The following is a 56526-nucleotide window of genomic DNA, read 5'->3' on the forward strand; positions in this document are numbered from 1 at the left end:
CCCCGGCGCCGCTGCTTGCTCCCGCGCCGGCGCTGGCCGATGCGGCTCCGGTGCCTCCGCCGGCGGCCGGGGCGCCGCCGGACGGCGCGGGTGGGCCTGCGGAGCCCGGACCGCCGCCCCCGCCGGGGGCGCCGCCGTCGAGCACCTTCTTGGCCGAGTCGGCCGAGGGTGCAGCGGGGATCGGGACGGGCCGGTTGAGGGCCTGCTTCGCCTCCTGCTCGGAGCTCATCGCGTGGTACATGTCGATCCCCGCGAACGAGAGGAACTTGTAGGTGATGTAGGGGGCGAACGCGCCGATCGCCATGAGGACGACGCCGGCGATGGGGTCGCTGATGGACGCCAGGTCGAGTTCGATGGGCGCGGAGACCTGCGCGATCGCCACGAGGAAGATGACGACGAGGACGAGCTTGGAGAAGATCAGGGCGATCACGAAGGTCGCCCACTTGCCGAACCATCCTTTGGTCGCGTCCCACGTCGCCCCCGCGAGCGCGATCGGGCCGAACACGATGGCGACCAGCAGCAGCGCCTTGCGGATGAGCAGGGAGAACCACACGATCGCCGCCGCGCTGATGGCGAGGCCGGCGAGGAAGATGGTGATGATCGCGCCGACGCCGGGCGCGACGATGTTGATGGCACCGAACCCGGCGGCGAGCAGGGCGATCCGATCGCCCATCCCTTCCATCGTGTTCCCCGTGGCCTGCACGATCCCGACGCAGAGCTGGTCGGTGACCTCCAGCAGCAGCGCCGTGAGCGTGATGACCAGGAACGACCCGAGCACCGACTTCGCGAGGCCTAGGGCGGCTCGGGTCAGGGCGGTGGGGTCGCGGTGGATGAGGCCGGTGATGAGCTGGAGGCAGAAGAAGATCAGGAACAGGAAGACGGCGACGCCGAACAGGATGTTGTAGACGGCGATGTACTGCGTGCCGGTGACGTCCACGAGGGTCGTCGTGTCGAACACAGTCCAGACGGCCCCGAACAGCCAGGCGGCGGCCTGGCCCATCGCCTGTGCGAGCCAGTCGAATGGGGCCGCGATCAGGGAGGCGGCTCCCTCGCCCACGGCGTCGCACACGCTGGAGATGACCGGGACATCGCAGACGCTCATCGGCCCGGCTCCTGGTCAGCCGTCTCGCGCTCCGGGCGGTTCATACCGCCTGGCCCACGTTCCAGAAGAAGTTGATGAGCGTCACCGACGCGCCGCAGATTATCGCGGCGCCGCAGGAGACCAGGACGCCGACCTTGCCGCGCGAGGCCAGGTGGGGGTTGCTGCTGTTCGCGCCGAACCCCCACACGATCGCCGAGACGATGAGGGCGAGCACGCTGAGGATGAGGCCGACGGTCATCACCGCGCCGACGATGATGCGCAGTTGCTCGATGCCGGGCAGGCCGGTCCCGTTGGGGTCGATGTCGATCACGGTTGCTCCCTTTGACTGATCGAGATGGGTTCTCGGCAGTCAGGTACGCCGGCGCTGGCCGGTGACGTCGGAGGCAGGTGATTTGCTGAAGCCTGCGGGTGTTTCGACGGGACCACAGAGAAGGAGCGACTGACGTGGCGGTGTACAGCGCGGACTATCTGCGGCGGCTGCTCGCCGCAGTCGAGGACTTCAAGCAGGCTTTCGAGGCATGGATGGTCACCCAGGTCGAGTCCGATCACATGAGCTCTCGTGGCCTGATGCCGACCGTCTGGACGAAAGAACGCCAGGACGCCGCGAAGGTGCGGAGCCTCGAACTCGACGTCGCGGAGGCTGCCGGTGCCGCCGCACGCGCCGTCGCGGTCACCGGCGCGCACATTGCGGTCGCCGGTATCGGCGCGATCGACCCGATCGCTAACTGGTCGCTGATGTCCGCGCCGAAGGCACTGATCGCACCGCAAGACATCCGCACGACGGCCGCGACAATCCGGGGACGGCTGCACACGCTCATCTCGGAAGCAGAAGCCGCGGAGGAATCCGGTATTCCAGGCTTCGCGCCATCCCAGCTCCACCCGATCGTCTGGTCGGCCGCAGCGGCGCACTGGACGACGCATCAGTACCGCGTTGCGGTGCGCGAGGCGTCCGAAGCACTCACGGTTCACTGGAAGACCAGGCTCGGCCGCACCGACGTCGACGACACCGTGTTCTGGCAGCAGACGCTCTCACCAGGCGAGCCAGAACAGGGACGACCGAAGCTGACGTGGCACGGAGACCCCAGCGACAAGACCACCAAGAGCATGCGCGGAGGGCTGGAGCCTCTGGCGAAAGCGCTCAACAGCCTCGCCACGGGCCTGAACCTCACCGTCCGCAACGTCACGACGCATGCCCGCGACGAACTCGGCGAGCAGGAAGCAATGGAGCGGCTTGCCGCCTACAGCTACCTCGCCCGCCTCCTCGACAAGTGCGAGATCGGCAGGGTGCAGGAGGACTGACCGCGGCGGGCCCCTACAGGCGTGTGCCGACGTCGACGAGGAAGTTGAGCCACGCGACCCCGGCGCCGGCCAGGGCAGCGGCGCCGACCGCGACCCACAGGCCGGTGCGCGCGCGGGTCGCGGCATGGTGGTTGCCGTGCGCGGAGGCGATGGCCCATACGATCGCGCAGACGATGAGCATGAGCACGGCGGTGACGAGGACGAACATGAGCAGCGCGCCGACGATGGAGCGCAGTTCGGCCGCGCCGCCGACGCCGCCGAAGTCGGGGAACACGTCCATCAGCTCTGCCCTCCTGCCGTGCAGGTCGCCGGGGCGGCGTCGCCTGCGGCGATGCCCTCGGCGCCGTGCTCGGTGAGCCAGGCGTCGGCGTCGACCGGATCGGCGCCGTACCCGCCGGGGTGGATCTCCAGATGCAGGTGCGGGCCGGTGGACTTGCCGTTCGACCCGACATCGCCGATGTGCTGGCCTGCGGCGACGGTCTCGCCTGCGGAGACGTAGATGCCCGAGTCCCACATGTGCCCGTAGTAGGAGGCGACGCGCTGGCCGGCGACGGTGTGCTCGATGACGATGAGGTTCCCGTAGCCGCCGGAGGGTCCGGCGAACACCACCGCTCCGTCCGCGATGGCGTAGATGGGGGTGCCGTCCGCGGCGGCGAAGTCGGAGCCTGCGTGGAAGGCCCGCTCGCCGGTGATCGGGTCGGTGCGCCAGCCGAACGGGCTCGTGCGCACCCAGCTTCCCTCGGGGAGCGGGAACACCAGCCGCGTCGTCTCCGGCACGACCGCCGTCGGGTCTCCGCCTCCGCCGCCGGAGGTGATGGGCCGGGTGAGGGCGGCCAGGATGGCCTCGGCGACGGGCTGGTAGTTCTGATACCTGTCGGGGTAGGCGCTGACCTCGACGGCCTGTGCGGCGGCGCCGGGATCGAGCTGCTGCCAGCCGGGGATGTCGAGCAGGCCTCTCGGGGACGGGTAGTTCGGGCCGGTCTGCCCGCCGTAGAACGCCCGCGCCTGGTAGGTCGGGTCCATGAGCTCGGCGACAGTGCCCCAGCCCGAGGCCGGGCGCATCTGGAATAGCCCGAGGCTGTCGTGGTCGCCGCCGTTGCCATCGTTCGGGTAGGTCGCCGACTCCGGGTAGGCGCTCGTGTTGGCGAGCATCCGCAGCGAGGATTCGGTGAGCGCGGCCATGAGTGCGATGACCGCGCCGGGGCGGCCGACGCCGGCGGTGCGGGCGCCGACCGTGATGATCGTGGCGGCGTGGGTGAGCTGGGTCTTGTTCAGCGTGACCGTCGCGCCGGCTCGGGTGGTGGCGGTCAGCGAGTCCGGTATCTGGCCGACGATGAGCGAGCCGGGCAGGCACGCCGCGGTCGCAGCCGGGTTCATCAGCACGCCGACGCCGATCAGCGCCGTCGAGGGGCCGAGGAAGATCAGGGCGACGGCCAGCGCCAGCAGCTTCTTCATCACGACGCGGCTCGCTCAGCGCAGCGGGTTGTCGAGTTCAGAGAGACGCAGCAGGCGGCACAGGCTCGTGCTGAACTCGGGGGCCGGCGGCGCGCAGGCGATGAACACCGTGAACGACACCGGCCGGGTCGCCTCGACGGGCTCGGTGCCCCATATGCCTGCGCGGTGCCGGGTGCCGGTGATCGTGTAGGCGGTCGCCCCGCGCGGGAGCTGGCCCGGCGCGGCCTGCGCCTCGGCCGTCTCCCACCCCTGGGGCACGGCCGCGGTGTCGATGGTGAGCCACTGGCGGGTCTGGTAGGTCGTGAGCTGCGCCCACGCCTCCGCGGTCGGGAGATAGGCGCGCATGTCCGAGGCGAGCGCGTCGGCCTCGGAGTCATCGGCCGCATCGGAGAGCACCTGCGCGTAGTCCGCAGGCGCCGCCCCGGAGAGCGTGTCCCAGGTGAACAGCGCGGTCGCCGCCGCGCGGGCGAACTCCTCCGCGTCGCCGGTCACGGGCAGCCGCGCGGGCGCGGCCGGAGTGCGCGCGGGAGACGAGGGCGCGACGGTGACGGTACCCGACGACGCCGGGTCGGAGGTGCGGTCGCCGGGGCCGCGGACGAGTCCGTAGATGCCGACGCCGACCGCGGCGAGCAGGGCGAGGCCGCCGGCAATGGTGGCGATGAGCAGACGGCGACGGCGCGGCTCGGCGGGCTGATCCATTGGTGCCTCCGGGATGTGGGCGAACGATGTCGTAGGACAGGTGCGCCCGTCCGCCCGGCGACCAGCTCAGGCGATGTCCTGGGCCCGGTGATCGCGGGCGGCACGGGAGGCCTCGGTGAACGCGAGCGTGCCGGTCACCGTCGCCTCAAACCGCTCCCATTGCGAGGTGGTGAGCGCCGGGCCGACCTCGGCCGGGTCGTAGTGGAGCCACCATCCGTCGAGCTCGTCCCAGGTCAGGACGAACACCCGCAGCGGGAACGGCACCGGCTCGTCCGGCACGACCGGCGTCAGAGTCGGTCGCTTCGCCTTGCGTCCGCCCTTGCCGCCTTTCACCCGGGCGAGGGCATCGGCGGCGAGCCGTTCCAGCTCCGCGGCCTTCTCCGCCTGCCCGGCCTCGCGGATCGCGACCGCCTCTGACCGAGCCTGCTCCCTCACGCCTGCCGGCTGAGTCGTATCGGAGGCGAGCTGGTCGAGCTCGGCCAGGGACAGCTCGGCGTTGATCCGCTGGTACGCGGCGAACACGCCGCCGCCGGCCTGGATCACCGCCAGCTCCTCCGCGGCGCGTTGACGTACTTGATCGGGCTGGGTCTGGTCGGCAGCGAGGTCTTCAAGCCGTCCGATGCGTTCCAGGGTCGTGTAGGAGTTGCGGCCGGTGACCATCCGGGCCGCCTGCGCGCGGGCCTTGCCCGGCTCGAACTGCGGTGGTGCCAAGTTGGCACCACCGTCCTCTCCGCCGTCATTCGCAGACGTGAAGCGGGTCGCCTCCTGACGGCGGGCGGCGTCCTCGCCCAACAACGTCTTCAGCTCCCGGTAGAGGGCGGCGGCTTCGAGCTGGGTCAGCGGCTTGTGCAGCAGGTTGTCGTCCTGCTCGGCGAGGAGCTGCCCGAGCCGGTCGGAGATGCCCGAGCGCACCCACACGTTCACGGTCTTCCAGCCCAGCCGCTTGATCGCCGCCAGGCGACGGGCGCCGCAGATCAGCCGCCCGTCCGGGGTGATCGTGACGGGCTGCAGCAGTCCGTCGCGGCGGATCGACTCGACCAGCGGGTCGAGGTCGCCCAGGTCCTCCCGGTGGCGGCGCCCCACGATGATCGAATCGACGGTGCGCTCCAGCTCGATGTACCCGGCAGGCGCGCTCATCCTTGCTCACCCCCGCGGTATCGGCGCGGGGCGGCGAGACTCACCGCCAGCACCAGCTCGTCATCGAGCAGGAGAGCGCGTAGCGGCTCGCCGATCAGCAGGCGCAGCAACACCCCTCGTCCGGCGATGGTGTGCGCGAGCGCCGGGTCCGGTGCGCCGAGCAGCGCGCGCAGAAGAGTCGTCCAGGATGTGCCGGGCAGGTCCAGCAGGGCGCGCGCGTGACGGTCGCGGCGCAGCATCTCGAACGCCGACGCGCGCGAGGAGGACTCGGCCAAGCGGGAGGCGACGTACTCGACCCCGGCCCGCGCGACGCCCGGCTCCCAGCCCAGCAGAGCCAGCAGCGCGATCGCGTCCTCGACCGCTGAGGCCACGCTGGTCGACGGCTCCGGCCCCGATGATGCGGACTCGTCCTCATCATCGGGCTCGACGGAATCGACGCGGAAGGCGGGGTGGTAGTCGATCAGCAGGTTCTCCCGGTCGCTGAACCGCTCGGCGTCGTGGAACACCGAGTAACGGGGGCGGCGGGCCTGGTGGACGGAGCACAGCAGGCCGTTGGCCCTTTCCTCGGCGATGCAGGTCACCTGCACGGCGCGGGTGACCATCGCCCACGGGTCCTCGGCCCGCCGCACCGAGGGGGTGCGCATCGCGTCGAACGCGGCAGCGGCGGCCTCCCACGGGTCGAGCCCGTGTTTGCGGGCCAGCGCCGCGTACTTCTCGGCCGCGTGCCGCATCAGCGCGGCGGCCTCCGGGTCGGCCCGCCACGATCCGCGGCCCGCGGCGTGCAGACGGTCGAGAAGGGCGCGCAACCCCTCCGGGTCCTCGAACTTCTCCCGCGGCTCGCGGGCAACCAGTCGTGTCGGCATCACGGCACCTCCTGAACGACAGGTGTGCGCACGTCCCCCAGCAACCGTCGTCGCCGTGATACCAGGGGCGCGCATAACTACCTCACCCGAGCCCGATCCCGGAACGCGACACCCACGAGTACCGCTCCCCGGAACCGCGGCCGAACGCCGTCGCCGGGGGCAGCCTCCGCGCCCGCTCGCTCATCGTCCGCATCCCGGTCCGCGTCGCCCGGTAGGTCTGCCCCGGCAGGCGCCGGGCTCGGCGGGAGAGCTCGGCCTGGAAGTCGATGCCCCGACCCGCAAGCCGGGCGCTGCGAGAGACCAGCAGGTCGGACGGACGCACCCACTCCACCCCGCGCGCCTTCTTCTTCGCAGCGGCAGCCGCCACATCCTTATCCGTGAGGGACGGGTCCCTGTGGCGGGCCAACTCGGATGCCTCGGCCGTCGCGGTCTCGTGCGAGGAGATGCGAGCTCGTTCCGGCTCCTCCTCGGCCCTGCGACGGGCTTCCATATGCTCGGTGGCGTTCATTCGCTTAGCTCCTCTGCGGTCTCCTGCAACGCAGATGCTCCCGAGACTGCGAGCGCGGGGCGGGGGAACCATCGCCCGACCGTTGACGGGGCGACCCCCAGGTGTCGGGCGATTCGCTTGTTCGACCAGCCCTCCTGTCGAAGGCGCGCTGCGATCCCACGCCGGCCCGCCGGCTCCAACGCCTCGGACTCTGCGGCTTCCTCTGCCGCTGCCGGCTCGACGGGCTCCGGCGCGAGCTCCGCGGCCGGGATGATGTGCTGGGAGCGGACGAGCACCACGGTCAGGTGCGTCGAGGCGAGAAGCACCAGCGGCGGCACAGCGGCCACGCACGCGGCGAGCACGCCGGGCACATCGGCATCGGCGGCGACGACCGCGTGCAGCGCGTTCGCGGTGACCGAGATGAACGCCCCGCCCGCCAGCAGCACCCACGGATACCAGGCCGCCCGGTGCCCGGCCAGCGCGACGACGGCGACCGTGGCGACGACGATCAGCCCATCCACGATCACCGGCCACGCCCATGCCTGCCCGGCGCCTATCCCGGAGCGGCGGGCCAGGTCCGCCAACGCGGTGAAGGACAGCCAGAACGCGCCGACGGCGATCAGCACCGTCCCGGCGACGGCGGTGACCACCGCAAGCCGCCCACTCCTCGGCGTGCCGGGAATCACGAGAGCACCTGGCTTCCGACCCGCGGCCCGCGTCGCGGCGCCTCGGCCTGCCCGCCTGCGCCGCCGGAGGCAGGAGTGGCGAGTGCGGCACGGTAGGCGGAGCGGATCGTCACCACGACCTCGCGCGGTGGCAGGCCCGCGTGTTCGGCGGCCGGCCCCAGCGCGTCCAGCGTCACCGTCGGATCGACGCCCGCCTCCGCGAGACGGCACGCCGCCCAGAACAGGCCGCGGTTGCGTTCGCCCTCGCCGCGCAGCGCGACCCATGCGGCTAGGCGCTCCGCATCGCTGTCGCGGGTCACGCCCCGAGCCCGCATCATCGAGGGCTCGGGACGCGGGTCGAGGAAGTCGCGCAGGGCCTTCGCGTCCACGGCGCTGCTGCTCCGGTCGACGCCGCCGGCCAGGACGTAGCTCGCTCGCAGGTCACCGGTGGCGACGACCGAGGGCGGCACGATGACGTAGCCGCCCTCGCCGCGGAAGTCGATGTGCGCCTTCGCGGCCTGCCAGGACGGCTGCGGCCGGCCGGGGTCGGTCGGGAAGTAGAAGTGCGCGCCGCCGGACGGCGTGCGCACCACCGCCAGCCAGCCGCCGACCAGACCCGCCTCTCGGGCACGAGCGAACGCGCCGAACCCGGCGCCCGATGCCTTCCGGTCGACATCGACGACCTCCACCCCGGAGACCTGCCCGGTCGGCACGCCGATGTTCGCTGCCGGCCAGCGCCGCCACCACGCCGCGACCTGACGGGCATCCGCCGTCGCCTCGCGGAAGCCATGCTCCACGCGCGGCCGCTTGCCGCCCGGCACGCACGGGAACACCGGCACCCCAGCCGCGGCGAACCGCGCCGCGGCCTGCGGCAACGGCGGGCCATCGACGGAGGCGAACACCTCAGCGGCGCCCATCACAGGCTCCTCACCGTGACATCGGCCGCAGAGGCGGGGCGGGTCTGCGCGTCGGGCGCCGGCGGCGTGCGCTCGACACGCCGAGGCGCGGCGTCGCGGTTCAGCCCCGGCGGGTCGCCTGCCCCGAGCTGCACGGTGTCGAGCGCGTCGAGGATCGCGGCCGCGGTCTTCCGCACCCGCTCCCCGGTGGCCTGCACGACCTCGGCGGGCTCCTTTCCCTTCACCGTGCCGGCCCAGCCGGAGACGTAGGGCACCGAGTACGAACTGGTGTCCATGCCGTGCGCGGCACCGATCATCAGCGCCACCGACTCGGCCTCTACCTCGCCGGTGCCGCGATGCCTATCCCAGTCGGGATTGTCAGGTCCGTGGAGGCGGACGTGGCCGAGCTCGTGCGCGAGGGTCTTCACCTGCGCGGCCGGGTCCATACTCATCCGCACCGAGACCGTGCGAGCCGCGAAGTCGGTCAGGCCGCTCGCGCCGCCGATCATGCCCTCGTGCTCGACCCGCAATACTTGGTAGCCGTCCGCGTCCACCAGCCTGGCCAGTCCCTCCCAGAGCCCGGTCGGCGCCTCGCCTTCCAGCAGACGCGGCACAGGGCGCTCCGGGATCGGATCGCCCGTCGTCTGCGATATATCCCAGACGTAGGCGGGTCTCGCGCCGATCATCCGCGAGCGCATCGCCTCGCCCGGTCTCGGCTTCTCGAACCTGTTGAGGCGCCGCCAGGACTCCGCATCCTGCGGTGTCGAGGACGCGAACCGTCCAGTCACCGGGGCGAAGATCATGTAGCCGGGTTGACCCTTGATGACCTGACGGCCAAGGGATTGCCATTGATTGTACCCGGCAACATACGACGGCTCCGGGTTAGGGACGCGCCCGTTCTCCCAGGCGTCGAGGTGCTGGGCATCAATCAGCAGTGTGTTCCCGAAGCTCCTTGACCGGAACCGGGCTGCGAACTGCAGCGCATGCCGCCAATCATCGCCCGTGACTAGACGTTCGACCGCAGCGGTCAAACGCTCCTGCAGTTCAGCGAGCGTTGCGTCCCGCGGTGCTCGCACTCCCTCGTTCGTCGCCACACTCGACCTCCTCCCGGTGAGAGCCGGAGGCAGGCGCCGGCCCTTGCGACCATGAGGTGCACGGGGAGGATCAGGAGACTAGACGGACGGATCGGGAGTCGCGACCGTCAGGCTCCGCGATGAACCCGACGTGTCGCTTCCGTTTTACCCGCCGCTCATCCCAGGATCCAGCAACGAGGAAGTGTCAGAGCTGCGCGGCGAGAATTGCGCGTCAGGTTCCGAGTCTGCAGCTGTAACGCGTCCGAGGGCTGGAAACGGTGGCTCGACTGAGGTCATACGGTCGACGCGGCGCGGGTGAGGGTTGAGCCGGTACTGCGAAGGCGTGACCCCGAATCGCCGATGGAACCACGAGGATGCCGTCCGCGGGTCAGTCCAGCCCACTGACTGCGCGGCGTGGGCCACGGATTGATCTGTCTCTTCGATTAATCGGGTGAACTCGGTCAGTCTGACCTCGGTGAGGAAACGCATCGGGGCTACCCCAGTGTGAAAAGTGAACAGGCGGGTCAGGTGCGCGCGTGACAGCGCCACTTCCTCGGCCAGTGTGCCCACCGTCCACGGTTCGTGCATTCGCTCCCTGAGTATCTGCGCGGCGCGCCCCGCCTGACCCAGCGTAGAGGTGTTGGTGAGCCGTCCGCGGATAGGTCGGAACGACGATACCTCGACACCGAGGCGAAGTTGCGAGACATCTGGCATAACGAAGGTCGGCGCCACGATACCGACCCACCGTGCGAATAGCTCAACGGCCCGGGCAGCGGCAACCTCCGGCGGGTAACTGCCGTCGTACAGCACACTCATCTGACGCCAAAGCGGCTCGACGAGCCGCAGCGTCGACACGCCAGGGTTTAGGAGAAGAGGGTCGCCGTCCCAGTCGTGGGGGTGGATACCTGGCTGCACTCTGGTCTTGTCGGGTAAAAGCCATCCCATTTGTGTGCGCAGGAACCGCTCGTCGACGTAAACCGTCCAAAGTCGCGTTTGCGTTCTAGGCTTCATCACGCACCAGCGGCCCGGACCGATCGCCAGCGAGTGTCCCGGTGTGAGCAGAAACGAACCCTCCGCGCTCTGTAACTCGACGGCACCTTCCATCACATGGACGATCGTGGTTTCGTCGAATACAACGCGATTCGTTGGGAGAGTCGGTGTCGACTCGACAGCAACCAGCATCGCTGGTTCTGTAAATGGCGGCGTCTCCACACGGTCCATTGGGGGAGGAACCCGAGTGGGCAGTGACCGGCTCCCACTCATAGGCCAGCTTTCTCCAAAGGTTGGCCCACCGGTCAGCGTTGTCGCTGTTGGTAGGGGATGACGACTCGGTTGATGATGGTGACTCCGGCTGCGGCGATGGGGACGGCGACGAGGGCGCCGAGGATGCCGCCGAGCGCGGCGCCACCGAGGGCGGCGACGATGACGAGAGCTCCGGGCATGGCCACCGCGTGGGCCATCACGCGGGGCGTGAGGATGTAGGCCTCCACCTGGAGGTAAGCGAAAAGGATCGCGGCGACCAGGATCGCGGGGACGAGTCCGATGTCGAGGGTGATCAGGGCGGCGATGGTGGCGCCGATGACGGGCCCGACGACCGGTATCAGGGCGCCCACGAAGGCGATAAGGGCGAGTAGGGCTGGGGCGGGGCTGCCGACTGCTGCGGTGACGATGAAGGTGACGACCGCGTTCAGGACGGCGAGGACGATCTGACCGCCAACGAATCTACCGACCGATCCCAGGATGTCTTCGGCGATGTCTTGGACGCGGGTGCGCTGTCGGTACGCGATGAGTTGGTAGGCCTTGGCTTTGATGGCGGGCATGGTGATCGCGAAGTACACCGTGAGCACGGTCACGATGATCCCGCCGGTGACGGCGTCGATGATGCCGGTGCCGATCTGCAGCAGACCACCGGTCACGTTCAGCAGTTGAGCGGGGTCGGAGACGAAGGCCAGGACGCTGCGGGTGAGGCTTTCCAGGTCGAGTGATCCGCCGATGACGTCGGCGAGCCAGGTGAACCATTCCTGGTGGGGGATGGCGGTGACGAAGGCGATCGCGTCTTCGGCCAGGGCGGCCACCTGGGTGGACACGGCGGGGACGATCACGGTGCCGACGAAGGCTGCGGACAGGAGCAGGATCAGGGCGAGGGCGACGATCGCGAGCCACCGCGGCACGCCGCGCTGCAGGGCGGCTTGCAAGAGCGGTTCGACCGCGATGGCGAGGAAGAACGCGATCCCGAGGTAGACGAGCACCGTGCCGAGCGCACCGATGCCACCCAGGATGGCCATCCCCACGCCCACGCCGAGGGTCGCGACGAGCGCGTACCGGAACGGGTGCGGAGGAAGCCCCCGCACGGGAGCCAGATTCTGGCGCCGGGTCAGCGTGGGATTTCGTGTTCGAAGCCGCGGGGTGTTCATCAGGGCTCCTTTGAATGCTCCGACGTTCCGGTTGTACCGCCGGGCCCCGCCGATGACTCGGCAGGGTGTGTCACTTGGCGCAGTTCGTCGACGAGTTCTCGATACTCCGGGTGCACGAACAGGATGTGGGTCTGGCCGTGCGTGCTCAGTAGGTGGCTGTCGGTGGTGATCGCTTCGACAAATCGGATGTCGGCGGCGGGGCTGTCGGTAAGGACGCGACGGATCGTCGCGAGCGTTCGTTCGGTGGTCATGGCCGCGACCTGGTGGTTTAGTGGGCGGCGCCGAGTTCGACGAGGAGTACGCCGCCGATGATGAGGGCGATTCCGAGCGCCATGACCCAGGTGAAAGGTTCGTTGAACAGGAACTTGCTGGCCACTGCGGTGAGGGCGACGCCGGAGGCGGCCCAGATGCCGTAGGCGACGCCGATGCCGAGCCCGAGGGCGAGGACTTGGGTGAGGAAGAAGAACGCGCCGAGGTAGCCCACGACGACGGCGATGTAGAACAGTTTCCGTCCGTCGGTTGCGAGGCGCAGTGAGAGTGCCGCGCCGACTTCGAGGACGATCGCGAGGATGAGGAAGAGCCAGACCATCAGATGTTCGCCTCCTTCTTGCGCTGCGCCGCTTGCGATCCGAGTTCGACGGTGAGAACACCGCCGATGATCAAGGCCAGGCCGAGGATCATCACGCCGGTCAAGGGCTGTCCGAACAGAAGTGCCGCCAGCACCGCCGTCAGGGCGACGCCCATCGCGCCCCAGATCCCGTACGCAACTCCGAGGGCCATCCCCTCGCGTAGAACGAGCGCGAGAAGCGTGAACGCGCCGACGTAGCCGATCGCGACGAGGATGTACCAGGCCGGGTGGTCCTGGCCGGCTTGGAGGGCGAGAGAGCCGGCGACTTCACTGATGATCGCGCCGGCGAGCAGGAGCCATTTCTTCATAGTCAGTCCTTCAGGAGGTTGTGGGCGAAGGCGCGGAGCTGCGCCAGGTCGCCGGGGGTAGGAGGGGAGACGTTGGCGGCTTCGGCAAGCCAGCCGCCGTCGGCCAAGAGGCGGGCGGCGAGCAACCGGGTGCGTTCGGCCGGGGCGACGTCATCGGGCACGACGAGCCAGGGTGCGAGACGTTCGGCCCAGCGCTGCGTGAGCGAGCGGCGCAGCTTCGGATCACTCATCGCCACCAGGTCGGTTTCATCGAACCCCCCGGACAGTGACCAGTCGACGTACGCGCCGATGCGCGCGGCCGGGGCCGCGCCCTCCGGCGACGACCCGAGGCGTGCGACCAGCCCCTCTTCCCAGCGGTCCAAAACGGAGTCCACCAGGGCGAGCATGAGGGCTTCCTTCGTGGGGAAGTGATACATCACCCCCGGCTTGGTCAGCCCAACACTTCGGGCCACGGAATCCAGAGACACCGCCCGCCCCTCGTCGAGCTGAGAGAAGGCGGCCGCCAGGATCGCGGGGCGAGGATCGGTGCGCATGAGTCTAGGTTACCATCCGAAAGGTAACTAAGCCAGGAGTCTCCTACATTGGAGTTGCGTCCGGCACCGTGCATGTCAGAGAGAGCAGTGGATGAGAACTATCGAATTGCCGATGCTCCCCATCGTGATTCCCTTTGGGGTCGCGGTGTTCGGGGTGCTGCTTTGGGTTCTCCGCTCCCGTGGGCGGGTCACAATTCCCCGGGCGAGCGTCGCTGCTGTACTCGCGATCTATGCCGGTGGGGTGCTCGCCAACACCGTTTTCCCCATCTTCGTCCGCGTCGGGCCGTCGCCGGATTACGGGCCGCAGCCCCTGCCGCTTTTCCTCGTGCCATTCGTCGATTACGGACTCGAAGATGCTCTAATCAACGTTGCGGTTTTTGTCCCGCTCGGGGGCCTCGTTCCACTGCTCATCGCGCGGCCGAGCTGGTGGAAGGTGACGGCGATCGTCGCATCCGCAAGCCTCGCCATCGAGCTCCTTCAGATGGCCACATCGGAGCTCGCCTCCAGCGGACACCTCGCGGACATCAACGACTGGGGGACAAACATCTTGGGCGGCGTCGCCGGCTATGGCCTGTTCGTCCTTTTGGTGCGCTCCGAGGCGCTGAACAGGATCATCCAACAGTTCCGGTGGTCCACCCCTCAGGAGGCGTTATGAACCCCGGACAACGGCGGAGCAGGAATCGTGGCGCTGACTACATGGTCACTGCCCTCGAAGCACTAACAGCCCTCGTTGCGCTGGTGTACGTGGTGTCCGGGGATGTTGTGATGCTGATCGTATGGGAGGCGATCGCCGCCGGGTATCTCCTCGGCGGCCTGGCCCTGACCTGGCATCGCAGCGTGCACGGCCGGCAGACCCCTCCACGCACGGGAGTGCTGGACGCGCTGTCCTGGATCTTCCCACTCGTGGCGAGCCTGGTTGGGGTGAACGCGGCTCTGCTGGCGATCACCGTCCCGGCACCGGTCGACGGGAGCCGCGCCGGCTACACCTTCACCGGGGTCGTGGCGGCCGTCGGCATCATCTTGTCGTGGCAACTGCTGCACACCGGCTTCGCGCAGATCTACGAGAGCATGCAACACCGCCACCCCCGGCAACCGGGCCTCGAATTCCCACGCACCGATACGCCCGGCCTCGCTGACTATCTCTACTTCGCGTTCACCGTCGGAACCTCGTTCGCGACCTCAGACACATCCGTGACCACCGTGCGCACCCGATGGGTCGTTCTCCTCCACAGCGTCGTGAGCTTCTTCTACAACGCCCTCGTCGTCGCCGTCGCCATCCAGATCATCCAGCAGATCGCCGGCGCATAGCCGATCAGCCCGCCGATCGGAACCACACTCTCACCTCTGTTGCCCGTGGTCGTCGGCGCTTTCGAGGAGCATCCCGACCGAGGTGGCGCAGGCGTCACCCTGCCACGCTTTGACCCCCTCGCGGACGGCGAAGACTGCGATGACCAACCCGGCGATTGCGTCAGCCCACCACCAGCCGAGGAGACTGTTCGCGACCAGGGAGACCAGCGCGGCCGCAGAAAGATACGTGCAGATGAGCGTCTGCTTCGAGTCCGCGACAGCGGTCGCCGAGCCCAGCTCGCGGCCGGCGCGGCGTTCGGCCAGCGACAGGAACGGCATGATGACCACGCTGAGCGCCGTGATGACGATGCCGAGCGGGGAGTGCTGGATCTGTTCCTGCCCAGCCAGCGCGAACACCGAGGAGACGGTGACGTAGACGGCGAGGGCGAAGAACGCGATCGCGATGACGCGGAGCGTGCCCTTCTCCCAGGGCTCCGGGTCGCGGCGAGTGAACTGCCATGCCACCGCGGCCGCGGACAGCACCTCGATGACCGAATCGAGACCGAAGCCGATCAGCGCTGTCGAGGAGGCGATCGAGCCCGCGGTGATAGCCACGACGGCCTCGACCACGTTGTAGCCGATCGTGGCGCCGACGATCAGACGGATGCGCCGCTGCAGGACCTGCCGACGCTCGTCGGTGAGGGTCGTGCTCACACGCAGCCGCATCCGGCTGCGTCGCAGCAGTCGGGCTCGACGTAGAGCACGACACGCAGCAACTCGTCCAACGCCGACACCAGATGCGCGTCGGTGAGCCGGTACCAGGCACGCCGACCATCGGGCATCGACTCGACCAGCCCACACCCGCGCAGGCACGCGAGTTGGTTCGACATGACCTGCCGGGAGACGCCGAGTGCGTCGGCAAGATCAGAAGGGTACGCCGGCGCCTCCCGCAACGCGAGCAGGATGCCCGCCCGTGTCGGGTCGGCGAGAGCGTGACCGAGCCGCGCGAGCGCGGCGGTATGCGTGAGCGTCGCGGTCAAAGTCATGAACACACAATACATCTGTCTGTGAATTAAGAAGACTCTGTATCAAAGCCGTACGGAGTGTCTCGGAAGGCTCTACGTTTTCGAGACGAGTTGGTGGCCGGTCCTCAATCGCGTCAACTCTTCGGAAGTCGCCGTGTGGTTTGCGACGTAGGGAGGTGCCCACCTCGCCGTGGCTACTGACCGCCTGGCGAGTCAGGCCTGGCTGGCCCAGCCGGGGGAGTCGAGGCGGATCGCCTCGGCGCCGTTGTAGTCACGCAGTGTCTGTTCTAGTGAGGCGAGTGCGTCTGGGCCGGCGGCCTCGCTCCATGAGTCGCGGAGGGCGTCGAAGATGGCGGCACCCTCTTCCATAACCCGGTGGCCGAGGTCGGTCACGGTGAGCCGTTTGCGCCGGCTGTCGGCAGGGTCGGGGATGCTCTCGATGAAGTGTCTCTCGAGGAGGGTGGTCACCGTCTTGGAAGCGGCCTGTTTGGACACAGCGAGGGCCTGGGCAAGTTCGGAGCCGGTTTTTGCGCCGAGCGAGATCGCGGTCATCGCGTAGTGCAGCGTCGGGGTGACATCGGGGTATCCGCGTCGGTCGAGTTCGCGGACTGCTTGGTCGACCAGCTTTCGGTAGGAGCCGAGCAGCAGGAGGGCGAGATCTGGTCCGGGATGCGTCATGGGATGAGCCTAGGTTGAGGGGCGGTAGCCCTGATGAATGACGTCGGCGCACTGCATCAGGGCTACCGCGCAGCGTGGTCAGTGACGGTCGATGCGGGCCGTGAACTCGAGGAGTGCGTCAGCGAACGCCTTCGGCGCCTGCTGTGCGACGAGGTGCCCGACGCCGTCGATGTGGACCGCGGTGACGTTCTCGCTGACCTGGCGCAGCGTCATCTCGGTGAAGGGGTGGTTCGGCCCATCGATCGCGAGGATCGGTACCGAAAGGGGGTGCTGGTGAAGCACCTCACGGAGATCGCCGTTGTCCGTGAATAGCGAGCGGTAGAGGCCCGCCGGGCCGCGTTCGGCGTGAGGGCGACCGTAGGTGCGCTCGAACTCGTCGAAGTCGCTGACAGTGACGGATGCGGCGTCGGCGCCCATGACCGCGTAGGCCCACTCGAGGACGGCGCGCTCGTGGCCGGGCAGCAGCATCTCCGGGATTCCGGGGGTGCCGTAGAAGCCGAGATGCCACGATCCTCCGTTGTTCACGTCGGCGAGCATCTCCATGCCGTACCCGGGGAAGGTGGTCTCCGTGCCGATGAAGCTGAGGACGTCTTCCGGGTGGGTGGCGGCGAATCGGATGGCGAGACCACCGCTGAGGTCCTGCGTAGCGAGGTGAACCGCGCCGTGACCGACATGCTCGATCAGCCGGTGCAGGTCCTCGGCCGATGCCTCGACGGTGTAGTCGCCCTCGGAGGCGGTGGAGTCGCCGAATCCGCGGAGATCCACGGCGACGACGCGGTGTGATGCGGCGAGCAACGGAATGACCGAGCGGAACGCCCACCAGGTTTCTGGCCAGCCGTGCACGAGGAGGATCGGGCTGCCCTCGGCTCCTGCTGTGACGTAGTGGAGGACGGCGTCGCCGCTCTGGAAGGTGTGGTGAGTGACGCCGGGAATCGTCGCGGCGTCGGATGTGATGTCGGTGATGGTCATGTCTCCTCCGAACCATTGGTCAACTGGGTTGACTACATTATGGTCAACCTGGATGACTAATGCAAGCCTGCAAGAGGTCGCGACTGCACGGCGCCTCTCCGAGGCGGGGCGGCAGCCTGCGGCGCTCCCGAAGGGGATCAAGCGAATTTTCATTACGTCTTGAAATTTTGCCACCGGTTACCCATACTGATTTTGATCAGCTGTTGAATTTTGAAAGCGAGGGCGCACATGGGCACGGTCGAGCCGTCGGCAACCGATGTTGCGGCTCTGCGCTCGGACGGGCGGCCTCGTCGTCGGGGACCGTATGGGAAGTCCGCGATTACCCGAAACGCGATCCTTGACGCCGCCGGCCGTGCTCTTCAATTGCACGGTTACCGGGGCGCGTCCTTGCGGATGATCGGCGAGCTCGCGGGGATCGATCAGTCCGGCATCATGCACTATTTCCCCTCGAAAGAGGCTCTGATGCTCGCTGTGCTCGAGCAGGCGGACCCGGAATCGGCCGGGTTCTCCGCCGCTCATCCGATCGAGAGCCTCGCGGATGTCCCCAACGCGATGCTGGACCTTGCCCGCGCGAACATGCGTGACCCAGCCGCGATGGGGACGTTCGCGGTGCTCGAAGCGGAGGCCACCGCTGTTGAGCACCCGCTGAACAGTTACTTCCGCGAGCGGGGGGAACGACGTCGAGGCAGCCTGGCTACCTGGTTTCGCCTGGTGTCCGAGGCAGGACTGATGAGGCCGGGTGTCGATCCCGATGTCGCGGCCAGCTCGCTGCTGGCGCTGTGGCAAGGGATCGAGATCCAGTGGTTGAACGCCCCAGCTGGCCTTGACGTCGCCCGACACCTCGAGGTTTTCCTCTCCCTCGTCCTCGCCGACGAATGGGAAGCCCGCTTGCGTCAGCTCGACGCCCGTTGAGGGCCGCCACGGACGCTGCTAGCTCCACCACCCGTTCCTAACCTGACCACCGCCGCCCACTCTGAAGGACAATGATGTCGAACCTGCCTCCGCTCACCCCACCCGATTCCTCGCCGGTCGATCCCGCGATGACGGACCCGACTTTGCGCGATCGCGTCACGGACGTCACCAGGAGCAACGTGACGGTGGGTCCGGTTTCGCTGTCCCGGTTCAACTGGCGAGTTGCGATCGGACTCTTCGTCGGTGGTGCGCTGTGGATCGGTCCATACATCGCCAGTATCGCCGTGCTGATGCCGGCCCTTGTCGCCGAGGTCGCGCCGGACGAGAAGATCGGCCTCGTCGCGACAATGGGTCTTCTCGGCGCCCTGCTCTCGCTCGTGTCCAACATTGTGTTCGGGGCGCTGTCGGACCTGACGCGATCACGGTTCGGCAAGCGCGTCCCGTGGATGGTCGGCGGCGGTATCGCGACCGGCCTTGCCCTATGGGGCTTCTCGACCTCGACCACGCTCGTCGCGCTCGTTGCGTGGTGGTGCGCGTTCATGCTCCTTCTGAACGCCATCATTGCCCCGATGGTGGCCGTCATCTCCGACCGGGTCACCACGAAGTATCGCGGCACTGTCTCGGCTGTCTACGGGGTGGCTCTCACCGTGGGCGCGACCGTCGCCTCCATCACTGCTGCAATGTTCATTTCGAGCCCCCGGCAGGGTCTGGTGATCTTTGCCGTGGCCGTTGGCCTGTCGGGACTGGTCTTCGCGGTGATCGCTCCCGAGACATCGAACAGAGACGAACCGCGCGCTCGCCTCAGCGCGCGCATGCTGCTCAGCAACATCAAGTTCCCTCGACGAGGCGCCCGCGACTACTACCTGGCGCTGTTTGGGAAGTTCTTCGTCATCGCCGGGGCGTACTCGCTCAGCAACTATCAGCTTTACATCCTCCTGGACTACATCGGCTTAGACGATCAGGGTGCCGGATCGGTCATCGCCATCGCGGGGAGCATTGGGCTTCTGGTCTCCCTGGTCGTCGGGTTCGCCGCTGGACCCCTGTCGGACAAGGTCGGTCGGCGGAAGCCGTTCGTGATCGGCGCCGCTATCGTCCTCGCCATCGGCGCGATCTTCCCGTTCTTCGCCCCGTTCGCTTGGGCGATGATTGTCGCGGCGACCATCAGCGCATTCGGCAACGCCATCTTCAGCTCCGTCGATCAAGCACTGAACGTCGAAGTGCTGCCGAACAAGGAGCACGCGGCCAAAGACCTCGGGATCTTGAACATGGCCAACTCCGGTGGACAGATGCTCGGCCCGGTGATCACCTCGATCATCGTCACGATCACCGGCGGGTACCAGGGAGCGTTCATCACGGCGTTCGTGCTGATCATCGCCGCCGCGATCACGCTCACCTTCATCCGGAAAGTCCGCTGACTCCGCCCACCGCCCCAACAAACGACGACATCACAGCCAGGAAGACGATGCCCCACGATTTCACCCAGGTCCTCTTCGGTGCGGCCTACTACCACGAGTACCAGCCCACCGAGCGGCTCCGCCAAGACTTCGACGAAATGAAAGCGGCCGGGTTCACCGTGATCCGGATCGGGGAGTCCGTCTGGTCGACCTGGGAGCCTGAGGACGGCGTCTTCGACCTGGAGTGGATCGTGCCGGTGCTGGAGATGGCGAAGGAGTACGGCATCGGGGTGATCCTCGGCACCCCGACCTACGCGATCCCGCCGTGGCTGCAACGCCGCTACCCAGAAATCAACGTGGACGTCGCGACCGGGAAACCGCTCGGCTGGGGGCTGCGGCAAGAGATCGACATCTCCCACGCCGCGTTCCGGTTCCACGCCGAACGGGTCGTCCGCGCCATCCTTGCCCGCCACGCCGCCCACCCGGCGATCATCGGCTTCCAGGTCGACAACGAACCCGGCGCGTGGGTGCTGCACAATCACGGGGTCTTCGAACGGTTCCGCGATTCCCTCCGCCACCGCTACGGCACAGTCGAGGTCCTGAACCGGGAGTGGGGACTGACCTACTGGTCTCACCGGTTGTCGGATTGGAGTGACCTGTGGCGGCCCGACGCGAACTCGTTGCCGCAGTATGCCCTGGCCTGGCAGAGCTTCCAAGCGGACCTGTTGACGGAGTTCATGGCGTGGCAGACCGGGATCGTCAACGAGTACGCCGGGGACCGGTTCGTGACCACCTGCATGTCCTATGGCCGGCCTACCCTCCGAGACGACGCTGTCGGTGAGCTGTTCACGATCACCGCCGGGAATCCGTATTTCAAGGCGCAGGACGCTCTGGCGTTGCCCAGCACCGAGATCCTTCCGCAGACCTGGTGGACGCAGGGCACCTGGGGGTTGTACCACTCGGCGGATTGGATGTTCGGCACCCGCCATGAGCCGTTCCTGGTTACTGAGGTCGGTGCCGGATCGATCGGGCTATCCGCGATGAATAACCCTGCGTACCCCGGGCAGCGCCGGCAGAGCGTGTGGGCACTGATCAGCCGCGGCGCCCAGATGATCGAGTACTGGCACTGGCACACCCTGCACTTCGGTCCCGAAACCTACTGGGGCGGTGTCCTGCCACACAGCCAGCAGCCCGGCCGCACCTACCGCGACATCGCCGCGATCGGTGAAGAGCTGAACCAACTCGGTGACCGGATCGTGGGTCTAATCCCGGACGCGGAGGTGGGGTTGCTGTACGACTACCCGAGCAAATGGGCTCTCGCCGGGTTCGGTCCGCTGCCCGACGGTGACGGAGGCCGGGCCGACTCCTATTCGCCGTTCGTGCAAGCGTTCGAGCGGGGCGTTTTCGACGCCGGCCTGCAAACCCGCCTCTTCCACGCCTCCCAGTTGCTCGAGCACGACCCGGCCCGCACCGCAGCGTCCGTCCCCATCTTTGTGGCCGCCGCGTACTACGCCGCCGATGACCGCATCCTGGACTGGTTGACCGCCTACGCCGAGGCCGGCGGCCACCTCATCATCGGACCGCGCACCGGATACGCCGACACCGAGGCGCGCGCCCGCCTCGAGGTCGCCCCAGCCCGTCTGCACGGTCCTGCCGGAGCCTGGTACGACGAGTACTCCAACATCGACCAGCCGGTGACCGTGACCGGTGTCGCGGAGGATCTCGTGCTGCCCGCCGACGCGGCCGGCCTGGAATGGATCGAGTCCTACCAGGCGGCCGGCGCGGACGTTATCGCCCGCTACGAACACCCCTTCCATGGTGACTACGCCGCCGTCACCACCACCGCGGCCGGCGCGGGCCGGGTCACAACGGTCGGCACCCTCCCGAACCCGCAATTCGCGGACGCACTGTTCCGGTGGGCCGCAGCACGCGCCGATCTGCACCCGTGGGTCCCGGCCGGCTCCAGCACCCGCGTGCACAGCGCCGTGAACCGGGCAGGGGAACGCTTGCACGTCATCCAGAACTGGTCCTGGACCCCGACCGAGATCGACGCACCGTTCCCCATGACCGACCTGCACACCGGCGCCTCTATCGACCGCGGCGACACCCTCTCCCTTGGACCCTGGGACGTCACCGTGACGGTCACGCAGGCCACAACCCGATGACCCCCACACTCACACCCACAGCTCACACGACCGGCGGGCCACCTCTCCGCCGACACGTGCCGAAGGAGACGCCATGACCGTCGACCCGTCCACCCTCACCCTCGCCGAGAAGGCGTCGCTGCTGTCCGGCCGTGACCTGTGGTCCACCCAGGACCTTCCGGAGCACGACGTCCCTGCCGTGGTCCTCGCCGACGGCCCCCACGGGGTGCGGCCCCCCGACCTTTCCGGCAACAACACCGGGGTGAGCGCAAGCCTGCCCGCTACCTGCTTCCCGCCCGCGGTCGGCGTGGGGGCCAGCTGGGACCGGGACCTCGCCGCCCGGATGGGAACCCGCCTGGGCCAGGAAGCGGCAGCTCTCGGCGTGAACGTGCTCCTCGGCCCGGGCGTGAATATCAAACGCTCACCCCTGTGCGGGAGGAACTTCGAGTACTTCTCCGAAGATCCGCACCTCTCCGGTGCCCTCGGCGCCAGCTACACCGCCGCCGTCGAAGCGACCGGCACCGGCACCGCGGTGAAGCACTTCGCGGCGAACAACCAAGAGACCGACCGGATGCAGATCAGCTCCGACATCGACGAACGCACCCTCCGCGAGATCTACCTCCCCGCCTTCGAAACCGTGGTCACCACCAGCCGCCCCGCGATGGTGATGACCGCATACAACAAAGTCAACGGGGTCCCCGCATCCGCGAACCCGCACCTGATCACCGAGATCCTGAAAACCGAGTGGGGTTTTGACGGGGTGGTCGTCTCTGACTGGGGCGCCGTCAGCGACCCCGTCGCAGCCCTCGCCGCCGGCCTGGACCTGGAGATGCCCGGAACCATCGACAGCGCCGACCGCATCATCGACGCGGTCACGTCGGGGCGGATCGCCGAATCCGTGGTTGATGACGCCGTCCGGCGCGTCCTGCAGCTCGGCGCGTTCGTGCGCCCCGCCAGTGGCAGCATCGACATCGACGCCGGCCACGCCCTGGCGAAGGACCTCGCGTTGGGCTGCGCGGTGCTGCTCCGAAACACCAACGACACCCTTCCCCTGGACCAGGCAGCGCGGATCGCCGTCATCGGGGAGTTCGCTGTCACCCCCCGCTATCAGGGTGGCGGCAGCTCCCACGTCACCCCCACCCGAGTCGACGCCGCCCTCGACTCCATCACCGCCCTCGCATCTCGCAGCAACCAGCAGGTCACCTACGCGCCCGGATTCCGTCTCCGCGGCAACGACCAGGACCCGGCGCTGATCGACGACGCCGTCCGGGCCGCCCACGGCAGCGACATCGCGATCGTCTTTGTAGGTCTCGCCGCCGAGGACGAATCCGAAGGCTTCGACCGCACCAGCATCGACCTGCCCCAAGAGCAGGTCGCCGTCATCCAAGCGGTCGCCGCGACGGGTACGAAAACTGTCGTCGTCCTCTCCCACGGGGGCGTCGTGTCGCTGGAAGGGTGGCACGACGATGTCGACGCGATCCTCGACGCGACACTGCTGGGCCAAGCGGGCGGTTCCGCGATCGCCGACCTGCTTTACGGGGTCGTGTCCCCGTCCGGGCACCTAGCCGAGACAATCCCGCTGACGCTGAAAGACACCCCCAGCTACCTCACGTTCCCCGGCGAACAAGGCCACTCCCGGTACGGCGAAGGCGTCATGGTCGGCTACCGCCACTTCAGCTCCCTGAACCGGCCGGTCCGGTACCCGTTCGGGCACGGCCTCAGCTACACCACCTTCCATACCGAGGACCTGACCGTGGAGGTCACCGGCTCCGCCGATGTCACCGCCCGGGTGACCGTCACGAACACCGGAAGCAGGCGGGCAGCGCACGTCGTGCAGTTGTATGTCGCCACCGAGGAGGGCCCCGTCCGCCGGCCCGTGCGGGAGCTGCGCGGGTTCGACAAGATCACCCTCGACCCCGGCGAGACCCGCACCGTCACCCTCACCTTGAACCGACGGGCGTTCGCCTACTGGGACATCGACGCCCACGACTGGGTCGTCGCCCCCGGCCGGTACAGCATTCTCATCGGAGACTCCGTCGACACCATCGTCGCCGTCCAGGCCGTCGAGCTGGCCGGGGAACCCCGCGCCGCCGTCCTGTCCCTGGACTCGGCGGTGGGGGAGTGGTTCGCGCACCCCGTCGTGGGCAGCATCCTCATCGATGGGCTGACCGCGGCGATGGGCGGCGAGGAGCAGAACGGGATGGGCGTGGACGGGCTGCGGATGGTCGAGTCGATGCCGATGCGGCAATTCCTGGGCTTCACCCAGGGCGCCTTCACCCTCGAAGCCGCCGAACAGCTCCTCGAACTCAGCCGCACCTGAGTCCGCACGACCGAACCTTCGCGCGGGGCAGCGGCAACCGCCGAAACCTTACAAACGAACCATACGAAAGGACCCGATGGGCACCCAGACTGCCTCGCGAACACGCGTGTTCTTAACCGGCGCGGCCGGCAACTGGGGCCGGAAAGTGCTCGACGAATTCCGTGCACACGCCGACGAGTTCGACGTCGTCGCGCTCGTATTGCCATCCCCGAAAGACCTCGCGGTGATTCATCAATACGAGGACATGGAAAACCTTCACGTGGTGTTCGGGGACCTCACTGACTACCCGACGGTCGAATCCTGCGTCCGCGGCGCTGACTTCGTTCTTCACATCGGTGCAGTCGTGTCCCCGTTCGCCGACGACCACCCAGCCTTGGCTCATGCCGTGAACGTCGGCAGCATGCACAACATCATCCGCGCGGTCGCCGCGCAGCCCGACCCCGGCGCGATCGGCGTGGTCGGGGTTGGCTCCATCGCCGAGACCGGAGACCGCAACCCCCCACACCACTGGAGCCGCATCGGCGACCCCCTTCAAGTTGCCCGCTACGACGAATACGGCCAAAGCAAGATCATCGCCGAGAAAGAACTCGTCGACTCCGGGCTACCCAAGTGGGCATGGGTGCGCCAGACCGGGATCTTCCACCCCGGCATGCTCGAGATCCGCGACCCGATCATGACCCATTCACCCTTCGAAGGCGTCATGGAATGGGTGTCGGTCGAAGACGCCGCCCGCCTCATGGTCAACATCTGCGGACCCGACGTGCCCGAGGAATTCTGGGGCGGCCTCTACAACATCGGCGGTGGGGACGGCTGGCGGCTCACGAACTGGGAACTGCAGACCCAGATGACCGCAGCATTAGGCGTCACCGACGTCAGGAAGTGGTACGACCGGAACTGGTTCGCGACCCGCAACTTCCACGGCTCCTGGTACACCGACTCCGACCGGCTCGAAGAACTCGTCCCCTTCCGCCGCGACACCTTCGACGACGCCCTCCGCCGAGCCATCACCGCCAACCCCGGCCTAAAGATCGCCGGGAAAATACCCGCCTGGGTGGTGAAGAACCTCGTCCTGAAACCCCTGACCCTGAAACCACGCGGCACCATGGGCTTCGTCCGCGACGGCGACGACGAAAAGCTCACCGCCTACTTCGGCTCCCGCGCAGACTGGGAACAGATCGGCGACTGGACCACGTTCTGGCCACCCCGCCCCGACCGAGAACCGTCCTACCTCGACCACGGCTACGACGAAACCAAACCCCCCACCCAATGGAGCGCCCTGGACTACATCGAGGCCGCATCCTTCCGCGGCGGAGAACTCCTCACCGCCGACGTCACCCGCGGCGACACCACTACACCCCTGACCTGGCGGTGCGGATTCGGACACGAATTCACTGGCAGCCCCCGGCTCATCCTTACCGCCGGACACTGGTGCCCCGACTGCGTCAAAGACACCGCCGGATACCCCGAACAGGCCCACCGCAACCGCTTCCTCGGCCAACTCCGCACCAGCCCGGTTTCGGCGCTGTCACTTGAAAGCCCTCTAACAGACGACCCCCGAGCACGGGTAAAGTAGCGCCCTGCCGTCGCCTTCCTCGCCGGCCCTATTCGCTTCTAGGTCCACTCCCGCTCCAGTACTGGAAGATCGCCGCTTGGGCCGACGCAAACGGGGTGCTCGCCGCGGCAGGGTTGGTGCTCGATCAGACGCCCGAGCTCGACGACATCGACCTGCGCCAGACCATGCAAGCCATCACCTAACACGCGACGTGCCCCGAGAACGATCGTCTATGGCCTGGAGTGCCTCTTTTCAATCAGCCGAGGTGGGTCGATGGGATCTGGTAGCCGTACGTCCTGGCGAGGGCGTGGACGTCGATGAGGTCCTTGGAGGTGGGAGCGTATGCCGTCTTGAAGCGGAACATCCACTCGGGCGCGATGCATCGTACGGTCAGGCCGCCCAACTCGGCCGATCCTGTCAGCGATGCCGCCGGGTACTCGATCCCGTAGACGTGGACCCCAGCGGGGTCGAACTCGAAGACGTGAACATCTATGGAGCGAATCTGCGCGTCGGTGAGGACGTAGTTCCACGGTTGCGCCTCGCGGTGCAGGTTCAACGAGAAGCCCCTAGACGCGAGCCAAGAGCGCAGGAGTCCCTCGGAATCACGGGACACGGCGATGTCGAGGTCGTCGTGGTCGCGCAAGAGGGTCGGAGCACCGACAAGCGCCTCTACGCACCAACCGCCGTCGAGCCACACCGCGATCCGTGCGTCATCCAATCCGCGTAGCAACGCCACGGTGTCAGAGAACTGCATAAGTCCATCGTGACAGGCCTAGGACGATCGTTTCTGCTCTATGGCCCACTGATAAGCCGGTTCAACGATGCAGACGCCTCCACGCGATAGTCGCCCACGGAGGAGCGCAGCCAGAAAGGTATGCCGCCTCGAAACCCGCATCCGGGACGGTTGTCTCGGTCCACACTTTCGGGCGAGTCGTCGCCCTAACGATCTAGAGGCCGGGTAGACTGTCGATGCTGAGTGAGTTCTTCTGGCGGCGGTACTCATCCATCCCCACCTGACCCTTCTTCTCGGCCTGAAGGCGTAGGAGGTCCCGCTCCTCGCGCACGTCCATCACCGGTACACCCCACCCGCAGGAATCACTGATCCTCGTGACCTCGACCGCAATGACGGCGCGTGTACTCGGATTGTCCGGGTGCAGATCGACAACTTCGTCGAAACCAGCATCGCCGGGAAGGAGTACAGAGCCAGATCCGTGTAGACGGACGATTCGGGGGCGGCTATCGAAGGACAGAAACATCAGACAGATGCGCCCGTTCTCGCGGAGGTGCGCAATGGTCTCGACCCCGCTGCCGGTGTAGTCGACCCAGGCAACACGGCGAGGCGCGAGTACGGATAGTGTGTCGTGGCCGCGCGGGGAGACGTTGACATGCCCGTTCTCCGAGAGGGGAGCGGTAGCAACAAACCATAGCGGCTGAGCCTCGATCCACGAGGCTAGCTTGACGTCGATTTCATCGAAAACCTTGCCCATGATTCGACCGTAGCCACGGTACGGCATCGAGGGGAGATGGCCGCACTGTCGTTGAAGTTACCGTGTGGCTATGACGGACCGGCGCGACCTGGCGTGAGGTCCTTGTGCACTCGCTGCCGACCCCCAGTGGGAGTGACGCGCGCGCTAAGTCTTCGTGTGGGAGCCAAGACGATCCCGGGGTCTGACCTCTAGGGTCGGCCATTCGCCGACGCGAATCGGGTAGGCCACGGTAACGCGGACGGATCCGTTCTCGAAGATCGTGTGGTTGCGCGGCACGCAGTCCTACTTCGCGCCGAGCTTCTCGGTGGCCGAGCGCGACTATCGGTTGAGCCCGTGCGTTCTGAACGGGACTGCCCCGCATCTGCTCACCGCGAGCGGCTCAGAGCGCGTGAAAACGCATGTGGCCGACGACGAGCCACACAGTCACCCGTCGGTTTAGCGACCGTTGCATGCCGCGAACTCCTGAGTGGAGTCGCTCGAGCGGCGGACACGAGGTGGTACTTCGGTAGCAGGAGCGTGAGACTTAGGGCTGACGCGTCGACGTGCGTCGGCGTGGTCCTCTTGGTTGTCGCACGCAGTCAACCGAAAGGACCCGAATTGGCAAAACTGGCTCGCATCCCCCGCATCTGGATCGCCGCTCTGGCCGTAGCCGCCGCCGCGTTGACCTTAGCCTTTGTGCTGCTTCCCGGACTCGTGCTTGGCAGCCCCAATGCTGTGCCGAGTTCGCTTGCGGCAGGTCTCTCCGCATTCTGGGACAGCGGGGACGGCGCAATGCCGCCCGCTCTAGTTGCCCTCATCGACTATTGGCGCGAGTGGCACGTGATCAAGGTCCTGCTCTCCGGGCTGCTCGTGGCTGTATCGATTGTCACCTCTGTGATCCTGTGGTCGCGTTTCCGTGCAGCAGAGCGAGCCGGGGGCGCAGCTAGCGCGGTTGGCGGAACCATCTCAACCCTGGTGGCTGTCATAGCTGGAGGGCTGCTCGCAATTAACATCCAGGCGACCGCTGTGCCGTTCGTCGCCCTATTCCCCCTAGTCCCGGTCAGCCCCGATGATGCATCAGAGAGGCAATCCCTCGGGGAACTCAGGGCCTCACTTGCAAATGACCAGGCCGGCAGCGGTCACGAGACCGTTCGGCAACTCGTTCTCAACCAAGTCTGGCAGTACACCGCGGTGAACGCCGCGGTCATGGCGGCACTCGCGGTTACCGCGGCGGCACTGGCGATCGCTCTGTTCATTCGATTCGTTCGAGCGGTTGGCGATGATCGCACTCGAGTCATGTGCCTAGCGATCAGCCCGCTTCTCGGTATCTCGGCCCTGGCGTACTTCGCGATAAGCGCGTTGTCCGTGCTGAGCGCAATGGACGCGAGTTCCTCCGCCTCGGGACTCCTCGGAGGATGAAGGGGAACGCCGAAACGACCATTGGCGCTTTGTAGGTTGGAGGCCGCCGCTTTCCCGGCTAACTTGGGGTTGAACGTCCTTAGACGAGGGTTAGACCGCCGTCCACGGCGTATTGGCTTCCCGTCACGTACGAGGCGTCGTCGGACAGCAGAAAGAGCGCCACTGCGGCGGCCTCGTCCGGCGTGCCCGGCCGGCGCAGCGGGGTCGCCGCCGACACGGCACCCTCGAACGCATCCCGTCTCGCGGGGTCAAGGAAGCGTCGAAAGTCGGTGTCGATCGCGCCGGGTACGAGCGTGTTCACCCGGATCATCCGCGGGGCAAGCTCGGTAGCCCAACTGCGCACAGCCGCGACCAGTGCTCCCTTGGAAGCCGCGTACGCTGAAGTCTCCGCGGCACCCTCATAGACGGACGTCGACGCGGTGACGACGATCGAAGCGCCCTCCCGAAGCGACGGCAGGACCGCGCCCAGCAGCCGGAACGGCCCGCGGACGTTCACGGCCATCAGCCGATCGAAAACGGCCTGGCCCGTCACCTCCACGGAGGCGATCTCGGCGATGCCGGCGTTCAGCCACAGCCCGTCGAGTCCCACGCTTGCTGCGGCCCGCAGCGTGTCGATCGAGGAGTCATCGGCAAGGTCGCCGTGCAGTACGACCGCGCTGGGCATTTCGTCTTGCAATGCTGCAGCACGATCACTCGAGGCACCGTAGAGAATGAGCGAGGCCCCTTCTCGAGCCAATCGGCGTGCCCCCGCTAATCCCATGCCGCTCGTCGCCCCGGTGATCAGCACCGTCTTGTCCTGAAATCGCATCGCTGTCATAACGCGACGATAGTAGGCGCATCGTCCGCCACTTCAGCCGTCGAGCGCTATCGACTCCGCCTCAGCCAGGGCCACCACGCGTCTTGCAGGTCGAGGCCGAACGGGTAGCGAAGGCGGGCGTGTAAACGGGGATATGGTGCGGCTATGACGAAGCGGCGACCCGGGCGGCAGTCTTCACCGCCCGAGAACAATGAGTGGCTTAGGCGTCTGGACCGTATCTCGGAAGCGGTCGATGCCTGGCGTAAGCGTGCAGAGAATCCGATGTCGCCCGAGCCTGGAAGTTCGCTCGCAGCTGACTCAGTCGACGGATTGAGTGTCGAGAACCCCGTCTGGTACTCGATGTGCATCTCGTCCGAGCACTTGGATTTCGCGATCGAAGCCATGCGGGCAACAAGCACGATGTACCCGACGGCCTATATGACCGTTGCGCGGACCGCGTTCGTTGCGGCAGTGAACGCGGTGTGGGTCCTCGCACCGCCAACGCGGCAAGAACGTCGCGAGCGGGCCCTCAGGCTCCGCGCCGACGACCTACGTGTTCAGGTCACATCCTTCCGCGATATGCAGATCCCGGAAGGCAAACCTGAGGAGGCTCGTGCGGGCCTCCTGGAGCAACTGCGCGAGCGGCAAGCCAGCTTGCAGAAGGTCGCGGCTGCGCTCGGCCTGCGAGAGGACGTCACGAAGATTCGGTTCCATCAGACCGGGGCGATCGACTGGGTCGCACAGCACATGCACGGCATCGATGACGACCTCCTCATCGGTGCGACGCAGGCAATCTGGCGATCGGGTAGCGCGGCTGCCCACGCGCAGTACCATTTCGGCGTCATGCGACTCGACCGAAATGAGGTCGTACGCGAGGAGTCGGGTGGTTCGATCGTGCGGCTACGAGGAGACCTCAACAACGATGTTGGCCCCGCTATCGCAGCGGCAACCATGACCCTAAGCGAAGCGTTCCGGCTGTATGACCTGCGGCGGGTAGCTCATGTTCGTGGCTGAGAGGCTCGGCCATCGAAAGCGCGAAGGGTGTTCGTTGCCGACCAGCGACTAAGCAGGATGCGGCCGCGGGCGCAATACGCTGCGATTGCTGCCGCAACTGGAGGCTCTTCTGGCGCAATCCTCAGCCTGTGTCCGCGACGCGAACAGGCCATTGAGGAGCTACGCGCGCAACCACCTCGATGTCAACGCCGTCTTCGCAGCCAAGATGGAGCCCGCCGTGCACCGGCCGCCGAAGATCGTATCCAGCGGTTGCGCTTCCCTAGTGCCTCGAAGGAATCATCACTGAGCGTGAGCTTCTTCGGGACAACGCCCTTGATCGCTTTGAGCTCGGTTCCGACGGCCTCGATGTCCTTGCCAATACGCACGAGTGGATCGACAGGCAACTCGATGCGCTTCTCGACGTCGAGGTCGAGTACAAACGTTTCGTGGAACGGTTCTAGAGATGCTGTTCCGGTGTACTCGGCTTCGACTTCCCAGCGGCGCGGGATTCCCGGCGCGTCGTCAAACAAGTCAGGCACTTGACCCAGGAACCAGATGTATGTGTTGCCAGGATTGAGCGTTCGAAAGCTCACGTCGCCGCTGAATGTCTCGTTGACCGCAGCGAAATGTGCGCCCATCATTCCAGGGTTGAAGAATTTCTCCAGGGAAGTGAACGCCGGATTCACGCGCAACCGCACCTCGTGGGCCGGACTCACCCCGATGTTTCGTACGGCGATATGAAGCGTGCCCTCTGCTGGTGCACCGCGGTTCTTTCGAACGAAACGAGTGGGTTCCAGGGCGACCTGGACCCTCGGTCGGACGGCTTCGACGTTGACCAGGCGCGCCAGCTCGTTCGATGCGATCAGCGCCTTGTTCGACTGATCCACCTGACGAATCTGGTACCAAGCGAACCCCAACGCGACCAGAGCTGAAGCTCCGAATATGGCAGACCACTCTTCGGCGGTCGGCATGTTGGGGAACCGCCACCACGAGCCCCATATCGCGACGCTGGCAGAGAACAGTCCGAACGCGACTACTACGACAGCAGCAACCGACAAGACGATGCGTGCGGCCGGGTTCTTCACCTTTGCAACTTTATCGGCGGCGATCTAAGCCCACGGTGATGGATGCGTGGGTTGTGTCGCGAACACCTACGTGTATGACCGTTTCGATGCGCGTGATGAGCGCCGGCGACGGCTACAAGTACCTGCTGCGCACGGTTGCCGCCGGGGACGGTGACAGGTCGCTCTCCACGCCGTTGACCCGCTACTACGCAGAGGAGGGCAGCCCGCCAGGGCGCTGGCTCGGCGCGGGCGTCGCCGCGCTCGGCGGGATGGTCGTGGAGGGCGATCAGGTGTCTGAGTCCCAGCTCCAGCTCCTGGTGGGGATGGGTCGGAACCCGGTCACAGGCGAACCCCTCGGCCTTGCCTATCCCGCCTACAAGACCGTGGCCGAGCGCATCTCAGAGCGCGTCGCCGCCCTCGACCCGATGCTCGGTCCAGTGTCCCGCGCGGAGGCGGTCGCGCAGAGCGAGGCGGAGGAAGCGGCGCGCGGGACGCGGCGCGCGGTCGCGGGGTATGACTTCACGTTCTCGATCCCGAAGTCCGCGAGCGTGTTGTGGGCGGTTGCGGACGCGGGGACGCAGGCGTTGATCGCGGATGCGCATCATGCGGCGGTTGCGGAGGTGGTTGCGTTCATGGAACGGGAGGTTGCAGCCACCCGCACCGGCGCAACCGCCCGCAACGGCGCCGTCGCACAAGTCGATGTCCGAGGTCTGATCGCCACGGCATTCGACCACTACGACTCCCGCGCCGGCGACCCTCACCTGCACACGCACGTCGTCATCTCGAACAAGGTGCAGACCGTCCTCGACGGCAAATGGCGGTCCCTTGACGGGCGGCCGATGCACGCCGCGACCGTCGCTTTGTCGGAGCTGCACGAGGCGGTGTTCGCCGACCATCTGACACGCGCTTTCGGCGTGGAGTGGGAGGCGCGGGACATGGGCCGTGACCGCAACCCGGCCTGGGCGGTGACGGCGGTGCCCGAGGAGCTGGTGGCGGAGTTCTCCTCTCGCTCCCGGCATATCGACGTGGAGAAGAACCGCCTCATTGCGGAGTACGTCGAAAAGCATGGACGTCAGCCCTCGACGGCGACGATCATCAAGCTCCGCGCCCAAGCCACCCTCACCACAAGGCCCGAGAAGCAGGTCCGATCCCTCGCCTACCTCACCGCCGAATGGCGGCAGCGAGCCGGCCGGTTCCTCGGCGCGGATGCGACCGCGTGGGCGCGGAGCGTGACGGCGAACGAGACACCATTGCTGCTGCGCGCCGACGACATCCCCCTGGACGTGATCGCGTCCCTCGGCCAGTCGGTCGTGGACGTCGTGGGTGAGAAGCGATCCACCTGGCGACGCTGGAACCTCACGGCCGAGGCAGCCCGGCAGACGATGCGCTACCGCTTCGCCTCAACCATGGATCGAGAGGCGGTCGTCGGGCTGGTCGTGGACGCCGCCGAGGCCGCCTCCCTGCGACTCACCCCGCCGGAGCTTGCGTCGAGTCCCGTCGTGTTCCGGCGACCGGACGGTACATCGGTGTTCCGGCCGAAGCACTCGACAGTGTTCTCCTCCGAAGGACTGCTGGCGGCCGAAGACCGCCTCATTGACCGCGCCCGCACGACCACCGGGCCGACCGTGCCGCTCGCGGTGGTCGAGCGGATCGCCGCGCGCCCGGACCGAAAGGGACACACTCTCGGCGACGACCAGGCTGCCGCGTTGGCGAAGATCGCCATGTCCGGGCGCATCGTCGATGTCCTCGTTGGCCCTGCTGGGGCGGGGAAGACTACGGCCATGTCCGCGTTGCGGCGGGCGTGGGAGCACGAGCATGGCGCCGGCAGCGTGATCGGGCTCGCGCCGTCCGCGGTCGCGGCGCAGGTCCTCGCCGATGATCTGGGAATCGCGACCGAGAACACCGCGAAGTGGTGGCAGAACCACCTCGTCCACGGAGACACGTTCCGCAGAGGCCAGCTCGTCATCGTGGACGAAGCCTCCCTCGCCGGCACCCTGTCCCTGGACCGCATCACGAACCTCGCGGCCGAGGCTGGGGCGAAGGTGCTGCTGATCGGCGACTACGCGCAACTCCAGTCCGTCGATGCCGGCGGCGCGTTCTCGCTGCTCGTCCACGACCGCAACGACGCCCCCGAGCTGGTCGACGTGCACAGGTTCGCCAACGAGTGGGAGAAGACCGCCTCCCTCAGCCTGCGGCACGGGCGCACCGAAGTCATCGACACCTACCTCGACCACGACCGCATCCAGGGCGGCGAGACGGAGGCGATGGTCGATGCCGCCTACGCCGCATGGCGGGCCGACCGGCAAGACGGCAGGGCGACAGTGCTGGTCACCGACTCGAACGAGTCCGTCCAGGTCCTCAACCAGCGCGCCCGCACGGACCTGATCCTCGACGGCACCGTAGACGCCCGCCGCGAGGTCGCGTTGCAGGACGGCACCCGTGCCGCGGTCGGGGATACCGTCATCACCCGGCACAACGACCGCCGGTTGCGTGCCGGGCGAGGCTGGGTGCGCAACGGCGACAGGTGGACGGTCACCGAGGTCCGCGACGACGGCTCCCTCACCCTCCGCCGCGCCGACCGAACGTGGGGCGCGTCGGTCGTGCTCCCCGCCGACTACGCCGCCGAACACCTTGACCTCGGATACGCCGTCACTTCCTACCGGGCACAAGGCATCACTGTCCAAACCTCGCACGTCCTGGTCGACGCGAGCATGACTAGGGAGAACCTGTACGTCGCGCTCACCCGAGGCCGGGAGACGAACCTCGCCTACGTCGCCATCGACAAGCCCGACGACTCCCACGACGGCCCGCACCCCGGCGACAACACCGAGGCCACCGCCCGAAGCGTGCTGCACGGGGTGCTCCAGCACGTCGGCGCCGAGCTCTCCGCCCACGAGACCATCACCGCCGAGCAGGAGGCCTGGGCGAACATCGGCCAGCTCGCCGCCGAGTACGAAACGCTCGCCGCTGCCGCACAACGCGACAGATGGGCGCTCCTCATCCGCACGTCCGGTCTCACCGAGGATGAGGCCGAGGACGCGATCGCCTCCCCAGCGTTCGGGGCGCTGACCGCCGAGCTCCGCCGCGCCGAAGCCAACCACCACGACAGCGAGACGCTGCTGCCTCGGCTCGTGCGAGCACGAGCCTTCGCCGATGCCGACGATATCGCCGCGGTCCTCCACTACCGCGTCGCGCGAGCCACCGCGAGGCCAGCCGGCTCCGGACGCGCCCGCAAGACGCCCCACCTGATCGCCGGTCTCATCCCGGAGGCAACCGGTACTATGAGCGGCGAGTTTCGGCAGGCGCTCACCGAACGCCGAGACCTCATCGAATCCCGCGCCACCGCTCTCCTCGACACCGCCCTCAACGAGAAGCAGACCTGGACGCGGGCGCTCGGCACACCGCCGAAGGATGCCAAGACCGCGGCGACCTGGCGACGCCTGGCTCGCACCGTCGCCGTGTACCGCGACCGCTACGGCATCACCGACCCCACGCCGCTCGGTGCCCCGGCCGAGAACGACGCGCAGAAGATCGACGCCGCCCGAGCCAAGGCCGCCCTGGATCGAGCACGGAGCCTGGTGCGGGGAGCGGGGGAGGAGCCGCAGCGTAGGCCGGAACGGGAGCCGGTCCGCCGCGCGTTGTGAGCTCGGTGTCCTTCTCGATGTCAGGCCATCGTCGTACAGTGGAGGACGAGGCGGCCTCTATATTGGCGCTGTCGCTCCCCGCGATGGTATGACCACCCCGCACGCTACGGGCGGTCCTTTCAGGTTCTTGTCGCCGAACCCCTTGAAAGGACTGTGCCCATGTTCCGGCTCATCTGGGCCGTCAGCGTTCGCGCTCACGGCATCCTCAGCTACGCGCCCACCAACCTCCTCATCGCCGCCACCCGCACCCGACGAGGCCTGCGCTGGGGCATCCCCTCGATGCTCCTCGCAGCCCCGTACCTTCTCGCCGTCCACTGGTGCGTCACCACCATCGAGAGCGGTGGGCCTGGGTGGCTCAACCTCCTGGTGCTGCTGTGCGCTTGGAACTCGATCAAGCTGATCCTGAACGGACCGATCACCGTGGTCCTGCTCATCCGCACCAAGATCCGTGAGCGTGCCAGGCCGAACGTGTGGCTCGTCTCGGCGCATAGATTGAGAACAGCAGAACGGACGTAACTTTGAGACATGAGCGACTCCTGGGCGTCTAGCCCCGCGGCACGCAAGACGATGCTGGGAAACCGCGGTCGCGATACCAAGCCTGAACTCGCTGTGAGGCATATTGTGCATGCCCAAGGGCTGCGTTACCGCGTCAACGCGCGACCAGAGATCGGAATCCGACGGACCGCCGATCTGCTCTTCACTCGTATGCGCGTGGTCGTCTTCATTGACGGCTGCTTCTGGCACAAGTGCCCGACCCACTTCTCGATGCCAGTTACAAACATGGAGTTCTGGCGCGAGAAGATCGACGGTAACGAGCAGCGGGACAGGCAAACAACGGCCCTGCTGGAGGATCGTGGATGGCTCGTGCTGCGTTTTTGGGAGCATGAGGACCCGGTGTCGGTGGCGGATCGTATCGTCAGAGAGATACGAGACCGACCCCACCGGTAGGCCCCAGACTGCTCTCCGCCCAGGCGTGATAACCAGTGATCCACCCTGGCGCGGTCAGTCGTGCGTCTGTTCACGCACCGGTAGGGTAGTGGAGGGTGGCGTGTCGGCTCGGCGAGTCGCGCGCCACGATGACGTTGGTCATGTTCTCCTGGAGGTGGACGTCTAGACGGGAAGGAGCGCTGGAGCTTGGCGACATACGCAGTAAAGCTGGAGCGTTCAGTGCCGCTCATCCTTCCGAGGCACCCGGATGCACCAGGCGACGACGACTTCGCGGGATGGTGTCGGCGAGAGAAGTCCTCCGGGCGTCCTCTCGCCGTTGACCTCTTCTCTGGCGCGGGAGGTCTTGGCGCGGGCGTTGAGGCCGCAGGGTGGACGGTCGTAGCTGCGGTCGATCATGATACGGCGGCACTGGAGACACACCGAGCCAACTTCCGGGGCAAAGCACTCGAAGTCGACATGGCCGAGCCATCCGAGGTGGCCGCGCTCATCGAAAACCTCCGCCCGCTTGGGATTGACCTCGTAGCCGGAGGTCCCCCCTGTCAGCCGTTTAGCCGTGCTGGACGGGCGAAGATTCGCAGTCTCATCAACGACGGCGTTCGCGATGAGGTCGACGCCCGGAAGGAGCTGTGGCGATCCTTCATCGATGTCGTCCTGGCACTGAAACCACGGGCAGTTCTCATGGAGAACGTCCCCGACATGGCGATCGGCGACGACCTCTTCGTCATCAGGGCAATCGCGGACATCCTCGAAGGCGCCGGATACGTTGTCGACTATCGGCTCCTTGACGCATGGCGCCACGGAGTCCCGCAGCATCGCAAGCGATTCATTCTCCAGGCACGCAATGATGGGGCTCTGCCGGCTTGGCCCGCACCTATGGAGCACCGGCCCACCGTCCGTGATGCGATCGAGGACCTTCCTCCGCTCGACGACACCACCGGTGCGCGTGAGTTGCCCTATATGGGTCAACCATCCAGTGCACTGGCCAAGACCCTCCGTGACGACGACGCGGACATCATCTACGACCACATGACACGTCCGGTGCGGGACGATGACCGCGAGGCGTTCGAGCTCATGACCTCCTCGACCCTGTACTCGGACCTCCCTGAGCATCTGCGCCGATACCGCTCCGACACCTTCAACGACAAGTATAAGCGCCTCGACTGGGACGACCTCAGCAGAACGATCACGGCCCACATCGCCAAGGACGGCTACTGGTACATCCACCCGGAGGAACACCGCACACTCACCGTCCGCGAGGCGGCACGTATACAGACCTTCCCAGACAGCTTCCGCTTCGCAGGGACCCGTAGCGACGCCTTCCGGCAGATCGGCAACGCAGTCCCACCAGCACTGGGACGGACCGTCGCAGAGGCGATCTTGCCCCTCGCGGAGCAACGTCAGGAGCAGCCCAGACTTCCCGATCTGCGCCGGAGGCTGTCGCTGTGGGCCGACGAGCAGAGAGATACGGCATGGTGGCTGTACCCGGGGCCGGACATGACGGCCGCCGCAGCTGCGGTAGCCGCCCTGCTTGACGTTCACCGACTTCCTGCTGCAACCGCCGCGTCGCTCATGGAACCGCTGCGAGGTGTTCCGGATCTCTCCAGCGAGTCGCTCCAGCACATCGACGTGCACAAGCTCAGCAAGACCCGCAAGGACGCCGTAAGACAGCTTCGCAGCATCGTCCGCGAGAGCCCGTCGGTCGACTGGACACCGCGCGTTGCAGCCATGCTCGGCGACGCACAGCACCGCGTGTTCTCGCTATTGCGCGGCGGCAACGAGCTTCTTGTCAACGAACACGTCAGCAAAGTCGTGACCCTCTTGATGGAGTTGCCCGAAGGGCACACCGGGCTGCGCACTGACATCAAGGTCGCTCTTGCCCAGTTGGTTTCCAGCGGCGACGAAGCTGCCTTGCGGATGTGCGCGATCCGTGCGATCGCTGTTTCGGAGGCGCGAGCCCGAATCCTCAACGCCGCCGCTTCACACCCAGCAGAGTCCAGGGGAGAGCGAGTCTCATGAGTGCCGATGTCCAGCAGGCCGTGAGCCATGAGCCCTCGGGTAGTGGCGCGCTCCGCCCCAAGGCTCGGCTGCTCCGGACGCTCGGCAGCGATCTGATCAGCAGCGACAAGGTCGCTCTGATCGAACTGGTCAAGAACTCCTACGACGCCGACGCCAGCGTCGTTCTCATTCGCTTCCATGGCCCACTGGAAGAAGGGAAGGGGCGCATCGAGGTGTGGGATGACGGCCACGGCATGGACGTCGCCACGCTACAGCGCTCATGGCTCGACATCGCGACCGACACCAAGAGACGACGCCCTCGCAGCGACGGAGGTCGGCGAGTGCTCGGTGAGAAGGGTATCGGTCGACTCGCCGCGGCCAGGCTCGGTCACGAGATGATGCTCGTCACGCGGATGACCAATGCCGACGAGGTCAAGCTCCTGATCGACTGGACGGACTTCGATCGCGAGGACGCGTACCTCGATCAGATCGAGGTAGCCTGGGAAGTCGGAGCACCCGACGTTTTCTCTGACTCCGGCGCAGCCGTTGAAACCTTTTCCGCAGCCGAGAACGAGACCTGGCATCACGGCCGGGGGACTGTGGTCCACATTGATCGCCTTTCTCGTGCGTGGGATCGTGACGATCTTCTCGAGCTACGTACGGCGCTGACGCGGCTGATACGGCCCCGTCCTGGCACAGGCTCGAGCCTCGCGAGCGCAGAAGATGCCGAGCCCGAGTTCCAGGTGATCCTGGAACTGGTCGACGTCGAGGAGGGCCTAGAAGACCTCGCTGGTCCTATCGAGCCATCGTCTGAACTCCAGACTCCTCACTACAGCCTCACCGGCTCAGTGGATGCACATGGGTCCGCCACGCTTCGCTACGCACAACAGGACCCTCCGCTGGAGCAAGATATCGGCGTCAAACAGTTGTGGACCGATGAAAAGCGCTCCCCGCAGGCGGGTCCCTTCGACTTCGAGATCAACGTCTGGGACCGAGACAAGACAGCCATCCAGCGAACCCTCCAGGAGACTGGTGCAGATGGCGCAGCGCCTAGCGCGAAGGACTTGAAGGGCTTCCGCGACACGCTTAGCGAGGTTGCGGGTGTCAGCATCTATCGAGATGGTTTTCGAGTCCTGCCATTCGGCGAGAGCGGCGATGACTGGCTCGGGCTCGACCTGCGACGCGTCCAAACGCCGACCCGTCGGGTGTCGAACAACCAGATCATCGGTCACGTCTTCATTGGTGCGGACACGAACGAAGGGCTCAAGGACCAGTCGAACCGCGAGGGCATCCTCGCCGGCACGGCCTACTCGGACCTCCAGACGCTCGTCAAAGCCGCGCTTAATGAACTAGAGACACGTCGGTACACTGCGCGGCACCCCAAGAAGGAACCGGGTGAAAGTAAGGGCGGCCTATTCGAGCGGTTCGACCTCGGCGAGATTCGCACCGCGCTGGCCCAGAGCTATCCGGGCGACAAGCGCCTGATCGGACTCATTGACGAGAAGAACCGCGACATCCAAGAAGGCGTCACAGAGGTTCAGAATGTCCTGTCGCGATACTCACGACTGGCCACCCTCGGGGCACTCATTGATCGAGTGCTCCACGATGGTCGAACTGTGGTGACACGACTCAAGAACATCGCGCGATTCGGTGCCCGCGACCTCGACAAGAAGAACCTCACGGACAGCGAGAAAGTCACGATCGCTGCGACAGCCATGTCGGACACGACGAACCAAGCCGATCTGCTCTCCTCTCTCTTCAAACAGATTGAACCCTTCGGCGGCCGCAAGCGTGGACGACCCAAGGAAATCAGCACCAGTGACGTCATCGACAAAGCAATCTCAATCCTCCAGCAGGAAGCCGACGATCGCGGCGTTGAGTTGGTTCGAGAGGGTGACCCAGTCGCCGTAAAGCTGGATGAAGCTGAAATGTTGACAGTCCTCATCAATCTCATCCAGAACGCCATCTACTGGACCTCAACTCAGCCAAAGGGGACCGAGCGGAAGGTGATCGCAGCCGCCCGACTGAATGGTGACTCCTCATTGAGCCTCGTTGTGAGCGATTCTGGACCCGGTGTAGCGGAGGGGGTCCGTGGGCACATTTTCGACCCCTACTTCTCCAGCAAGCCCGAAGGCGTGGGGCTCGGCCTGAGCATCGTAGGCAACCTCGTCGAGGACATCTACGAAGGCCAGCTCATTCTTGTTGACGAAGGTCCGCTCGACGGGGCGACTTTCGAGGCCACCTTTAGGAGGCGGGTGCAATGAGGAAGAAGGTACGTGTCCTCATCATCGAGGACAAACCTGACCTCGCCGCAGACGCGAAGCGGGAAATTGAAGACGCTTTCGAAGAGAGCGACGAGATCGAAGTCGAAGTCTCGGTAGAGACAGATTTCGATAAGGGATTCGCACGCGTCCGTGCGCGTGAAAGTGACGTGGTCGTGTTGGATGTCCGTCGCGACGCCTCTGCGTCTGTGACAGAGGACGACACTGCTGGGCAGGCTGTCTATCGCGACATCAAGGAAGCCTGTTTCGCGCCGGTTGTGTTCTGGACGGCTCTACCAGAAAAGGTGAGTCATGAGCAGATGAGTCCTTTGGTCACCGTGGTGACCAAAGAGGAGACGGTCAAGCTTCCGGCCGCTATCCAAGCGGCCGTCGTGAGCGGAGCCCTGGCCACGATCAGCGATATCGAACAGCATGCCGCGGACGTGCTCCGAAAGCACATGTGGACGGAACTCGCCCCGAACTGGGCGGAGTACACCGAAGACACTGACTCGGCGGGCATTACCCAAGTGCTACTTAGTAGGCTCGCTCGAATCCTTGACGAGGATCGCGACCAGAAGTTCACGACTCACCCGAGCCATCGCTACGTGTATCCCCCCGCATCCGACCGCCGATCACCCGGCGACGTACTTCGCGCAACAGACCAGACCTGGTGGGTAGTTCTCACGCCTGCATGCGACTTCGAGCAGAACAAGGTGGATTATGTTCTTCTCGCCAAGGCTAGCCCGCTGGCGGAGCATCCGAAGTATCAGAAGTGGGCGAGCGCGAACGCTGGGAGCAACAACGAGAAGGACCGTTGGAAGAGCCTGGACCAGGATGTCCTCAGGGCGACGCACGGGAGGTACCACTTCCTCCCTGCGTTCCGCGAGATCCCAGACTTAGTGATCGATCTAGAGAACGTGAGAGCGGTCGAGGTCGACGCGCTGGACCACTTCGCCTGGGTTGCATCGCTCGTCAGTCCGTTTGCTGAGGCATTGCTGGTACAGCACAGCCATGTCCGTGGACGCATCGGAGTGCCCGACCTCGATTCTGAACGTGTCAAGCGGCGCCTACTAGGCGGTCAGCCGACAGACAGCTGACTCGGTCGAGTGGACCAATCGAGTGACCAACACCGTGCAAACCGTGCAAGACGTGAAGCGCTAATGGCGATCCTGAAACGTAAAATCCCTGGTCAGGTGGGTGATGGGCTTCACTCCTGGCACCTGGGGGTCAAGGGGTCGCAGGTTCAAATCCTGTCATCCCGACCGGAGAGAGCCCCGGAATCACGCAGGTATTGCGGGTTCCGGGGCTTTTGTCATGCCCGCCCCGGACGGCTGTGTGTGCAGTGTGTGTGCACTTGCTCGCGGAATGAGCGCCGAAGCACCTCCCGCTGCACGTCGACCGGCGTCGCCGATCAGGTGCGTGTAGATGTCGCTCGTGATCGAGATCGACGAGTGACCGAGCCGCTTCGACACGAGCGCGATGTCGGTGCCGCTCGCGAGCAGCAGCGACGCGTGCATGTTCGGTCGATCAGTCGAGCGTCATCGCGCAGTGGTGCGGCTCCCCGTTCGCGCGCACCCAGTGAAGTTCAGCCGTGATCTGCGGCGGCGACGCCATGCTGCGCCACCAGTCGAGGCGGAATGACTGGCCGGGGCGCATGTTCTCGGTGTCGGGCATCGTCACGCTCAGGCGCTCGTTCGTGTGCTTGTCGTCGATCTTCACGCTGACGTCGGTCACCGGCTCGTCGCCGCCGAGATGGAACTTCCACGCGCGACCGCTCTTCACATACTCGGGTACCCGAGTCCACGGGTTCTTGTAGCGCTCGCGCTCGGCGCGTTCGAGGGCGTTCCGTTCTTCGATCGCCGACGCGATGCGCTCCGACGCTGCGGCTGCACGTTCCTCATGCTGCTGCGCTTCGCTCGCCGACGAGCGGGCATCGAGACGGGAGCGGCGGGCTTCCAACGCTTGCCAACCCGCGATGAGGGCGGCGGCGACTGCGACGACGGGTGCGATCCACTCCATGCGCGAGACGGTAGCGCTCGCCGTCGACATTGAACGTGACTCACCGCTAGCATCTGTATCAGCGAGGGCATCCGATGCTCCCATGAGACACACAACGTTGAGCGATCTTTGGATGCTGCAACTGTGGCAACATTGAGCAACAGGGGAACGGAGAGCAGATGTCGCTCATCAACTTCTCCGTGGTGCTGGTCGGAGAGAACTTCCCAGTACAGACCATCAAGACCACGGATTTCACGTACCGTCATCGCCCTCTCAAAGAGACGCTGCGACTTCCGGTCGCGCTTCAGGCTGAGAACCCGCTTGTCTCTCTTCAGGTGTTGACGGACCGCTTTGAAGTGCGCGTCAAGGCGCCGGATGATCTGGACGTTCAATGTGAGGGCTTGCTGTCGATGGTGAGCACCTTCTTGGAGTACGTCGGCAGGAGGACCGTCACCGCTGTGGGGCACAACGCGCAGTGGTCGATCACCGGAACGACGGAGTCGAAGAGTGCGCTCGTCGCCCGCTTCACCAACTCCGCCGACATCGCCTCAGTCCTCGGTACGACTCCCCAGAGCGTTGACCTCTCGTTCAACTTCCGCCGTGGCTCGGAGACTCAGGCCCGTCTCGCGCTTACGACCGGAGCCGAGGGCGATGCGTTGCTTGACTTCAACTTCCACTTCGACATCTCGACCCACACCGAGATCGATAGCGCGATGAGCCACTTCCGTGATTCGCTCGGGTTCGCGCAGTCGATCGGGGAGGCGATGGACAACATCAACGCGACGGTGAGCAAATGACCAGCACCATTCCCAGGTTCGTTCCTACGTCCAAGCCGAAGACTTCCGGCGCGACTCCATCCGTCGAGCACATCCGCGTCCCGGTCTGGTTCACCTCCGCGGAGATATTTCAGGGATCGGTCTTGTCCGAGATGCTGCACATCCCCGAGGGGTCGGGATTCGGCTACCTTGTCAGACCAGCGGACCCGCTGGGCCCCTCCACGGCCAGCGTGAATCGTCTGCTCACCGACGTCGTGCAGGGCTGGTTGGATGAAAACCTCACGGACCCCGCCGTCTTGAACCCCGAGGACTATCTCTTCGATCGTTCCGAGCCGGAGCCCGTGCCGTCCGCATGGTTGGAAGCGCTCTTCGCGTTGCCTGTTCGAGAGAACACGACGCTGATGATGTACCCCGACGAAGAGTAAACGTGGGTTGGGTTGATGTCCCCGGCGATTCACTTCGCCAGGGTGATATCTGCGTGATCGAAGGTCTACCCGTTTGGAACCTCGCGGGCGCGACGATGCGCGACCCCCAACAAGCGCTCTCAAACTTCGTGATCGCGCCCCACAAGACCGTCCAGTGGAGCAAGCTCACCGGTGGCACGGTGGTCGCCGTGTGCTCGCACGACTGCGACGTGGAGAACCCGAGAACTCGGACCGGGCTGATCGTCGCCCCGCTGGTGAACGTTCCTGCACCGCCGCGCGACCCCGAGATGTACGCCAAGATCATGGCATCTGGGGACACTACCGCTGGCATCGACTTCGTCCATCTGTTCCCGGTGCGGCTTCCGGGCGATGACGGACAAGAGCGTGACGCCGTGGTCGACTTCAGTGCCATAACCACCATGGCGCGGGCAGCGAAAGCGGTCGGCCACCTGGCGGACGGGAAGAGGCTTGAGATGACGGACGCGACGCGCACGGCGTTTCAACGGAAACTCGCCCTCTTCTTCGGGCGGCCTTACCAAGACCCCCGGGATTGACCTCGCGGGTGCTTCGGCTACGCGCGACGACGCGCATCTCAACGGAATGTCCTCCGCATCTTTCGCACGCGGTCGAGTAGAAGCACCGTCGGCCAGGTCTCGATCTCGCCGGTTGAGCGATCGACCGCGATCCACGGCGCGCCTATCTCCACGAGCCCGCGCCGCTCGTCTTCGACGACTCGCTGCGGGGTCACAAGGAACGCACCGTCGTCCCGATCGGGACGGCAACGGTAGGGCGGGCAACGCCCCTGTTGTGTGTGCAGATGTGTGTGCAAACTGCCGATCACTGCCTGTCACGGGTTGTCATGGGGGAGGGCATCGGCACCGGGGAGAGCCAACTCTCGACTACTCCCCGGCACGCGATGTCACCACGTGTCACGGCGGGGCGCTCTCTGGGGGTCAAGGGGTCGCAGGTTCAAATCCTGTCATCCCGACGGAAAAGCCCTGATGAGAAGCAATTGTCATCAGGGCTTCCTCATGTCTGGCGACGGGTTTTTGTTGGTCCCCCTCTGGTCCCCTCGCGATGGTATCGGCGCCAGCCCGTGGGCGGCGGAGGGCGTCGCTGGCTCTCTGGAAGTCGTCGCCCGTGGATAAGGGGACCAAAAGGGGACCAGAGCATCTGATCGTGGCTTCTGGCTACCCACCCGTCACAGCGACCTCGACGCCTCGCGCCGGCTCGGTCTGCTTGCCTTGGAGGATCGGGCCAGGAAGGCGTTGGCTTGCTCCGCTGCTGATGCGAGGTGCCGGTCGTCGGGGTGCACGTATCCGCGGGTGGTCTCGACGGAGGCGTGGCCGAGGATGTCCTGGAGGACGTGCAGCGGGATGCCGGCGTCTGCCATCCAGGTCGCGCCGGTGTGCCGGAGGCCGTGCCGAGTGAGGTCGGGGAGGCCGAGATCACTGACGATCTGGTGCCAGTTCGTCGCGTCCCGCACGGTCGCGGTCGTGAGAGCGCCGCCCTTCGGGCCGACCAGCAGCCGGTCCTCGGGCTCCTTGCCTTCCGCGAGACGATGCCTGCGGAGGGGTCATGTGTAGGCATCCGCGATGCTCGTCGTGCCAATCCTCAAGGGAAGACCTCAGTGATCGGTCCGCCCGTCACACCAGGTTCGAGGACGAGCACGGGCTTGTAGCGGGGCTCATCCTTCCTGTTGCCATCCCATTCATAGACGACGGTTCGCAGCGTATTGAGGTAGCGCCCGATGAGTACGGCCATCGTGTAAGGCCCATGGAAGGCGAGGTGTACCTCGGCGCGTCCTTGGCTGGCGGAGAGTTTCTTGATTTGCTGTGCGATGGCCGCGCTGAGACGAGCTGCTTCTCGTGGGTCGATTCGTTCTGTACTCCCAAGCGAGATGATCTCGGCCGCGTCGAATCCATCGGCCGAGTCGTTCACAAGCTGTTCGAAAGCGGTCCGATCTGCATGTGGAGTCAAGGTCACGAAGATCGCCACGCGATGGTGGAGTTCCCCCGCTCGGTCCTGTTCGCCTTGGGCGGGCTCGATGGTCAGCTCGGTGGTCTGCGGGTCGTCATCGGGCGCGGCGGATGTCCAGGCATCGCCCTCTGGATCGGTCACTATCACCCTGCCGATCTTCGTTTCAGGCAGTGCCGCGCCAACTGCGAGTCCGACTGACAAGTGGGCTCCGCCCGACACTCGGACACTCCTTGGGCCTGCCGTGTGAACGGCGTCGCTGGTCAGCGGGAGAGTCTTCCGGAGCAGTTCCAGCCCGCCTCGGGAAGGAAGCCGCCCGTCGTCCGACGGTTTGAGCCGGATGTGAAGGTCTTCTTCGTCGGCGTCGAGGGCAGACGATGCGGGGCGGCTTTGCACGCGAATGGTGAGATCGCGTCCTTCTGCGCGAATGATGGGCTTTCGTTGCTCGATGCGGTGCATCAGAAGGTCGCGCACGATCTCGACTTCGCCAGACGGCTGGCGCATGTTGGCCTGCTTCTTGTCAGCAAGGGTTCGTGCTGGCGCGAGTCGCAGGAGCCGGTCCGGGGCGTTGTAGTCACACTTCACCTCTTCGCCGGCCCGTGTGATCGTGTTCGCGATGCACAGGCTGAAGTTGGGATTGGCGTCGAGCTGGAGCAGACGTGGCAGTTCGCGTTCGCGGACGATGTCGCTGTGTGCGATGTCGGGGGTGACGACGAGCACGCCCGCCGAGAGACCTCGGGTGAGTGCCTGTTCGAGGCGGTCGGTGGTGGTGCCGGGTCGCAGGTCGGTGTGGTCTCTCCACACGACGAGCCCGGCGGCCCGGAGTAGATCTTCGAGGGCGTCGGCTTGTGCGGTGCCGTCTGATTGGCGGTAGGAGATGAATACTGGGCCGTCGCCGCGGACGGCGCCGTCCGGTAAAGGACCGAGGGGAGGGAATCTCGAAGGGGGGACAGAGACGACTGCTTCCTTCGTTGTGGTCTTCCCGAACCGTTGGCGCCGGGCGATGAGTCCGAAGAATGCACCGGTTGCGCCAGGCGCGAAGACGAGCAGCGCGATCGGGGTGGAGCTGACCTTGGCGGTCGCACGCATCGCTGCGTGATCGACGGTGCTCGGTCCAGATGGGGAGGGGTGGCTGTGCCACTCACCGACGTAGCCGATCGGATCGTCGTCAGCTCGTTGCTGCAGAAACTCCTGCAAGAGCTCGTCCGCGCGAATGTCGTCGCGAACGTACCTGTTCGTCGTTGCCCCTTGCCCCTCAACGACCAGGGCGTGAGTTGCCACGATGGTGCCGTTGTCCTGGTAGCCGAGGAGGATGCCACCGGTCTCCCGAGGGAGGTGGTTCGCTGCCTCGACGGCGATGGTCTCGTAGGCGTCGGCGAGCAGGTCGATGCGCGTTGGTGGTCGAGTCATTCGTGACTCCTTACTGCGCCGATCGACAGGTCTCGCGTTTCCCCCGCTGGGTGGAGAGGGCGATCGACGAGCAGGCCGACGGCGTGGCGCACGGTCGCTGCGGCCGCCTCGATCACCGCGTAAGGGGGCGTCGGAGAGATTGGACTGCCGCAGCCGGCTTCGAACAGTTCAGACTCAGGCTGATCGACAACGTTGGACGAGGGTGGCAGTGGTTCGGCTCCGTCGAGCGGTGGCAGCACATCGATTCGGTAGATCGTGCCGCCGTTCTGGATCGCCGCTGAGACGAGCCGCCTGGACAACGCCCGTGCAGTGACATGGAGGAGTGCAGTGGTGGCGAAATCGGCGGTCGCGTTCACCACGAGATCGTGGTCGGTCAGAAGCTCGACAGCTTCGTCACCTGAGGTGAGCGCGTGATCGATCACCTCGATGTCGGCACCTGCAATTCCACCGCGGTCAATCAGATGCTGCTTGACGGCCTCAACCTTCGACCGCCCCACGGCTTCAGGGCCGACAAGGTGACGGACGAGATTCCCGGGCATAACGACGTCGTTATCGAGCAGGGTGAGTTTCTGAACACCAGAGCGCACGAGCATGTCCGCGATGAACGAGCCGAGGGCTCCGACGCCCACAACTGCGACTCGCCGTCCGCGGAGCTCGGGAGCAAGCTGACCCGAGCGTGCGGCTTTGGCGGCATCGGTGTCGGCACCCGAGGTCAGGCGCCTTACTGCGATGCCGCCAGTTTCGGTGGGCCATACTTCGAGGGTGATTGCGCCGTCGTGAGAGCCGCGGCTGTAGATCAGCACCACGATCTCGATCGTGTGGTTGCGGATTCTGCGGTCGAGGTCGACGCTGGGGTTGATGCGGGCGGAGATGTCGCCCCATGATCTTGGGGGCACGTCTACATCGCCGAGGTCGGCAACGTATCCGAAGCGATCCTTGCTGTGCTTCGAGGACTTCGCTGGCTTGGTTCCGCCGCCGATTCGCATCAGGTTGTTCGTTGCCGGGCGGAACCGAACGAATCCGCTGGGATATCGGGTCAGGTCATCGTAGAGATACAGTCGCTCATCCTCGGAGGGCTTGAAGTAGCGGTCGAGGTCGAGGTCGGGTCGGTCGTCTGACCAGCCTGCTGTCGCCTGTTCGAACCAGGCAGTGACGTGTTCGAGGAACGCTGGTGCTTCGGTCCACCACAGCCCCTCATGATCGTCCTCGGCAACCAAGCACAGCGATCCGTCCAGCTCCCGGTGCCAGGACCACGCGACCGCATCTGAGTCGAGCGGAACCACGCGGGGTGGCTGAAAGGGGTAGCGGGAACGCAGCGTTATGAGAACCTCGGTTGCACCGCCAGGGTGAACGATTGTCCCTCGCCAGCCGTGGTCTTCCTCCGTGAAGCCGGCTCGGATCAGCCCTTCCTCGAAGTGCTGTCGTGAGTATGCGACGTAGTCGTCGTACTCGGTGAGGGTCACCCGAAGGTCCTCGTGCCCGCCGGAACGGTCCGTGCGCCAGCCGAGATGGCGGACGCGCGCTTCGACCCATCCTCGTTGAATCCCGGCGGCATCGGGAACACGGTCTCGTCGTCCCCGTTCTTGCCCAGCAGTCTCTGGAACGCCAGTGCGGCTTTGCCCTCGTCTTCCTCGTCGAGCGCTTCGCGTGCGGTTTCCGCAGCGTCAGCGAAACGACTCTTGGCTGCATCCAGCTCATCATCTGTCGCACGAATGCTGATGGCATGCCCCGGCAGGGTGGGGTCGTTCACCCCGAGGCCGAAGGTGACGTAGCCGTCGATGATCTTGCTGACCTCTTCGAGCGCAGAGACGTAATACTCTGCATGATCGTTGCCCGAGACCATGCCGGAGGCGAAGGCTTGATACGTCGCGACCTCGATGAAGAACCCACCAGGCTTCTTGCCGGCGCCGAGTATCGAACGTCGGGTCTGACGGAGTAGCTTCACAGTGGGAACGTAATAGCCGTCATGCGCCGAGTTCATTTCGCTCGACAGCGACGTGAGCTTCTCCGGATTGGTGCGCACCCACTCGTCCTCATCGCCCTTCTGAGGGATCTCCCACGTCTCACCGTCCCAGTAAGGACGAGCAGGCACCGCGTCGACATATAGGTCGTACTCGGGGAACGACACCTGCAGGCTCCGATCCTGACGCTTCGTTCGCCGGTGACCATCGCCATCACTACCGAACTCCGCATGCAGGACGGTGAAGAATCGGTCGAGGATGTCTTGCGACGTGACGTCGCTCGGTAGGTCCGGGAGCCGCACGAACACGTCAACGTCTTTGACTCGCTTGATTGACACGTTCCTCTTGTACGAGCCGATCAGCACCGGGTCCACTCCGTACTCGGCTAGCTTCGCGTCGGCTTCGAGTGCATCGCGCACCAGCCGGTGCGCCTCCGGCGCGTTGGCCTTGTCATCGCCGGGCTCGATGGAGCTCAGCGCATCCTTGAACTGCTGCTTGAGGTGAGCCATCGGGCCCTCCGATCTTGTTGTGAATGTCTTGGACTTCTCTGAGCCTGCCCCATACCACCGACACTTCGGCGAGCATGAAGGGCAGGGGGCGTACTACTTCTTGCCGCGCTTGCTGATGCTCTCGTTGGTCGTGGTCTTTGGGTGGCGCTTCACCGTGGACTGCTTCACGAACCGACCCGTGACCGCGCTGCGCCCTCTCTTGCCTGCCATACTCCTCACCTCCTCGATGTTCCAGACTCGATGCTATGTTTCAATTCTAACACACTCCGTGTCGGAGGTGACGGACTGTCGCAGATGTGACACACTTGATGCATGGCCAAGACCACGATCAACACGGCCGGGCTGTATTCCGCACTAGACGCCGCGCGTCGAGAAAGGCAACTCTCGTGGCGAGCACTGGCGGCCGAGATCGGCGTGAGCCCCTCCCTGCTCTCCCGGCTCGGCAACGGCCTCAAGCCGGACACCGACGGCTTCGCCACGATCATCGCCTGGCTCCGACTCCCGGCTGAGGACTTCTTCGAGCATGAGGGACAGCGTGACGCCCACGACAACCGCGAACCTGACCTCATGGCGCAGCTCGCACCGCTCCTGCGCGCCCGAAAGGACCTCAGCGAGACCGACGTCAAGTACCTGCAACAGGTCATCGGCGCGACCATCGAACGTGCACGAGCTCAGGGATGACTCGTGCGTCGAGGATTCAAGACCGAGGCGAAAAGCCTCGCGCTGGAGCTACGGGCCGAGATCGGCCTCGACGCGCATGCACCTTTCGATCCCTACGCCTTCGCTTCTGAGTACGGCATCCCGGTCGTCCAGCTCAGCGACCTTGATGGTGTCGCGCGTGACCACTTCCTGCGAGCGGACGGAAGTGCACTGTCCGGGGCGCTGATCCCGAACGGGAGTGGCGTGGTCATCCTGGAAAACGATGCTCAGCCCCTGACCCGTCGTCGCACCACCATGTGCCACGAACTCGCCCACGTCGTCCTGGAGCACCAGTTCGGCGTTTCGCTTTCCGACGAGAGGAAGTGTGGGCTCGGCGGCGACCAAGAAGCCGAAGCCGACTGGCTCTCGGGGGAGATGCTGATCCCCAACGACGGAGCATTCCGGCTTGCCAGAGCAAATGCCACCGACGAACAAGCCGCTCGCGCCTACGATGTCAGCCTCGCGATCGCTCGATGGAGGATGAACCACAGCGGTGCGCGCAAAGTCATGCAGCGAGTTCGGGCAAGACGGGCGTAAAGCACAGATGACCAACCGAATCAGCGCCATTCCGCTCAGGGCATCGAAGGCGTCTCCAGGATCATCGGCGATCGGCAACGATGGGCGCGACTCTGTGCATTCCGAGCGCAGCGTCCTGCAGGCTAGGCCTGCGTTCGCGGATCGAAGCCAGCCGCGGTGCGCGGCACGAGGGTGGGCTCGATCGCCTCACCGAGATGGTGGATGCGCCAGCTGCTGATTGGTACCACCGCGATCTCTGGGCGCCACACGAGCGTCACGTGCATCGTCGCAGGGACTGCGTCGATGTCATCGTTAATATACGCATCGGTCTCGACGAGGCGCGCGTAGGCGACGTCCGGTGCGCCGATGCCGAACAGTGCTGTGGTGCTGATCTTGAGGCCTGAAGAGAAGACGGATCGAGCTCGGGAGAAGTCTTCCCAGGTGCGAAGTGATTCGGGGGTGACGAATGCGCCCCCCAACAGTTCGCTCGCATTCGCTTGTTCCATCTCGAGGCCGGTACGGAATACATCGACGAAGAGCGATGGGTGCCAGTCGGGAAGCGACTCGTAGGTCACCATGGCGTCGTCTTCTTCGGTCCAGCCAGCCGGCTCGTCACTCATCTGCCCATAATGTCAGGGGTCGCCGAGATGGCGGCGAGCTGTTCTTCCGGAGCCCGGTTGCGCTGACGTGTCGGTTCTCTAGGGGGCTTCTGTGTCGCTGAGTGCGGTGCGCACGCTGTAGGCAGGGTCGTCGGCCAGTACAGCACGCACATCTGCATGAGCCCCATCGGCTTGGCCCGCGAGCTCGCGGGCCAGCGTTCGCCGGACGTGCACGTCGGAGTCACGCGCCAAGCGGATGCCGAGGTGCTCAGGTTCGCCGTGCTCGACCCACTTCAGTGCGACCAGACTTCGGATGGCCCATCCTTGCATCGAGAGGAACGCAAGGTCGTCGTTCACAGCGTCACCGAGACGCTGCAGCGCGATGGTCGGCCAGTAATCGGCCTGTTCGCCGAGTAGAGCGTAGACGACGCGCCGGACTTCCTTTCGCTGGTCATCGTTGCCGGCGAGGCTGGCGGCAAGCGCCAGCGCCTGCCCGCGACTTCCCTGGGGCATCCCGTTCATGCGGAAGCCGCCTAGCTTGTGGGTGTGCTGGCTATTGAGTTCGTCGTACTTTGACGGGGTGGGCGAGGTTGCGAGTCGCATGGCAGTCTCAAAATGACTTGCATGGTGGGCTTCATCGAGATGGCGTGTGAGATTGCCTGCCGCGTTTAGATAGTCTGCGCGATCGCTGGAACCAAGGTGCGGATCATCTGCGCGAATCAGTAGCTCGGCGACGGCAGCGTTGATTGAGTCCGAGGGCAGATGGCGAATGAGGAGCGAGTCACCGATCGCGTTCGTGCCTACGCTATAGACACCAGTGAGGTGCGTGAGAGGTGTGGTGAGTCGAGCCAAGGCATCGGCGGCAACAGCCGGATCGATGTCCGTCGGGTCGGCGAGTGCCAGTGTTTCCTGTGCCCAGTGGTTGCCGGCTGCGGCGAGCGTGGTGAGTCCGTCCCGCGCAAGCGCCTCGTTCTTCGCAATCGCATCGTGGGCAGTCTCACTTCGCGCGCCCTGAGCTCTGCCCAGGAGCGGCACAAGGTGGGCGATAGCACGTGGAGCGAGGTCCGGATGCCTGAGCGCGATCTTCGCCACAGCAAGCGCCTCATCGTCATCGTGGAACCGGTAGTGGTTCTCCTGAACCTCCGGTTGCTGCTCAAAGTGTGCCAACGCGGCCGTCGCCGGTGCGTGAGCAATGCGGCCGGCAATACCCGCCAACGCCTTGATTGCGTTGTTGTAGCGCGAGGTCGCAAAGGAGCGCAGATCGGGTCGGGTGCCTTCCTCGGCTGCCGCGAGCTCCGCGATGATGTGCTCGGCGATGAAGTCCACGAGGGTGTCGGGAACGAGATCCGCCTGGGAAGCGATGAGGCGGTAGGTGGCACCCACCGTCCAGTAGTTCGGTGCGTCCAGATTCTCCGTGATGTCAAGGAACTGAAGCGGCAATGACTTGCCCAGTGAGTCGATCCGTTTTGTCGCACCGACCTGCGCGAGGTGATGAGCGGCGAGGGTAGGTTCGTCGGACTCAATCATGATCGAGGCAAGCACGCGCCGCGCGCGTTCTTCTTCTACCAAGTCGCTAGTCGCGACCGCATCACGCAGCGCGCGCTGCGCGGAGATCGCCGCAGATCGCAGGGTGCCCTCGTTCAGTCCTGACAGTGCGTCGACGTAGGCGTCATGGGCCGTCGGCACGATTGGCTTGGAGGTACCCATTTCTCGGACAGCGGTTTGCAGAGGAAGTAGTTCGTTACTTGTGAACGGGTTCCAGCGTGAGCGGAAGGCACGCCTGCTGAAGATCCACGTCGATGCCTCGCCCCACTGAGAGGCAAGCGACGCAAAGCCGGAGGCCTCATCCCAGGCTAGGTCGGCTTCCTTGAACTTCTCGTACCGAGCGAGGCTGCGTGCGTGGCGAGCGGCGATGAGTCCGGAGACGCTATATCCGTGGGTGATCTTTCGAGCGTCGGTGAGAAGCTCTGCCCAGTCCTGCGTCGACTCGGCGATGATCAGGCGAAGGCGAGTACGTCGCATTTGATCGAGACCAGGAAGACGGGACAACTCGGCCAAGGTGGGGACAGCGCTGCTCAGCCAGTCGGAGCGGTCGTTAGCAATAGCCGTTTCGCCTGCGAGGAGCGCGAGGCGTACCTGGTCCTCGGGCTCCCCAAGCCGCAGCTCCTTGACGTCCGGAAGATAGCCGAGCGGATTCATATAAAGGTTGATTGCGCATTCGGCGACCTTGCGGCAGGCATCTACTGTTGGGGCAATTTCGGCCTGAGTTGTCAACTCTGCTAGACGTGACTGCGTTATCTGGGCGGTTGTCGCGAGGCCTTGCTCGAGTGCCGACCAGAACTCATCGAGAGTGTGGCGTGCCGCCTCCTCGGCTCGTCCGTTGAGAGCCAAGAGGCGCACGCGCTCCTTCTCGTGAGACGCCGCATGAGGCTTGAACCCTGCATTGTGCAGGGCAGCCTGCCCCTTCTCGATGAGCGCAAGCGCCTGTTCGGGATCGGTCGTTTCAGCCGCCTTATCAAAAAACTCCTGAGCACCCGTCGAGACCTCGGGGGTGCGTGCGATTGCCTCTCGCACCGCGGCAGCATCGGCGGTGGGTACCTGGGTAACATCGATCTTGAACTCGTGACAGAACGCCTCTGCCGTGGGCATACCGAAGTACTCGATCACGATCTCTGGCCGTTTACGCAAGAGCGCCGAGAGCTCCTGCGCATCCCAAAGGTCGAGAACGACCGGTCGAAGCTCCTTACGCTGAACAGCCAGCTCCTCGACTGCACCGGTGCTCTTGACTGCGCATGCCACGCCTAAAATCAGGCGCTGAACCGTGAACGGTCGCTCCGTAGTGAGGAACTTCTTGACCGCGGCGGTGAGCTGTGACTTCCCGAACCGCTTGTAGTTCTTGCTCTGAAGAGCGACGCCTGCGCCGTCCGGTGCCAGCGCAACGATGTCGAGTCCGAGTTGAGCCTGCCCGCGGTCTCCGTAAAGCTGTGCTTCACGAAGTCCTTCGACGTCTCGCATCATCCGCAGTTGAAGGCGTTCGAAGTTCTCCCATGAAAGGGAAGTGAACGGGAGCTCCTCCAGCTTGCCGATCACCGGAGCCGGGGTGGTGACCGACGCAGGTGCATACAGCGTTGAAGCCAATGACAGATGTTTCCAGTCAGCCACATATGCCCCCTTGCCCCGCCCCGGTCGCGCCCTTACTTAGGGCCGAGCCTGTCGACTCCATCCTACGAGAGGCGCTGAAGGGCGCTCCCTCACCAAGGTTCGACGCCAATCGTGGGGAACACCCACTGACTAGCATGCTTCGCATGCGACGGGAAGAGCCCGCCTCCAGTGCCAGGAACATCCGCTCGGAGGGCACGTGCACCTTTCGTGTCTGCCCGGCGTCGCTGGTGAGAGATGGGTCGCCGCTGCCATGCTGGTATCGTGCAGACGAATCTCGACGAGGCCCGTGAGTGGGTGGGGCGGGCGGGCGGGCGAGCCCTATTCCTCTTGGGCGCGGGAGCCTCTAAGCCTGCGCTTCCGGTCTCCGCTGAGCTCACTGAGATCGTGCTCGCGAGCATTGATGAGGCGACACTCAACTTCGCCGCTGAATCGCGGGTCCCGGAGCTCTGGCGGGATATTCGTCCGGTGCTCGCATCGATGGGCTCGAACATCGAGGATCTTTACCAAGCGGTCGAGACGCTAACCTATCAGGACTCTGACCCGACGCGGTTCTGGGTTAAAGGTTTCATGGAGTTCCCTACCTACGGCGGTAACACCGCAGAGCTGGCACGAGACGCTCAGTGGATCCTCGACATGATCCAGGGGCACGCCCTCGGCGCGCTTGATACCGCCCAGGCAGATGCTCCACTTGGTCACTTTGAGCCGTTGCTTCGTACCGCCAAGACGGGCATCGTCACGCTAAACTACGACCAGCTTATTGAGCGGGCTGGTGAGAAGTTCGGTGTCGAAGTCTCCACAGGAGCCGAGCTGTGGGATGGAGGCTTCCGGTGGCAATTCGGGACAGCAGCCGTGCATCTCCTGAAGATGCATGGCTCCATGACCTGGCGCAGCTCTCGATCCATCAACCATGAGAGCGGGAACCTCGTCCCGGCTGCCGGCTTCTATGAAACGAGCGGTCTCAACGAAGCTGCGCCCAATCGACGTCTGACCCCGACCGTCATCTTCGGATCGGGTCCGAAAACCACTCCCTTCTCGGCTTTCCCGGCGTTGACTCGTCAGTTCCACGACTGGCTTGAGAAATCAGAGTTGCTGGTCGTTGTCGGCTACTCCTTCCGCGATCAACATGTGGATGCGGCGATCCGCCGCTGGGCTTCGTTGTCACCGTCTCGTCGCATCGTCGTGATCGACCCTTATCCGCGTCGCCACATCCGCCAAGACGAGGACACCCTCGGCGGATTGCTTTGGGCGATGGATGCGGAGTACCGGACGCCGGACGCAGATGCTCCATCCGTGGCTGCCACCCTGGGAAAAAACCGGATGATCTTCCTGACCGGAGGCGTGGAGAGCCTCCTCCCAGCGCTAGTTGCTTAGCCTCTAAGCAACCGGGGCTGACCGCGATCTTCGGGTGATCGTTGCGACACGGATTTGCCTATCTCAGTGAGTTCGCTGGCGAACGGAGGAGGTAGGCGGTCGAAGCGGGGGACCAAAAGGGGACCAGAATCATGCAAACCATGCATGTCGTGACGTGTTCCGCACGCTCAGATCCCCGAAAACATGCGGATTTCGGTTCCATCGAAGCCGTCTGGACGCCTGGGGGTCAAGGGGTCGCAGGTTCAAATCCTGTCATCCCGACCGGAGAAAGCCCCGGAATCACGCAGGTACTGCGGGTTCCGGGGCTTTTGTCATGCCTCCCCCGGACGCCGCTGGCTGTCGCGTTCTCGTGCTCAGCATGTTCGAGTTGGACGAGTACGTCCAGGGGGCGCTCCGTGCTGGAGCGAGCGGCTTCCTGCGGAGAGACGCCCGGCCGGAGGAGATCCTCGACGCGATCCGCCGCACTCACAGCGGTGAGTCGCTCTTCGCGTCGGTGATCCTGACCACCCTCATCGAGCACTTCACGAGCCGCCCTCCGGCTCCCCGACGCCACCTGGACGGGCTCATCGAGCGCGAGACGGAAGTGCTTCGCTCGTCGCCCGCGGACTCTCTAACGACGAGATCGCCACGTCGCTCACCATCTCGATCAAGACGGTCAAGACGCACATCGGAAATCGGCTCGCCAAGCTGCACGCCC

At 65.6% G+C, this 56526-nt stretch carries 55 protein-coding genes and 1 pseudogene (1 of these 56 only partly in view); 23 read left to right on the top strand and 33 right to left on the bottom strand.

Features of this window, described 5'->3' with window-relative positions; translation table 11 throughout:
• Together AVP41_RS00005 and AVP41_RS00010 are read right to left on the bottom strand one after the other, a co-directional pair.
• A partial coding sequence (locus tag AVP41_RS00005) for a conjugal transfer protein TrbL (RefSeq protein ID WP_067158971.1) occupies window positions 1–1102 on the bottom strand: 1102 nt, incomplete at its 3' end.
• Window positions 1103–1142: 40 nt separating this feature from the next.
• Window positions 1143–1412 (bottom strand): DUF6112 family protein, encoded by a 270-nt coding sequence (locus AVP41_RS00010; protein WP_067158976.1) that lies wholly within the window; start codon window positions 1410–1412, stop codon window positions 1143–1145.
• A 134-nt stretch (window positions 1413–1546) separates the two neighbouring features.
• Here AVP41_RS00010 and AVP41_RS00015 point away from each other — a divergent pair, with 134 nt between their 5' ends.
• The gene (locus AVP41_RS00015; RefSeq protein WP_067158979.1) at window positions 1547–2401 is read left to right on the top strand and encodes a TIGR02391 family protein; all 855 of its coding nucleotides are present in this window, start codon (window positions 1547–1549) and stop codon (window positions 2399–2401) included.
• A gap of 13 nt (window positions 2402–2414) precedes the next feature.
• Here the strand turns inward: AVP41_RS00015 and AVP41_RS00020 are convergent, their stop codons facing one another.
• The 15 genes from AVP41_RS00020 to AVP41_RS00090 all read right to left on the bottom strand — a co-directional run bounded on the left by AVP41_RS00020 (window position 2415) and on the right by AVP41_RS00090 (window position 13559).
• Window positions 2415–2681, bottom strand: coding sequence for a DUF6112 family protein (locus AVP41_RS00020; protein WP_067158982.1), 267 nt, complete (start codon window positions 2679–2681; stop codon window positions 2415–2417).
• Complete coding sequence (locus AVP41_RS00025) at window positions 2681–3856, bottom strand: M23 family metallopeptidase (RefSeq protein WP_067158985.1); 1176 nt, start codon at window positions 3854–3856, stop codon at window positions 2681–2683. The genes AVP41_RS00020 and AVP41_RS00025 overlap by 1 nt, the downstream gene beginning before the upstream one ends.
• Window positions 3857–3871: 15 nt before the next feature.
• A complete protein-coding gene (locus tag AVP41_RS00030) occupies window positions 3872–4555 on the bottom strand; it encodes a hypothetical protein (protein ID WP_067158987.1) in 684 nt (227 codons plus the stop codon).
• Between the two features lie 66 nt (window positions 4556–4621).
• Window positions 4622–5692 carry a ParB/RepB/Spo0J family partition protein gene (locus AVP41_RS00035; RefSeq protein WP_067158988.1) on the bottom strand — a complete coding sequence of 357 codons (1071 nt, stop codon included), beginning with the start codon at window positions 5690–5692 and terminating at the stop codon, window positions 4622–4624.
• A complete protein-coding gene (locus AVP41_RS00040; protein WP_067158990.1) occupies window positions 5689–6555 on the bottom strand; it encodes a hypothetical protein in 867 nt (288 codons plus the stop codon). Before AVP41_RS00040 ends, AVP41_RS00035 begins: the two co-directional genes overlap by 4 nt.
• Window positions 6556–6637: 82 nt before the next feature.
• Window positions 6638–7063: a hypothetical protein gene (locus tag AVP41_RS00045; RefSeq protein ID WP_067158992.1), complete on the bottom strand. Its 426-nt coding sequence runs from the start codon at window positions 7061–7063 to the stop codon at window positions 6638–6640.
• Entirely contained in the window at window positions 7060–7692 is a 633-nt protein-coding gene (locus AVP41_RS00050; RefSeq protein ID WP_067158994.1) for a DUF2637 domain-containing protein, read from the bottom strand. The genes AVP41_RS00045 and AVP41_RS00050 overlap by 4 nt, the downstream gene beginning before the upstream one ends.
• 32 nt (window positions 7693–7724) lie before the next feature.
• The gene (locus tag AVP41_RS00055) at window positions 7725–8624 is read right to left on the bottom strand and encodes a bifunctional DNA primase/polymerase (RefSeq protein ID WP_067158997.1); all 900 of its coding nucleotides are present in this window, start codon (window positions 8622–8624) and stop codon (window positions 7725–7727) included.
• The gene (locus AVP41_RS00060; RefSeq protein ID WP_067158998.1) at window positions 8624–9697 is read right to left on the bottom strand and encodes an ArdC-like ssDNA-binding domain-containing protein; all 1074 of its coding nucleotides are present in this window, start codon (window positions 9695–9697) and stop codon (window positions 8624–8626) included. The genes AVP41_RS00055 and AVP41_RS00060 overlap by 1 nt, the downstream gene beginning before the upstream one ends.
• A 144-nt stretch (window positions 9698–9841) precedes the next feature.
• Window positions 9842–10858 (bottom strand): helix-turn-helix transcriptional regulator, encoded by a 1017-nt coding sequence (locus AVP41_RS00065; protein WP_197464222.1) that lies wholly within the window; start codon window positions 10856–10858, stop codon window positions 9842–9844.
• Window positions 10859–10971: 113 nt separating this feature from the next.
• Window positions 10972–12090: an AI-2E family transporter gene (locus tag AVP41_RS00070; protein WP_067159003.1), complete on the bottom strand. Its 1119-nt coding sequence runs from the start codon at window positions 12088–12090 to the stop codon at window positions 10972–10974.
• The gene (locus AVP41_RS00075; protein ID WP_067159006.1) at window positions 12090–12341 is read right to left on the bottom strand and encodes a hypothetical protein; all 252 of its coding nucleotides are present in this window, start codon (window positions 12339–12341) and stop codon (window positions 12090–12092) included. Before AVP41_RS00075 ends, AVP41_RS00070 begins: the two co-directional genes overlap by 1 nt.
• A gap of 17 nt (window positions 12342–12358) precedes the next feature.
• Window positions 12359–12679, bottom strand: a complete 321-nt coding sequence (locus AVP41_RS00080) for a DMT family transporter (protein ID WP_067159009.1) — start codon at window positions 12677–12679, stop codon at window positions 12359–12361.
• Complete coding sequence (locus AVP41_RS00085; RefSeq protein WP_067159018.1) at window positions 12679–13026, bottom strand: DMT family transporter; 348 nt, start codon at window positions 13024–13026, stop codon at window positions 12679–12681. Before AVP41_RS00085 ends, AVP41_RS00080 begins: the two co-directional genes overlap by 1 nt.
• Window positions 13027–13028: 2 nt before the next feature.
• Complete coding sequence (locus AVP41_RS00090; RefSeq protein WP_067159021.1) at window positions 13029–13559, bottom strand: TetR/AcrR family transcriptional regulator; 531 nt, start codon at window positions 13557–13559, stop codon at window positions 13029–13031.
• Window positions 13560–13671: 112 nt separating this feature from the next.
• On the opposite strand from AVP41_RS00090, the gene AVP41_RS00095 reads away from it, so the two are divergent.
• Window positions 13672–14214 (top strand): VanZ family protein, encoded by a 543-nt coding sequence (locus AVP41_RS00095; RefSeq protein ID WP_067159024.1) that lies wholly within the window; start codon window positions 13672–13674, stop codon window positions 14212–14214.
• Window positions 14215–14324: 110 nt separating this feature from the next.
• Window positions 14325–14867: a DUF1345 domain-containing protein gene (locus AVP41_RS00100; RefSeq protein WP_067159027.1), complete on the top strand. Its 543-nt coding sequence runs from the start codon at window positions 14325–14327 to the stop codon at window positions 14865–14867.
• A 30-nt stretch (window positions 14868–14897) separates the two neighbouring features.
• Here the strand turns inward: AVP41_RS00100 and AVP41_RS00105 are convergent, their stop codons facing one another.
• The 4 genes from AVP41_RS00105 to AVP41_RS00120 form a co-directional block, all read right to left on the bottom strand.
• Complete coding sequence (locus AVP41_RS00105; RefSeq protein ID WP_231902629.1) at window positions 14898–15560, bottom strand: cation diffusion facilitator family transporter; 663 nt, start codon at window positions 15558–15560, stop codon at window positions 14898–14900.
• Window positions 15557–15892 carry an ArsR/SmtB family transcription factor gene (locus AVP41_RS00110; RefSeq protein ID WP_067162633.1) on the bottom strand — a complete coding sequence of 112 codons (336 nt, stop codon included), beginning with the start codon at window positions 15890–15892 and terminating at the stop codon, window positions 15557–15559. The genes AVP41_RS00105 and AVP41_RS00110 overlap by 4 nt, the downstream gene beginning before the upstream one ends.
• Before the next feature lie 192 nt (window positions 15893–16084).
• On the bottom strand, window positions 16085–16549 hold the full coding sequence (locus tag AVP41_RS00115; protein ID WP_067159032.1) for a MarR family winged helix-turn-helix transcriptional regulator: 465 nt from the start codon (window positions 16547–16549) through the stop codon (window positions 16085–16087).
• Between the two features lie 78 nt (window positions 16550–16627).
• Window positions 16628–17518 (bottom strand): alpha/beta fold hydrolase, encoded by an 891-nt coding sequence (locus AVP41_RS00120; protein WP_067159035.1) that lies wholly within the window; start codon window positions 17516–17518, stop codon window positions 16628–16630.
• Window positions 17519–17746: 228 nt separating this feature from the next.
• Between AVP41_RS00120 and AVP41_RS00125 the strand changes: the two genes are divergently transcribed.
• The 5 genes from AVP41_RS00125 (at window position 17747) to AVP41_RS00145 (ending at window position 25861) form a co-directional block, all read left to right on the top strand.
• The gene (locus AVP41_RS00125; protein WP_082828938.1) at window positions 17747–18430 is read left to right on the top strand and encodes a TetR/AcrR family transcriptional regulator; all 684 of its coding nucleotides are present in this window, start codon (window positions 17747–17749) and stop codon (window positions 18428–18430) included.
• Between the two features lie 128 nt (window positions 18431–18558).
• Window positions 18559–19845 (top strand): MFS transporter, encoded by a 1287-nt coding sequence (locus AVP41_RS00130; protein WP_197464223.1) that lies wholly within the window; start codon window positions 18559–18561, stop codon window positions 19843–19845.
• Between the two features lie 47 nt (window positions 19846–19892).
• Window positions 19893–21989, top strand: coding sequence for a beta-galactosidase (locus AVP41_RS00135; protein ID WP_067159044.1), 2097 nt, complete (start codon window positions 19893–19895; stop codon window positions 21987–21989).
• A gap of 73 nt (window positions 21990–22062) precedes the next feature.
• Complete coding sequence (locus AVP41_RS00140; RefSeq protein ID WP_067159047.1) at window positions 22063–24288, top strand: glycoside hydrolase family 3 C-terminal domain-containing protein; 2226 nt, start codon at window positions 22063–22065, stop codon at window positions 24286–24288.
• Between the two features lie 76 nt (window positions 24289–24364).
• Window positions 24365–25861 (top strand): NAD-dependent epimerase/dehydratase family protein, encoded by a 1497-nt coding sequence (locus AVP41_RS00145; protein WP_082828940.1) that lies wholly within the window; start codon window positions 24365–24367, stop codon window positions 25859–25861.
• A gap of 235 nt (window positions 25862–26096) precedes the next feature.
• Here AVP41_RS00145 and AVP41_RS00150 read toward each other — a convergent pair whose 3' ends face one another.
• Window positions 26097–26594: a nucleotidyltransferase domain-containing protein gene (locus AVP41_RS00150; protein WP_067159049.1), complete on the bottom strand. Its 498-nt coding sequence runs from the start codon at window positions 26592–26594 to the stop codon at window positions 26097–26099.
• Window positions 26595–26787: 193 nt separating this feature from the next.
• Window positions 26788–27327 (bottom strand): pyridoxamine 5'-phosphate oxidase family protein, encoded by a 540-nt coding sequence (locus AVP41_RS00155; RefSeq protein ID WP_067159052.1) that lies wholly within the window; start codon window positions 27325–27327, stop codon window positions 26788–26790.
• Window positions 27328–27924: 597 nt separating this feature from the next.
• Here AVP41_RS00155 and AVP41_RS00160 point away from each other — a divergent pair.
• Window positions 27925–28725 (top strand): hypothetical protein, encoded by an 801-nt coding sequence (locus AVP41_RS00160; RefSeq protein ID WP_157532338.1) that lies wholly within the window; start codon window positions 27925–27927, stop codon window positions 28723–28725.
• Between the two features lie 79 nt (window positions 28726–28804).
• Here the strand turns inward: AVP41_RS00160 and AVP41_RS00165 are convergent, their stop codons facing one another.
• A complete protein-coding gene (locus tag AVP41_RS00165) occupies window positions 28805–29512 on the bottom strand; it encodes an SDR family NAD(P)-dependent oxidoreductase (protein ID WP_231902630.1) in 708 nt (235 codons plus the stop codon).
• Window positions 29513–29686: 174 nt separating this feature from the next.
• Between AVP41_RS00165 and AVP41_RS00170 the strand changes: the two genes are divergently transcribed.
• Entirely contained in the window at window positions 29687–30535 is an 849-nt protein-coding gene (locus AVP41_RS00170) for a hypothetical protein (RefSeq protein ID WP_157532339.1), read from the top strand.
• A gap of 182 nt (window positions 30536–30717) precedes the next feature.
• Here the strand turns inward: AVP41_RS00170 and AVP41_RS00175 are convergent, their stop codons facing one another.
• Window positions 30718–31599, bottom strand: a complete 882-nt coding sequence (locus AVP41_RS00175) for a hypothetical protein (RefSeq protein WP_157532340.1) — start codon at window positions 31597–31599, stop codon at window positions 30718–30720.
• 74 nt (window positions 31600–31673) lie between these two features.
• Between AVP41_RS00175 and mobF the strand changes: the two genes are divergently transcribed.
• The 6 genes from mobF (at window position 31674) to AVP41_RS00205 (ending at window position 41523) form a co-directional block, all read left to right on the top strand.
• Window positions 31674–35222, top strand: coding sequence for a MobF family relaxase (mobF, locus tag AVP41_RS00180; RefSeq protein ID WP_067159068.1), 3549 nt, complete (start codon window positions 31674–31676; stop codon window positions 35220–35222).
• Between the two features lie 159 nt (window positions 35223–35381).
• Entirely contained in the window at window positions 35382–35738 is a 357-nt protein-coding gene (locus tag AVP41_RS00185) for a hypothetical protein (RefSeq protein ID WP_067159070.1), read from the top strand.
• A gap of 9 nt (window positions 35739–35747) precedes the next feature.
• Entirely contained in the window at window positions 35748–36170 is a 423-nt protein-coding gene (locus AVP41_RS00190; protein WP_067159073.1) for a very short patch repair endonuclease, read from the top strand.
• Between the two features lie 186 nt (window positions 36171–36356).
• Window positions 36357–38186 carry a DNA cytosine methyltransferase gene (locus AVP41_RS00195; protein WP_082828941.1) on the top strand — a complete coding sequence of 610 codons (1830 nt, stop codon included), beginning with the start codon at window positions 36357–36359 and terminating at the stop codon, window positions 38184–38186.
• Window positions 38183–40429, top strand: a complete 2247-nt coding sequence (locus AVP41_RS00200) for an ATP-binding protein (RefSeq protein ID WP_067159079.1) — start codon at window positions 38183–38185, stop codon at window positions 40427–40429. The genes AVP41_RS00195 and AVP41_RS00200 overlap by 4 nt, the downstream gene beginning before the upstream one ends.
• On the top strand, window positions 40426–41523 hold the full coding sequence (locus AVP41_RS00205) for a hypothetical protein (protein WP_067159082.1): 1098 nt from the start codon (window positions 40426–40428) through the stop codon (window positions 41521–41523). Before AVP41_RS00200 ends, AVP41_RS00205 begins: the two co-directional genes overlap by 4 nt.
• Before the next feature lie 183 nt (window positions 41524–41706).
• Here the strand turns inward: AVP41_RS00205 and AVP41_RS00210 are convergent, their stop codons facing one another.
• Entirely contained in the window at window positions 41707–41943 is a 237-nt protein-coding gene (locus AVP41_RS00210) for a tyrosine-type recombinase/integrase (protein WP_067159085.1), read from the bottom strand.
• Between the two features lie 10 nt (window positions 41944–41953).
• A complete protein-coding gene (locus AVP41_RS00215) occupies window positions 41954–42445 on the bottom strand; it encodes a hypothetical protein (RefSeq protein WP_157532341.1) in 492 nt (163 codons plus the stop codon).
• Window positions 42446–42603: 158 nt separating this feature from the next.
• Between AVP41_RS00215 and AVP41_RS00220 the strand changes: the two genes are divergently transcribed.
• From AVP41_RS00220 to AVP41_RS00230, 3 genes are read left to right on the top strand one after another with little or no spacing between them, the layout of a single operon-like run.
• Window positions 42604–43221 (top strand): hypothetical protein, encoded by a 618-nt coding sequence (locus AVP41_RS00220; protein ID WP_067159092.1) that lies wholly within the window; start codon window positions 42604–42606, stop codon window positions 43219–43221.
• The gene (locus AVP41_RS00225) at window positions 43218–43625 is read left to right on the top strand and encodes a hypothetical protein (protein WP_067159095.1); all 408 of its coding nucleotides are present in this window, start codon (window positions 43218–43220) and stop codon (window positions 43623–43625) included. The genes AVP41_RS00220 and AVP41_RS00225 overlap by 4 nt, the downstream gene beginning before the upstream one ends.
• Window positions 43626–43627: 2 nt before the next feature.
• Window positions 43628–44179 carry a hypothetical protein gene (locus AVP41_RS00230; RefSeq protein WP_157532342.1) on the top strand — a complete coding sequence of 184 codons (552 nt, stop codon included), beginning with the start codon at window positions 43628–43630 and terminating at the stop codon, window positions 44177–44179.
• Between the two features lie 647 nt (window positions 44180–44826).
• Here AVP41_RS00230 and AVP41_RS00235 read toward each other — a convergent pair.
• The 4 genes and pseudogenes from AVP41_RS00235 to AVP41_RS00250 form a co-directional block, all read right to left on the bottom strand.
• Window positions 44827–45165 (bottom strand): annotated as a pseudogene (locus AVP41_RS00235) (tyrosine-type recombinase/integrase); the annotation flags it as partial.
• Between the two features lie 74 nt (window positions 45166–45239).
• On the bottom strand, window positions 45240–47012 hold the full coding sequence (locus tag AVP41_RS00240) for an SAVED domain-containing protein (protein WP_067159103.1): 1773 nt from the start codon (window positions 47010–47012) through the stop codon (window positions 45240–45242).
• Window positions 47009–48475: a HesA/MoeB/ThiF family protein gene (locus AVP41_RS00245; protein WP_067159106.1), complete on the bottom strand. Its 1467-nt coding sequence runs from the start codon at window positions 48473–48475 to the stop codon at window positions 47009–47011. Before AVP41_RS00245 ends, AVP41_RS00240 begins: the two co-directional genes overlap by 4 nt.
• Complete coding sequence (locus AVP41_RS00250; protein WP_067159110.1) at window positions 48472–49482, bottom strand: nucleotidyltransferase domain-containing protein; 1011 nt, start codon at window positions 49480–49482, stop codon at window positions 48472–48474. The genes AVP41_RS00245 and AVP41_RS00250 overlap by 4 nt, the downstream gene beginning before the upstream one ends.
• A 312-nt stretch (window positions 49483–49794) precedes the next feature.
• Between AVP41_RS00250 and AVP41_RS00255 the strand changes: the two genes are divergently transcribed.
• The gene (locus AVP41_RS00255; RefSeq protein ID WP_058613942.1) at window positions 49795–50163 is read left to right on the top strand and encodes a helix-turn-helix domain-containing protein; all 369 of its coding nucleotides are present in this window, start codon (window positions 49795–49797) and stop codon (window positions 50161–50163) included.
• Window positions 50164–50166: 3 nt separating this feature from the next.
• A complete protein-coding gene (locus tag AVP41_RS00260) occupies window positions 50167–50718 on the top strand; it encodes an ImmA/IrrE family metallo-endopeptidase (RefSeq protein WP_058613943.1) in 552 nt (183 codons plus the stop codon).
• A 122-nt stretch (window positions 50719–50840) separates the two neighbouring features.
• Here the strand turns inward: AVP41_RS00260 and AVP41_RS00265 are convergent, their stop codons facing one another.
• Both AVP41_RS00265 and AVP41_RS16500 read right to left on the bottom strand, forming a co-directional pair.
• Window positions 50841–51317, bottom strand: coding sequence for a hypothetical protein (locus tag AVP41_RS00265; protein ID WP_157532343.1), 477 nt, complete (start codon window positions 51315–51317; stop codon window positions 50841–50843).
• Window positions 51318–51395: 78 nt separating this feature from the next.
• Window positions 51396–54458, bottom strand: coding sequence for a hypothetical protein (locus tag AVP41_RS16500; protein ID WP_157532344.1), 3063 nt, complete (start codon window positions 54456–54458; stop codon window positions 51396–51398).
• A gap of 261 nt (window positions 54459–54719) precedes the next feature.
• Between AVP41_RS16500 and AVP41_RS00280 the strand changes: the two genes are divergently transcribed.
• Window positions 54720–55829 carry an SIR2 family protein gene (locus AVP41_RS00280; protein ID WP_197464224.1) on the top strand — a complete coding sequence of 370 codons (1110 nt, stop codon included), beginning with the start codon at window positions 54720–54722 and terminating at the stop codon, window positions 55827–55829.
• Between the two features lie 645 nt (window positions 55830–56474).
• Window positions 56475–56526 carry the beginning of a hypothetical protein gene (locus AVP41_RS16870; protein ID WP_231902691.1) on the top strand. The gene runs 71 nt beyond the window's last position, so the window shows 52 of its 123 coding nt (coding positions 1–52); the start codon lies at window positions 56475–56477; its stop codon lies off the right edge, out of view.

It is taken from the genome of Microbacterium sp. TNHR37B (assembly GCF_001620065.1).
GTDB lineage: Bacteria > Actinomycetota > Actinomycetes > Actinomycetales > Microbacteriaceae > Microbacterium.

Excerpts from the sequence above, each read along its gene's own strand:
- AVP41_RS00020 (WP_067158982.1), bottom strand. The coding sequence starts at position 2,681 with ATGGACGTGTTCCCCGACTTCGGCGGCGTCGGCGGCGCGGCCGAACTG.
- AVP41_RS00255 (WP_058613942.1), top strand. The coding sequence starts at position 49,795 with ATGGCCAAGACCACGATCAACACGGCCGGGCTGTATTCCGCACTAGAC.
- mobF (WP_067159068.1), top strand. The coding sequence starts at position 31,674 with ATGACCGTTTCGATGCGCGTGATGAGCGCCGGCGACGGCTACAAGTAC.
- AVP41_RS00055 (WP_067158997.1), bottom strand. The coding sequence starts at position 8,624 with ATGGGCGCCGCTGAGGTGTTCGCCTCCGTCGATGGCCCGCCGTTGCCG.
- AVP41_RS00155 (WP_067159052.1), bottom strand. The coding sequence starts at position 27,327 with ATGGGCAAGGTTTTCGATGAAATCGACGTCAAGCTAGCCTCGTGGATC.
- AVP41_RS00200 (WP_067159079.1), top strand. The coding sequence starts at position 38,183 with ATGAGTGCCGATGTCCAGCAGGCCGTGAGCCATGAGCCCTCGGGTAGT.
- AVP41_RS00095 (WP_067159024.1), top strand. The coding sequence starts at position 13,672 with ATGCTCCCCATCGTGATTCCCTTTGGGGTCGCGGTGTTCGGGGTGCTG.
- AVP41_RS00025 (WP_067158985.1), bottom strand. The coding sequence starts at position 3,856 with ATGAAGAAGCTGCTGGCGCTGGCCGTCGCCCTGATCTTCCTCGGCCCC.
- AVP41_RS00265 (WP_157532343.1), bottom strand. The coding sequence starts at position 51,317 with ATGAGTGACGAGCCGGCTGGCTGGACCGAAGAAGACGACGCCATGGTG.
- AVP41_RS00045 (WP_067158992.1), bottom strand. The coding sequence starts at position 7,063 with ATGAACGCCACCGAGCATATGGAAGCCCGTCGCAGGGCCGAGGAGGAG.
- AVP41_RS00205 (WP_067159082.1), top strand. The coding sequence starts at position 40,426 with ATGAGGAAGAAGGTACGTGTCCTCATCATCGAGGACAAACCTGACCTC.
- AVP41_RS00090 (WP_067159021.1), bottom strand. The coding sequence starts at position 13,559 with ATGCGCACCGATCCTCGCCCCGCGATCCTGGCGGCCGCCTTCTCTCAG.
- AVP41_RS00210 (WP_067159085.1), bottom strand. The coding sequence starts at position 41,943 with ATGCACGCGTCGCTGCTGCTCGCGAGCGGCACCGACATCGCGCTCGTG.
- AVP41_RS00035 (WP_067158988.1), bottom strand. The coding sequence starts at position 5,692 with ATGAGCGCGCCTGCCGGGTACATCGAGCTGGAGCGCACCGTCGATTCG.
- AVP41_RS00110 (WP_067162633.1), bottom strand. The coding sequence starts at position 15,892 with ATGACTTTGACCGCGACGCTCACGCATACCGCCGCGCTCGCGCGGCTC.
- AVP41_RS00140 (WP_067159047.1), top strand. The coding sequence starts at position 22,063 with ATGACCGTCGACCCGTCCACCCTCACCCTCGCCGAGAAGGCGTCGCTG.
- AVP41_RS00145 (WP_082828940.1), top strand. The coding sequence starts at position 24,365 with ATGGGCACCCAGACTGCCTCGCGAACACGCGTGTTCTTAACCGGCGCG.
- AVP41_RS00170 (WP_157532339.1), top strand. The coding sequence starts at position 29,687 with ATGACGAAGCGGCGACCCGGGCGGCAGTCTTCACCGCCCGAGAACAAT.
- AVP41_RS00040 (WP_067158990.1), bottom strand. The coding sequence starts at position 6,555 with ATGCCGACACGACTGGTTGCCCGCGAGCCGCGGGAGAAGTTCGAGGAC.
- AVP41_RS00215 (WP_157532341.1), bottom strand. The coding sequence starts at position 42,445 with ATGGAGTGGATCGCACCCGTCGTCGCAGTCGCCGCCGCCCTCATCGCG.
- AVP41_RS00120 (WP_067159035.1), bottom strand. The coding sequence starts at position 17,518 with ATGACCATCACCGACATCACATCCGACGCCGCGACGATTCCCGGCGTC.
- AVP41_RS00220 (WP_067159092.1), top strand. The coding sequence starts at position 42,604 with ATGTCGCTCATCAACTTCTCCGTGGTGCTGGTCGGAGAGAACTTCCCA.
- AVP41_RS00100 (WP_067159027.1), top strand. The coding sequence starts at position 14,325 with ATGCTGATCGTATGGGAGGCGATCGCCGCCGGGTATCTCCTCGGCGGC.
- AVP41_RS00130 (WP_197464223.1), top strand. The coding sequence starts at position 18,559 with ATGACGGACCCGACTTTGCGCGATCGCGTCACGGACGTCACCAGGAGC.
- AVP41_RS00190 (WP_067159073.1), top strand. The coding sequence starts at position 35,748 with ATGAGCGACTCCTGGGCGTCTAGCCCCGCGGCACGCAAGACGATGCTG.
- AVP41_RS00115 (WP_067159032.1), bottom strand. The coding sequence starts at position 16,549 with ATGACGCATCCCGGACCAGATCTCGCCCTCCTGCTGCTCGGCTCCTAC.
- AVP41_RS00085 (WP_067159018.1), bottom strand. The coding sequence starts at position 13,026 with ATGAAGAAATGGCTCCTGCTCGCCGGCGCGATCATCAGTGAAGTCGCC.
- AVP41_RS00250 (WP_067159110.1), bottom strand. The coding sequence starts at position 49,482 with ATGGCTCACCTCAAGCAGCAGTTCAAGGATGCGCTGAGCTCCATCGAG.
- AVP41_RS00225 (WP_067159095.1), top strand. The coding sequence starts at position 43,218 with ATGACCAGCACCATTCCCAGGTTCGTTCCTACGTCCAAGCCGAAGACT.
- AVP41_RS00240 (WP_067159103.1), bottom strand. The coding sequence starts at position 47,012 with ATGACTCGACCACCAACGCGCATCGACCTGCTCGCCGACGCCTACGAG.
- AVP41_RS00075 (WP_067159006.1), bottom strand. The coding sequence starts at position 12,341 with ATGACCACCGAACGAACGCTCGCGACGATCCGTCGCGTCCTTACCGAC.
- AVP41_RS00030 (WP_067158987.1), bottom strand. The coding sequence starts at position 4,555 with ATGGATCAGCCCGCCGAGCCGCGCCGTCGCCGTCTGCTCATCGCCACC.
- AVP41_RS00065 (WP_197464222.1), bottom strand. The coding sequence starts at position 10,858 with ATGCTGGTTGCTGTCGAGTCGACACCGACTCTCCCAACGAATCGCGTT.
- AVP41_RS00150 (WP_067159049.1), bottom strand. The coding sequence starts at position 26,594 with ATGCAGTTCTCTGACACCGTGGCGTTGCTACGCGGATTGGATGACGCA.
- AVP41_RS00185 (WP_067159070.1), top strand. The coding sequence starts at position 35,382 with ATGTTCCGGCTCATCTGGGCCGTCAGCGTTCGCGCTCACGGCATCCTC.
- AVP41_RS00125 (WP_082828938.1), top strand. The coding sequence starts at position 17,747 with ATGGGCACGGTCGAGCCGTCGGCAACCGATGTTGCGGCTCTGCGCTCG.
- AVP41_RS00080 (WP_067159009.1), bottom strand. The coding sequence starts at position 12,679 with ATGGTCTGGCTCTTCCTCATCCTCGCGATCGTCCTCGAAGTCGGCGCG.
- AVP41_RS00070 (WP_067159003.1), bottom strand. The coding sequence starts at position 12,090 with ATGAACACCCCGCGGCTTCGAACACGAAATCCCACGCTGACCCGGCGC.
- AVP41_RS00135 (WP_067159044.1), top strand. The coding sequence starts at position 19,893 with ATGCCCCACGATTTCACCCAGGTCCTCTTCGGTGCGGCCTACTACCAC.